The organism is Pseudoxanthomonas sp. Root630, assembly GCF_001427585.1.
Taxonomy (GTDB): Bacteria; Pseudomonadota; Gammaproteobacteria; order Xanthomonadales; family Xanthomonadaceae; genus Pseudoxanthomonas_A.
This window is the reverse complement of the sequence record NZ_LMGY01000001.1, coordinates 507,669-564,543: the sequence shown is the minus strand read 5'-3', so window position 1 is coordinate 564,543 and position 56,875 is coordinate 507,669. Positions and strand designations below refer to the sequence as shown.

The window sequence follows — 56,875 nt, the reverse complement described above, 5'->3', positions numbered from 1 at the left end:
CATGTTAGCGGCCGGAGATACGCGGCCGCAAGCACCGGATGGTCCAATAGGTGGGCAAATCAGCCGAGTCGCTGCTGAACCCATTCAGGAATGCCGTTAAGGGCCGTGGCAAGGGCGGGCCCGTCGTCGCCACCACCCTGGGCGAGGTCCGGGCGGCCACCGCCCTTGCCCCCGATCTGACTGGCGACGTGGGATAGGAGTTCCCCCGCCTTGACCCGTCCGGTTGCGGCGCCGTTCACTCCCGCGACCAGGGCCGCCTTGCCGTCCGCGGTACCGGCCAGCACGATGACCGCGTCGCCGAGCTGCTGCTTCAGACGATCCACCGCATCGCGGAGCGCCTTGGCGTCGAACCCTTCCAGGCGCGACGCCAGAACGCGGATGCCAGCCACGTCCACAGCCGCACCGGCCAGGTCGGACGTAGCGCTGGAAGCAGCTTTGGCTTTCAGGGACTCCAGTTCACGCTCGAGCTTCTTCTGCCGGTCGGCCAGCGCACGGACCTTCTCGACCAGCTCGGTCGCGTTGCCGCCCAGCAAGGTGGCAGCCTCGGCCAACCGATGCTCCTCGTCGGCCACGTAATCCAGCGCACCCTGCCCCGTGACGGCTTCGATGCGGCGGACACCCGCCGACACGCCACCTTCGCTGACCAGCTTGAACAGGCCGATGTCGCCCGTGCGGCCGACATGCGTGCCGCCGCAGAGTTCAGTGGAGTACCCGCCCATCTTCAGCACACGGACGTGCTCGCCGTACTTCTCGCCGAAGAGCGCCATGGCACCGAAATCCAGCGCCTCCTGCATGCCCATGTGATGGACCTCGGCCTGATGGTTGGCCCGGATCTGCGCATTGACCCGTCGCTCGATCTCGGCCAATTCGCCGGCCGTCATGGGTTGGAAATGCGAAAAATCGAAGCGAAGCCGGTCCGGCGCCACCAGTGAGCCCTTCTGCTGGACATGCGTGCCCAGCACTTCGCGCAGGGCCGCATGGAGCAGGTGGGTCGCCGAATGGTTGAGGATGGTGCTGGCACGGCGAGTGGCGTCGACCGAGGCAACCACATGGTCGCCGACCTTCAGCCCGCCCTTGGCGACACGACCGACGTGACCATGGAACTGGCCCGCGAACTTGAGCGTGTCGGCGACATCGAATTCGACGCCCTGCTCGGCCAGCACGCCGGTGTCACCGACCTGGCCGCCGGCTTCGGCGTAGAACGGCGTGCGATCGAGGATCACTACCGCATCGTCACCCGCCCCGACGGATGCCACCGGACGACCGTCCTTCAGCAGCGCGACAATCTGCAGGCCACCGGCATCCAGTTGGTCGTAGCCAAGGAACACCGTCGGCGAGATCTGCGCAACCAGTTCGGCGGGCAAGCCGGTAATGGAGGCGAACTTGCCGGCCGCGCGCGCGGTCTCCCGTTGCTGCTCCATGGACGCGTCGAAGCCGACCATGTCCACCGTCAGCCCACGCTCGCGCGCGATATCGGCGGTCAGGTCGACCGGGAAGCCGTAGGTGTCGTACAAGCGGAAGGCATCCGCGCCCGGAATCACCCCATCGGTCACGCGCGATGCGACGTCGTCGAAGATGCGCATGCCCGCGTCCAGCGTCTCGGCGAAGCGCTCTTCCTCGGCCTTCAGCGCCCTCTCGACCAAATCGCGCGCAGCCGGCAATTCCGGATAGGCATCGCCCATCAACTCGGACAACGTGCCGACCATCCTGTGGAAGAACGGCTGGCGCACGCCCAGCATCCAGCCATGACGCAGCGCTCGACGGATGATCCGGCGCAGCACGTAGCCACGACCTTCGTTGGAAGGCAGCACACCGTCGACGATCAGGAAGCTGCACGCGCGGATGTGGTCGGCAATGACGCGGAGCGACTTGTTCTCGAGGTCGTTCGTGCCCGTCAGCTCGGACGCCTTTCGGATCAGCGTCTGGAACAGGTCGATCTCGTAGTTCGTATGGACGTGCTGGAGCACTGCGGCAAGGCGCTCCAGGCCCATGCCGGTATCGACGCACGGCGCGGGCAACGGCACCAGCGTACCGTCGGGCTGACGGTCGAACTGCATGAAGACGTTGTTCCAGATCTCGATGTACCGATCACCGTCTTCGTCCGGAGAGCCCGGCGGACCACCGGCGATGTGATCGCCATGGTCGTAGAAAATCTCGGTGCACGGGCCACAAGGGCCGGTGTCGGCCATCTGCCAGAAGTTGTCCGACGCGTAGGGGGCACCCTTGTTGTCGCCGATGCGGACGATGCGCTCAGGCGGGAGGCCGATCATGTTGTGCCAGAGGTCGTAGGCTTCGTCGTCGGTCTGGTAGACCGTGACCAGCAGGCGTTCCTTCGGCAGCTTCCAGACCTCGGTCAGCAGTTCCCACGCCCAGGCGATGGCTTCCTTCTTGAAATAGTCGCCGAAGGACCAGTTGCCCAGCATTTCGAAGAAGGTGTGATGGCGGGCCGTGTAGCCCACGGAATCCAGGTCGTTGTGCTTGCCACCCGCGCGCAGGCAGCGCTGTACGTCGGCCGCGCGCACATAGCTGCGCTTCTCGGCGCCCAGGAACACATCCTTGAACTGCACCATGCCGGAATTGGTGAACAGCAAGGTGGGGTCGTTGCCGGGCACCAGCGAGGCGGAAGGCACGATGGTGTGCCCCTTGCCAGCAAAGAAATCGAGAAAATCCTGGCGGATCTGGCGGGTACTGAAGGTCTTGGGCGTGGTCATCTGGCAGGCATTGGCTGGAAGGCGCATCCTGGCGCCGCGATACCCGCTACATGCGGATGCGGCCGGGCGGAAGCAACCCAATGCACTAGATTATCAGGCTGCTCCGTCCCAGTCCTCCGCCCCCGCCCAACTGGCAGCCCTGACGCTTGCGCCGTCGAAGCCCCGGCGGATCAGGAAATCGGCGATCTTGCGCCGTTGTGCGAGATCGGCCGGATCGACCGGACCGAAACGCCGGCGGACGAGGTCGCACGCCGTTTCGGTCCAGTCGCCGTCGAAGGTGGCCATGGCGGCTTCCACCGCCTCACGATCCAGCCCATGGGTGGATAGTTCGGCCCGGATCCGCAGCGGGCCATAGCCACCGGCGGCCCGGCTGCGGACCAGGGTTGCGGCAAAGCGCGTGTCGCTCTGCCAACCCTCGTCCTCCAACCGATCCACGGCCGATCGCACTTCGGCCGCGTCCAGGCCGCGGGCGGTCAACTTACGGGATAGTTCGCGCCGGGAGTGTTCCCGGCGCACCAGCAGGCCCAAGGCTCGCTGCACGGGTGTCTGCTCAGCAGCCCGGCGACGCGATCTGCGACCGCCCGCGTTCTCATCTGCCACGCTGAACACCTCTTTGCGCCATCAGCACTCAATCGTCGCTGTCGTCGTCGGCATCCTGATCGCGCTTGGCTTCTTCCGGCTGGAACTTCTCGCGAAGCTCAGCCTCCAGCTTGGCTGCTACGGCGGGATTCTCGCGCAGGAACGTCCGCGCATTGTCCTTGCCCTGCCCGATGCGTTCACCGCCATAGCCGTACCAGGCGCCCGCCTTGTCGACCAGCTTGGCCTCCACGCCCATGTCGATGAGCTCGCCCTCTCGGCTGATGCCTTCGCCATACAGGATCTCGGTGACCACCTGCTTGAAGGGGGGAGCCAGCTTGTTCTTGACCACCTTGATCTTGGTCTGGTTACCGATGATCTCGTCGCCCTTCTTGATGGCACCGATGCGGCGGATGTCCAGGCGAACAGAGGCATAGAACTTCAGCGCGTTGCCGCCGGTCGTGGTTTCCGGGCTCTGGCCCGGCATCATCACGCCGATCTTCATGCGCAGCTGATTGATGAAGACAACCAGCGTGTTGGAGCGCTTGATATTACCGGTCAACTTGCGCAAGGCCTGGCTCATCAGGCGCGCCTGCAAGCCGGGCAACTGGTCGCCCATCTCGCCCTCGATTTCAGCTCTGGGGGTCAGCGCGGCGACGGAGTCGATGACCACGATGTCGATGGAACCCGAACGGACCAGCATGTCCGCGATTTCGAGCGCCTGCTCACCCGTATCGGGCTGCGACAACAGCAGGTCATCCACGTTGACGCCCAGCTTGGCGGCATAGACCGGGTCCAGCGCGTGCTCGGCATCGATGAAGGCCGCCGTGCCGCCCTGCTTCTGGCATTCGGCGATGGCCTGCAGGGTCAGCGTGGTCTTGCCGGAGGACTCAGGGCCGTAGATTTCGACGACACGACCCTTGGGCAGGCCCCCGATACCCAGCGCCAGGTCCAGCATCAGGGAGCCCGTGGGGATGACCTCGACGGGCTCGATCACCTTATCGCCCATGCGCATGACCGAGCCCTTGCCGAACTGGCGCTCGATCTGGGTCAGTGCGGCGGAAAGGGCACGCTTCTTGTTCTCGTCCATCGTCGGGGTCCTCGTCAAAGTGGTCAGGTGCGATCAGTGTGGGGGGCTTCCATCGCACAGGCTGCGACGGGGCGGGCATGGAAGACGGTAACGGCCTGCTTCGCCGCAGTGGATCGGCGACAGCCGCATGGAATGGTCGGGAATTGCCGCACGGCGATGCCGGTCGAATACGACGGCCGAGGTTCGCCCCGGCTCACCGGTTCGGCCTCACCAGGCCGCAGTACAGGCCTTCGATGGCGAAATCCTGGTCGGGCAAGACCTCGATCGGCGCATAGTCGGGATTGCGGGGAAGCAGGCGGATGCGGTCCTTCCCCACTTTCAGCAGCTTGACGGTGATCGCATCATCGATGCGCGCCACCACGATCTGACCCGAACGCGCATCGCGGGTACGGTGCACCCCGATCAGGTCGCCGTCGAAGATGCCCTCGTCGCGCATCGAATCGCCTTTGACCTTCAGCAGGTAATCCGGCGCGGGGGCGAAGAAGGCACGGTCGAGCAGCACATAGTCGTGGTGGTCGGCGTCGGCCCCGATCGGCGCGCCCGCGGCCACCTGGCCGAGCACGGGGATGCGCAGCGCGTCTTCGTTGGCGGCTGGGAAAGCGAGGTCCGGCTGAGGCGACGGCAGTGCTTTCAGCACCCGGATACCGCGGGCCCGTCCCGGCACACGTTCAATGGCGCCCGCCAGTTCGAGTGCTTCCAGGTGGTATTGCGCCGCCCGGACTCCCTTGAAGCCGAAAGCCTTGGCGATCTCGGCCTGCGACGGGGGCATGCCTTCGGCCTCGAGCCGCTCCGTTATCAGGGCAAGGATGGCGGTCTGGGTATCGGTCAGGTCCATGGTTAGTAGTATTACTACTAACTGGCCGGGCTGGCAATAGCCTTGAGCGGACCCCTGTACGCAAGCGCCCGCCGGAGGATCGACCGCTACAGCAACTCCAAGCCCTGGAGCGCCTTGGCGACCGTCTGTCTCCGCACCGCGTCGCGATCGCCATCGAAGTGGAAGACCTCTGCGCGGGCGTAACCGCCGCGCCGCTTCCAACCGATCCACACCGTGCCAACGGGTTTGTCCGCGCTCCCGCCGCCGGGGCCGGCGATGCCGGTCACCGCCACCGCGATGCTCGCCCCCGAGTTGACCAGCGCACCCGATACCATCTCGATGACGGTCTCCCGGCTGACCGCGCCGTGCGTCTCGAGCGTTTGCGGACGTACGCCCAGCAGCGCCTGCTTGGCCTCGTAGCTGTACGCCGCCAGGCCGCAGTCGAACCAGTCCGAAGAACCCGCGATGTCGGTGACGCACTTGGCGATCCACCCGCCCGTACAGCTTTCTGCGGTGACCAGGTGGTCGCGCGCGAGCCGGAGCCGTTCGCCCAGCGCCTGGGCGAGGACGCGCAGCACTTCATCCGAGGGAGCGGACATCGGGGTTCCTGCAGGTGGGGTATGCGTGTTGTAGCCGATTTGACCGTCGCCTGTCGCGTCGCAGCAAGCGCCGGAAAGAAAACGGCCCGCCAGGGGGCGGGCCGCTCGCCACGATCAGCGAAGGGGGATCAGTAGCGGACGCGCAGGGTCACGCCGTACATGCGGGGCGCGCCCAGGAAGGCGTTGAAGGTGTTGAAGGGATTGTTCGGTGCCGGCGACACGTTCTGCAGCGGGCCATCGAAACCGACCTGCACATAATCCTCGTCGGTGATGTTGGTGCCCCAGAACTCCAGCATCCAGCGCTGGTCCTGTGCGCCGATGCCGAAACGCGCATTGGCCACGGTGTAGGCGTCCTGCATCTTCTCCGGATCCAGGTCGGAACCGGTGTTGTACTTGGACACGTACTTGGCGCCGATGTTGAAGCGCGCCGTCAGATTGCCCACGTCCCATTCGTACGTCACGGACGCAGAGCCGGACCACTTCGGCGCGAAGCTCATCTGCGCGCCGGGCAACTTGTACAGCGCACCGGTCGGGGCGACGAAATCGCCGCCGGGGATGTCGTCGCCGTACTTGGTGTCGGCGTACATCAGGCCGCTCTGGAACATCAGGCCCTTGATCGAGCGCGGCTGCCACAGCAGTTCCGCATCCAGGCCCTGCGAGGTGACTTCCGGAATCGACCGCACCACGAAGCTGGTGCCCAGGAAGCTGTTGAGCTGGAAGTCCTCGTACTTCTGGTGGAACAGCGTGGCGTTCAGCAGCAGGTTGCCGTCCAGCCAGGTGGTCTTGGTGCCCAGCTCATAACTGTCGACGAACTCGCCCGGGAACGAGGTGTCCAGCACGGGCAGGATGCCGGTACCGCCGCTGGACAGGCCGTTGGAGGACTGCACGCGGTCCAGGTTGAAGCCACCGCCCTTGTAGCCGCGCGCGAACGAGGCGTAGGTCATGATGTTTTCGTTCCAGCGGTAGGCCGCCTTCACCGTGCCCGACCATTCCTTCTCTTCACGCTCCTGCACGGTGTCGCGCGTTGCCGCGTTGTGCAGCGGGTTCGCCCACGGCAGGCAGCCGTAGCCCACCACCGTGGGAGCCGCGGCGGACGCTTGCGCCACCGTGAGACCGCGTGCGACCAGCGCCGCCACGACCTGTGCGGGGTTGGCCAGCATCGCGGCGCAGCCCGCGCCACCGTTCGGGTTGCTGTAGTTGGAGATGAGCTGCTTCTTTTCCCGCGTGTAGCGCAGGCCCAGGGTGATGTCGAGGGCGTCGGTGGCGTGCCAGGTGTTGTTGGTGAACAGCGCCGTGCTCTTGGCATTCTGCTTGTAGGTGTCGAGTGCCCCCAACCCAGCGAACACCGTGCCGTACGGACGGCCGGTGGCCTGCGACAGGAACAGCGGCGCGGTCGGCGATGTACCCAGCGCGGGGTTGATGATCGACAGCAGCGCGACCGACAGATAAGGCTCGTAATGCGGGCCGATGCGATAGGTTTCGGTGCGATCGAGGTCCTCGTCGGAATAGAACGCACCCACCATCCAGTCGACCCGGTCCGTCGACCCGGTCAGGCGGAACTCCTGGCTGAAGGTATCGAAGCCCGTGAAGGACTCATCCTCGTCCGCATTGCGGTACAGGATGTCGGCGGTACTGAAGTCGTAATCCAGGCCGTTGATGGCTTCCCATTTGCGCTGCGCAGTGATCGAGGTCAGCGTCGCGTCGCCGAACCACGGCGAGTCCCAGTTGACCTCCACCGAGACACCGCTGTCCTTGATGTCCTGCGTGGTCGGGCGATTGCTGTAGGCCACGCGATCGGACGGATCGTCGCCAGGCGCCGCGACCGCCTGGCCGCCGACCAGGCGGTTGAGGATGGCAGCGGTGGCGCCGACCGTGGTCTGCACGGCGGTGCAGCAGTTCTCTTCGCGGCTGGTGTAGTCGCCGGCCACCAGGATGTCGAGGCTCTCGCTCGGCTCCAACAGCAGCTTGCCGCGCACCGTGTGGAAGTCCTGGTCGTAGTCGTCGGTTTCCTGGCGCGGACCGCTGCCGGTGCGCACGTCCATCCAGCCATCGCGCTTGCGCTTGGCCGCGTAGATGTTGAACGCACCGGCTTCACCCAGCGCGTCGTTGTAGCTGCCGGACACACCCATGGCGCCGTAGTTGCCCACGGTCACTTCGCCTTCGGCGCTCTGCGTGTAGCTGGGGCGGCGGGTCACGACGTTGATGACGCCGGCCGACGTGTTCTTGCCGAACACGGTGCCCTGCGGGCCTTTCAGTACTTCGATGCGTTCGAGCTGGCCGAGGTCGCCGAAGCCCACGCTGTTGCGCGGGCGGTAGACGCCATCGATCACGACGCCTACGGAGGACTCCAGGCCCACGTTGTCGCCGACCGTGCCGATGCCGCGGATGCGCGCGGTGGTGATGGCCTCGCTCTGCGTGCTGGTCACCGTCATGCCGGGCACCAGGACCTGCAGGTCCTTGATGTCGCGGACACCGGTGTCCTGCAGCAACTGCTCGGATATCGCGGTGACCGCGATCGGCACGTCCTGCATGGCCTCCTCGCGCTTCTGCGCGGTGACCGTCATGGTCGCGAGCGTGGTGGGTTCTTCCTCACCCGCCGGTGCGGCGGCCTGTTGCGCGTAGGCATGCGAGCTGGCGCAGAGCGCAGCGAAGACGGCGAGCGAAAGCGCTTTGTGCCTGGGCGATGCAGTGACCATGTTCTCCCCTCCCAAGGGTCATGTTCTGAGCGACGGGTGCTTGCAGTTATCCCGATGTTGACGAGCGGCGGTGCCGCCGATGACGAACGCAACTCCCCTTGCGTCAACGCGAAATTAACACCCGCTTCACAGCGCGGCATTCTGCACTGCGTCGATACGCAGGCCATCACTTTGGCACGGATAACCCACTGATTTTTCGAACGATCGTGCGGAACCAGCATTACGCCGCGGTCCGTTACGCACCCGCTGCACGTTGGCGTCCCCGTCGGCGCACATGCTCGCGTACCCGGCGCAAGCGCGGCCAGCGGCTACAATCAGCGTCCTTTTTTACTCCCCTTCCCCGCAGGCCTTGTGAGCAAAGACAAGTCGGAACACACGCCCCTGATGAAGCACAATCGGACGTGCAAGTCAGAACTGCCGGAATATGCAGTTAGATCAATCGGTTAGACGGGTTGCGAGAAGAATCTAACAGCATTTGGCTAGATCGTGGCTATTTTTCTTCCAGCCACTCCGGCTCACTCTGGTTGGACCTAAAAACACACCCCGCTAACCAGTCAGTTCCCATCCGGAAGACCCACGGATGATTGAAAGTGGGCAGTTATCTAGCCACGCGCTTCTTCTCGTGGCCGTGGCTAGATAGACGGGGCTAGATGACATTGGGCAGCAGCAGACCAAGCCCTGTCTCAAGGCATGAGAGGTCAAGCCGTAGCATTGCAGCTCCTGATTACCGAAGAGACAGTGAAGTTATCGCAACGGCTCCATCTTGTTCCACTTCCATCCCTCGGTGATGTCCACGCCTAGGTACTTCTTAAACAGCGGCCGTACCCGATCGGCACTTGGCGTATGGAAGTACTTGAGGTCGTTCGCCAAGCTGTCTCGCATGAACACGGACAGATGGGACTCCCATGACCCGGCCACGGCCTCGACGGCCTCGACGAGCCGGTCTTCGAAATAGGTCTCCAACGCGGCCAGAGCCATCGCCAGACTTCATTCTCCGGCGGTGGTGACTGGGTATTGAGTCGGTCGAAATGGTTGACCAGATCAACGGCGTCCTGGATGCCGTGGTCAAACGTCAAGCTGGCTCTGGATGGCATAGGTTGTTGGCGCGCATCCAGAACTGACCCACTTGCGGCGGCGGGCGGTGTTCCTGGACTGGTTCGAGGAACTGATGCGCGGCTACTTGGAGGCTTGGCCGGCGTCCTCAGCGCGTGGGCAGCACGGGAAGGCGGCTTCGCTCGTTGATGCGCGAAGCGCCGGAGGACGTCAGGCGCTTTCAGAGAGGCAGCGACGCTCAAAAAAAAAGAGTATGCTCATTAATGAGCGTACTCAGTTATTTTGTGGCTTTCATGAAATTGATGACATCGGCACCCCGGTCGGGGCGTCGCGACCGCAACATGTCGGACAAGCAGGCGCGCATATTCCAGGCGGCCGCCGGGCTGTTCGACGAACGCGGTTATTCCTGCGTCACCACCCAGGCGATCTCCGAGCGGGCCGACGTGGCGGCGGGCACGCTGTTCCGCTACGCCGCCTCCAAGGACGAACTGTTGCTGATGGTCCTCAACCAAGCGCTGCACGCAGGCCTGACGGAGGGGGCGAAACGGGCCCGTGCGCTGCGCGATCCGGTGGACGTAGTCGTGGAGATGGTCACGCCGATCTTGCACCTGGGCCACCGGCACGCGGAGAACCTGGCGGTCTACCAGCGCCAGCTGATGTTCGGGCCGCCGGGTGAGAAGTACCGCAGCGAAGGCCTGGCGCTGCTCGCCAGATTGGAGGCCGCCGTGGCCGCGCGCCTGCTCGAGCAGGCTGCCGCGCGCGGTTTGCCTGCACGCCCGGAGCTGGCGCGCGTGGCGAGCATTTCGGTATTCGGCGCCGCGCACCTGGCTGTCTCGCGCGCCTCCACCGGCGCCCATCCCGACCATGCCCCGATGGACGACGTGCGTGCACAGGTCCGGCAGATCGTGGATGGGTATTTTGCGGGCTTGGCAACAGACACCACGAAAGGAGCGCCTTGATGGCAAGCATTAGCAAGGTCACGGTAGTGGGCACGGGCGTGCTGGGTTCGCAGATCGCATTCCAGACCGCCTATAGTGGCTTCGAGGTGTCGGTCTACGACATCGACGCCGCAGCCATAGGCAGAGCGCGGCAGCGTCTGGACGGGCTGGCCGATACCTACGAACAGGAAGTGGCCGGCGCCGATGGCGACAAGCTGCACGCCGCGTTGGCGCGCATCGCCTTCCACACGGACCTGGGCGCGGCCGTGGCCGATGCCGACCTCGTGATCGAGGCGATTCCCGAGGTACTCGAACTCAAGCGGAAGACCTACGTCAGGCTGGGCCAGCTCGCGCCGGAGAAGACCATTTTCGCCACCAACTCCTCCACGCTGCTGCCGAGCGCGATGAAGGATGCCACCGGACGGTCCGACCGCTTCCTCGCGCTGCACTTCGCCAACGAGATCTGGAAGTACAACACCGCCGAGGTGATGGGCACCGAAGACACTGACTCGAAGGTGTTCGACGCCTTGGTCGGCTTCGCCGTCGCCATCGGCATGGTGCCGATCCCGGTGAGAAAGGAGAAGGCCGGCTACGTGCTCAACTCGCTGCTGGTGCCGCTGCTCAATGCGGCCGCCGAACTGGCAGCCGGCGGCTACGCCGACCCGCACGACGTGGACAAGGTCTGGCGCATCGCCACCGGTGCGCCAATGGGGCCGTTCCAGATCTACGACGTGATCGGCCTCAGCACACCCTACAACATCCTCGTGCAAGGCAACGAACACGCACAGAAGCTCGCCGCCTGGCTCAAGGCGAACTACCTCGACCAAGGCAAGCTCGGCGTCGCTTCCGGCGAGGGCTTCTACGTCTACCGACCAGTTGCCTGACCATTACAACCCGTAGAAGGAGCTATCGATGCACTACAGCAGCGGAAACTATGAAGCGTTCGTGCGCCCCCGCAAACCCGAGGGCGCAGACAGAAAAACGGCCTGGTTCGTCGGCTCCGGACTCGCGGGGCTCGCCGGCGCCGCCTTCCTGATCCGCGACGGCGGCGTTTCGGGCGATCGCATCACCATATTGGAAGAGCTGGAAATCCCCGGCGGTGCGCTCGATGGTCTGGATGTACCCGAAAAGGGCTTCGTCATTCGCGGTGGCCGCGAGATGGAGGAGCATTTCGAGTGCCTGTGGGACCTCTATCGCTCGATCCCATCGCTGGAGATCGAGGATGCCAGCGTGCTCGACGAGTTCTACCGGCTCAACAAGGATGACCCCAATTTTTCGCTCCAGCGCACGACACAGAAGCAGGGACAGGACGTGCCCGACAAGGCGCTGCTGAAACTGAACGACAGGGCGCAAAAGGACCTTCTCTCCGTTTTCCTGGCGACACGCGAGGAGATGGAGAACAAGCGGATCAACGAGGTCTTCGGTGAGGACTTCCTCAAGAGCAATTTCTGGCTCTATTGGCGCACCATGTTCGCCTTCGAGGAATGGCATTCGGCGCTGGAGATGAAACTCTACCTGCACCGCTTCATCCACCATATCGGCAGTCTCGCGGACTTTTCCTCTCTCAAGTTCAACCGCTACAACCAGTATGAATCGATGGTCCTGCCGCTGGTGAAATGGCTGACCGATCATGGCGTCACGTTCCGCTACGGGGTCGAGGTGACGGATGTCGATTTCGACATCCAGACGGACTGCAAACAGGCGACCCGCATTCACTGGAAAGAGAGAGGCGTCGAAGGCGGCGTCGATCTCGGACCTGACGATCTCGTCTTCATCACCATTGGCTCGCTGACCGAGAATTCCGACAATGGCGATCACAAGACGCCAGCGAAGCTGAACGAAGGACCGGCGCCGGCCTGGGACCTGTGGCGCCGCATCGCGGCAAAGGATCCGGCCTTCGGCCGCCCCGATGTGTTCGGCTCCCATATCCCGGAAACGAAATGGGCCTCTGCCTCTATTACTGCGCTCGACGCCCGAATTCCGGCCTATATCGAGAAGATCACCAAGCGGAACCCGTTCACCGGCAAGATCGTCTCGGCGGGCATTGTCACCGTAAAGGACTCGGCTTGGCTTCTGAGCTGGACCGTCCATCGCCAGCCGCATTTCAAGAAGCAGCCCAAGGACCAGATGATCGCGTGGTTCTATGCTCTCTTCGTCGACAAGCCCGGCGACTTCGTGAAGAAGCCGATGCAGGAATGCACCGGCGAGGAGATCACCCAGGAGTGGCTCTACCATCTCGGTGTGCCGGTCGAGGACATTCCGGAACTCGCGGCATCCGGCGCCAGCACTGTACCCACCATGATGCCCTATATCACCGCCTTCTTCATGCCGCGCCAGGCGGGCGACAGGCCGGACGTGGTGCCTGAAGGCGCGGTCAACTTCGCCTTTATAGGCCAGTTCGCGGAATCGAAGCAGCGCGATTGCATCTTCACGACGGAATATTCGGTCCGCACCCCGATGGAGGCGGTATACACGCTGATGAATGTCGAGCGCGGTGTGCCGGAGGTCTTCAACTCGACCTATGACATCCGCACGCTGTTGGCGGCGATCGGACCGTTGCGGGATGGCAAGGGGCTAGATGTTCCCGGACCGGCCTTCATTCGTGACCTGCTGATGCGCAAGCTTGACAAGACCGAGATCGGTGCGTTGCTGCACGAGTTCAAGCTGGTCAAGGAAGACTGATATGCCGGACCACTGCTGCAGTGGGCTAGCAAGGGAGAATCGATAATCCCCCACTCTTAGCGGTGGCCAGAAGTGGAACTAAGCGGCCATCCCAACTGACCGGACATTCGTCTGTTCAGAGCCATGGCCGGCGTGATGCCGTCGAGTGCTATGTTCGGGCGCTCGTTGTTGTACGCCCATGGTCAGCGGGTGGCTCTGTCCTGCACCTGGTCGATGGTGTCGTAAAGGGTTCGGGCCAGGCAGGCGTAGCGGATGGTGCGACTGTAGCGTTACTTGGGTGCCATGCCGCTGCACCTAGGACAGCAACGCGCCACTGATGTACTCAGGGTCGTTGTCGCAGCGGAAACAGGTCTCACTGACCGCTAAGGTCGGTAGGCGTGGCGGATGTTCGTACGCCCGCTTGTGACTGCTGCTTGGGCCATCTGGTGTCGCTGAGATGGCCTCACCATTTTTCGCGAGCGCCTTACTTCAGCAGGTCGGTACCGTACCGAGCTGCGCCTCGGCGTACATCTTCCTGAGCCGGCGGTTCTCCTCTTCCAACTCCTTCATGCGCACGACCATGGACATCTCCATGCCGCCGAACTTGCTGCGCCACAGGTAGTAAGACGCCGCACTGAATCCGTGACGGCGGCACAACTCGGCCTCCGCCACGCCCGCGTCGGCTTCACGCAGCAAACCGATGATCTGCTCGTCCGTAAATAGTTTCTTCACGCCCAATCTCCTTCTCATAGGGGATTGGACTCCAGATCATCGCGCTACTCAAACCTCAGGGGGGGGGGGGCGTCGCTCAAATAGAGGTTGCTCAGCCTTCATCCAACTCGATATGAGCACGCTTGTCCGGCTTCCCGAAATAGGCGAACTCGTAGATCATGTCGCCGCGCGCTCGCTTGATTTCATCATGCTCGGTGATGACGAGCTCGGCCTCAGCCACGTAGCGTATGTAGGAAGGATCCAGATTCATCTGGTCAAACCGCTTCTTCGTCTCTTCGTCGACGACGTCGAAAATATTCTTCGAGGATCGGACCTCGATCTCCTGCTTCCACCGAATCGTATAGTCGATTTTCTTGCCGCTGTGCTCATAGGTGTAGGTTAGAAGCTTGGGATGCGGCTTTTGGGTCTCAGGCTCCAGATACATCTCTTTGATACTGCACACAGCATGATCGGTGTTTTGAAAAACTGCCTCCCCGCTGGTGTTGTCGATGAGGCCGAAAATTGGAACTCTCTTGAAGCCGTATTTTTCATTAGCGACGATGTCAAAGATAACGACCGTATAATCGTCCAGAGACTGGCGCCCCCAGAGCCAGTGATGGATCGTCGTCATGGAATCGACGTTGTGAAACTGATGATCGTGATAGCCCATGCCCGTCACGTCATGGGTTTTGCCGGCATAGGTTAGAGAACCTGTGACCCTTCCCCTGGGGAAGCAGATCCAGGTATATTCCTTGGCCTCATCGTCTCCGAAGGCGACATAACCGGTCCCTGGCCGGAAAGGCTTCACCAGCACCTGCAGATGCAGATCGCATCCAATGCCGCTCACCGGCTCGACCTTAATGCGATAATCGACAAGATCGCCGATGAAGCTGTGCGGCCCCATCTGCACGTGACATTCGCCCTTGCGTATTTCGCAATCCGCCGCCGGCACCTCGATGAACGATTCATGGTGCTGCCCGGAAGGATCGGTGATCTGGATCCTGAGATTCGGATAGTCTTCCGCCAGATGCCGTTTTTCTGACGAACTGGTGAGGAACACAACAACTGCCTTGGTTCCATCCTCCATGATGGAATCGAAGTACCAATTTTCCATGAGACCGGGGCCTGGATCGCGGCGCCTTCCGTCTTCCCAGAGTTCCACGACATCGGGGTTCAGTCCGAGTCTTTTGAAATCCTCGGGGTGGTTCAAAACTCGTACTTTTTCCGTGCGCGCTCCTTAGACTCGTCGCTTATAGCCGATTGTCAACCATACACTACTTAAGCCCCCGTCCAACTATCATTTGGTTCGCTAGCGGGGATGGCGATCGATCACACGCCTCTGATGAAATGGGGTTTCTCTAGCGCTCGAACTCAGCGGAAAAGCCCCCTCTAGCCACAGCGCCTTCCCAAACCCAGAGCAGCGTCCTTGGCTATCCTATGGCTAGAAAAAACATCACTCTGGTTCACTCCAAGCCACTCGGCCCCGCTTCGCTTGCTTTCAGATAGACGCTTTCAAGCGTGTTTTGACGAACTTAAGCACATTTACCGCACACGCCGATAATTTTCACCATCCAAACGCGCCGGAACGTAACTCATTGAATAGAAAAGATAAAACAGGCACTCCGGAGCATTCTCCTGCGATGAAGCAGTTCTTCGCCGCCAAGGCGGAGTACCCGGACCTGCTGCTGTTCTTCCGGATGGGCGACTTCTACGAGTTGTTCTACGACGATGCCCGCAAGGCGGCCCGGCTGCTCGACATCACCCTGACCCAGCGCGGGAGTTCGGGCGGTGCGCCGATTCCGATGGCCGGCGTGCCCGTGCACGCCTACGAGGGTTACCTGGCGCGGCTGGTGGCGCTGGGCGAATCGGTCGCGATCTGCGAGCAGATCGGAGATCCCGCCCTGGCCAAGGGCCTGGTGGAACGCAAGGTCGTCCGCATCGTCACGCCGGGCACGGTGACCGACGAAGCCCTGCTCAACGAGCGCCGCGACACCCTGCTGATGGCGGTGGCGCGCGGCCGCTCGGGCTACGGCCTGGCGTGGGCGGACCTGGCCGGTGGCCGCTTCCTGGTCAACGAAGTCGACAGCGACGACGCGTTGGAGGCCGAACTGGCACGGCTGGAACCAGCCGAACTGCTGCTGCCCGACGAAGAAGGCTGGCCCGCATTCCTGCAGCAGCGCACGGGCACGCGCCGGCGCGCGCCGTGGCTGTTCGACCCGGACAGCGGTCGCCGGCAGTTGCTGCAGTTTTTCGGCCTGCACGATCTCACCGGGTTCGGCATCGAGGACAAGGCCCTGGCCACCGCGGCCGCCGCCGCACTGCTGGGCTATGTGGAAGAAACCCAGAAGCAGCGGCTGCCGCACCTCACCGCGATCGCGGTGGAATCGGCCGGCGATGCCATCGCCATGAACGCCGCCACCCGCCGACACCTGGAACTCGACACGCGTGTCGATGGCGATACCCGGCACACCCTGCTGGGTGTGCTGGATACCACGGTCACGCCGATGGGTGGCCGCCTGCTGCGCCGCTGGCTGCACCGTCCGCTGCGCGACCGCCGTGTACTCGGCGAACGCCACCATGCCGTCGCCACGCTGACCGGCGGGGCCGAACGCGATCTGCGCATGGGCTTCCGCGCGCTGGGCGACCTCGAACGCATCCTCACCCGCGTCGCGCTGCGCTCGGCGCGGCCGCGTGATCTGTCCACGCTTCGCGACGGTCTGGCACTGCTGCCCGACGTGCAGGCGAACCTCGCGCCCCTGGATTCGCCCCGTCTGCGCGCACTGTCGGCGGAACTGGGCGAGCATGCCGATACCGCCGCGCTGCTCGTTGCCGCGGTGGCGCCACAGCCGCCGCTGAAGCTCAGCGACGGCGGCGTGCTGGCCAACGGCTACGACGCCGAACTCGACGAACTGCGCCAGCTCAGCACGAACGCGGACCAGTTCCTGGTCGACCTGGAGGCGCGCGAACGCGAAAGCAGTGGCATCGCGACGCTCAAGGTCGGCTACAACCGCGTGCATGGCTACTACATCGAGATCAGCAAGGGCCAGGCGGAGCGTGCGCCCGTCCACTACACGCGGCGGCAGACGCTGACCGGCGCGGAGCGCTACATCACCGAAGAGCTTAAGCAGTTCGAGGACAAGGTACTGTCCGCGCGCGAACGCTCGCTGTCGCGCGAGAAGCTGCTGTACGACGCGCTGCTGGACATCCTCAACGCGCGCCTGGAGCCGCTCAAGCGCTGTGCCGCCGCGTTGAGCGAACTCGACGTGCTGGCCGCGTTCGCCGAACGCGCGCAGGAACTGGACTGGGCTCAACCCGAATTGAGCGAAGCGCCCGGCCTGCGCATCGAGCGCGGCCGCCACCCGGTGGTGGAAGCCGTACGCAAGGAGCCGTTCGAGCCCAACGACCTGCTGCTGGACGGCGACGATGGCGACGGTGGCCGCCGCATGCTGGTGATCACCGGCCCGAACATGGGCGGCAAGAGCACCTACATGCGGCAGAACGCGCTGATCGTGCTGCTCGCCCACATCGGCAGCTTCGTCCCCGCCTCGCGCGCCGTGCTCGGCCCGATCGACCGCATCCTCACCCGCATCGGCGCCGGCGACGACCTGGCGCGCGGGCAGTCCACCTTCATGGTGGAAATGGCGGAAACCAGCTACATCCTCCACCACGCCAGTGCGCAGTCGCTGGTGCTGATGGATGAGATAGGCCGCGGCACGTCCACCTACGACGGCCTGGCGCTGGCCGACGCGGTTGCGCGCCACCTGGCCATGGCGAACCGCTGCTACACCCTGTTCGCCACCCACTATTTCGAACTGACCGCACTGGCGGGCGAACCGGGCAGCGGCATCGCGAACGTCCACCTGGATGCCGTCGAGCACGGCGATGCGCTGGTCTTCATGCATGCGGTGAAGGAAGGCGCGGCCGATCGCAGCTTCGGCCTGCAGGTGGCGGCGTTGGCCGGCCTGCCACGGACCACGCTGCAGCAGGCGCGCCGGCGTCTCGCGGAACTGGAGCAGCGTGGGCGCGAGACGCATGCGTCCGAGATGGCGCCGCAGGCACTGGACGCTCCCCAGCAGTTCGGACTGTTTGCCGCCGCGCCCTCCGCGGCACAGGAAGCGCTTGCCGCGCTCGATCCGGACGACCTGACGCCCAAGCAGGCCCTGGAAGCGCTCTACCGGCTCAAGGCGCTGCTCTAGACCCGGACCCCACTGCGCACGCGCGCCATACGCCGCCCTCGTTGCGGCGTGGCAGCCCGCACGGGACTACAACACCTGCGTAACGCACGCGGAGTATCGTGCCTCCTCACCGGGGAGGCCTGCGATGGCGCATCGCACCATTGAATGCCGCTATCGGATTCTTCGTCACAAACGATTTTCATTGATCGTTCGCAGTACCTAGTCTGGTCGTCATCCGCCAACGCCCTTGAGGACGTGAGCCCATGCTTCCCACGACGGTCCGCCCCGACACCGCACCTGCGGGTCGTCCCCCACCTCCCTGACCATCACCGCGCTCGAAGACCCCCGGGTTTTCACGGGCGCGCGTGTTACGCACACATCGACTCCGTACCGTTACCCACCCACCGCCATAGGAAGGAAACCCATGACCACCGAATCCAAATGCCCGTTCCACGCTTCCGCCGGCGGCGGCACCGGCAACCGCGACTGGTGGCCCAACCAGTTGCGCCTGGACCTGCTGAACCAGCACTCCGCACGCTCCAATCCGCTGGATGACGGCTTCGACTACGCCGCCGCCTTCAAGAAGCTGGATTACCACGCGCTGAAGAAGGACCTGCGCGACGTGATGACCGATTCGCAGGATTGGTGGCCGGCAGACTTCGGTCACTACGGCGGCCTCTTCATCCGCATGGCGTGGCACAGCGCCGGCACCTACCGTATCGGCGACGGGCGTGGCGGCGGTGGCCGCGGGCAACAGCGCTTCGCACCGCTCAACAGTTGGCCCGACAACGTCAGCCTGGACAAGGCGCGGCGATTGCTGTGGCCGATCAAGCAGAAGTACGGCCAAGCCGTCTCGTGGGCGGACCTGATGATCCTGGCCGGCAACGTCGCGCTGGAAACGATGGGCTTCCGCACCTTCGGATTCGGCGGCGGACGCGAGGACGTGTGGGAACCGGACCAGGACGTGTACTGGGGCCGTGAGACCACGTGGCTGGGCGGCGACCTCCGTTACGCGCACGGCTCCGAGGGCGTCGAGAAGCCGACGGATGAAGGCGTGCTCGTGTCCGACGACAACGCCGATGGCGACGTGCATTCGCGCCGGCTGGAGAACCCGCTCGGCGCCGTGCAGATGGGCCTGATCTACGTGAACCCGGAAGGCCCGGACGGCAATCCCGATCCGCTGCTCGCGGCGAAGGACATCCGCGACACCTTCGGTCGCATGGCGATGGACGACGAAGAGACCGTCGCCCTGATCGCCGGTGGCCATACCTTCGGCAAGACGCACGGCGCCGGTCCGGCCGACAACGTCGGTGCGGAACCGGAGGCGGGCGAGCTGGAGCAGCAAGGCTTCGGCTGGCACAACAAGTTCGGCAGCGGCAAGGGCGGCGACACCATCACCTCGGGCATCGAGGTCACCTGGACGCAGACGCCCACGCTGTGGAGCAACAAGTTCTTCGAGAACCTGTTCGGCTTCGAGTGGGAACTGGAGAAGTCGCCGGCAGGTGCCCACCAGTGGGTCGCGAAGGATGCACCGGAAGACGTACCGTTCGCGCACGACAAGACGAAGAAGCAGCGGGTCAAGATGCTGACCACCGATCTGTCGCTGCGCTTCGATCCGATCTACGGCCCGATCTCCAAGCGCTTCCTGGAGAACCCGCAGGCCTTCGCCGATGCGTTCGCACGTGCGTGGTTCAAGTTGACCCACCGCGACATGGGCCCGCGCGTGCGTTATCTCGGCCCGGAAGTGCCCAAGGAAGAACTGGTCTGGCAGGACCCGCTGCCCAACGCCGACTACGCCACCATCGATGCCGCCGACGTCGATGCGCTGAAGGCCAAGATCGCCGCATCAGGCCTGTCCGTGGCCGAGCTGGTCTCGACCGCGTGGGCCTCGGCGTCGACGTTCCGCGGTGGCGACAAGCGCGGCGGCGCGAACGGTGCACGCATCCGCCTGGCACCGCAGAAGGACTGGGCCGTCAATCGACCGGAGCAACTGGCGAAGGTGCTCAAGGCGCTGGAGCGCATCCAGATGGAGTTCAACCTGGATGCCAGCGGTGGCAAGAAGGTGTCGCTGGCCGATCTGATCGTGCTCGCCGGCGGCGTCGGCGTTGAGCAGGCCGCGAAGGCCGGCGGCGTCTCGCTCACGGTGCCCTTCCGCCCCGGCCGTACCGACGCACGCCAGGACCAGACCGATGTGGAATCGTTCGCCGTGCTGGAGCCGTTCGCCGACGGTTTCCGCAACTACCTCAAGGGTCGCTCGGCCGTCCCGGCCGAACATCTGCTGGTGGACAGGGCGCAGTTGCTGACGCTCACCGCACCCGAACTGACGGCGCTGGTCGGCGGCTTGCGCGTACTCGGCGCCAACGCGGATGGCGGCGATGCGGGCGTACTCACTGACAGGCCCGGCACGCTCAGCAACGATTTCTTCGTCAACCTGCTCGACATGGGCACGGAATGGAAGGCCACGGGCGCGAACAGCTACGCCGGCCAGGACCGCAAGACCGGCGCGAAGAGGTGGAGCGGAAGCCGCGCGGACCTGGTGTTCGGCTCCAACGCCGTGTTGCGTTCGCTCGCCGAGGTCTATGCCAGTGCGGATGGCAAGGACAAGTTCGTGAAGGACTTCGCCGCGGCATGGGTGAAGGTGATGGAGTTGGACCGCTTCGACCTGCGCTGATTCCGCTGTACGCAGCATCGCGACGCCGCATGGCCCCTGGGGTCGTGCGGCGTTGCTGTTTCCGCCGGTCGGCCCATCGTAAATGTGAGTCGGTGAGCGCTCAGATTGGCGCTAGCATCATCCGCGACTTCCCACCCCCGTCCAGGAGGACGAACGCACGATGAGCAACGCTTCCCTCGCAGAAGAACTCTTCGCCCAGTTGCAGGGCGCGCCGATGCAGCAGGTCTCCCAACAGCTCGGCATCGGCCAGATGCAGGCCTCCAGCGCCGTCGGCGCGGCATTGCCGTTGCTCCTGGGCGCACTGGGCAGGAATACGGCGCAACCCCAGGGCGCGGAAGCGCTGTTCGGCGCCCTGCAGCGCAACCACAGCGGCCTGGACCTCGGCAGCGTGCTGGGCGCGGTGCTCGGTGGCACGGCGTCGCCGCAGGCCAACGGTGCCGGCATCCTCGGCCACGTCTTCGGCGGCCAGCAGAACCGGGCCGAACTCGGCCTGGGCCAGGCGACCGGCCTCGGTGGCGAACGGGCGGGCCAGCTGTTGAAGATCCTCGCCCCGATCGTGCTCGCCTTCATCGCCCAGCGCATGAGCCAGGGCAGCGCGCAGAACAATCCGCTGGGCTTGGCGGAAGTGCTGGGCCAGGAACAGCGCCAGGTGCAACAGCAGGGCGGCCTGGGCGGCGGTCTGCTCGGCGCTGTGCTGGACCAGGATGGCGACGGCCAGCTGGGCCTGGGCGACATCCTGAAGATCGGCAGCGGCATGTTCGGCGGCAGTCGCTGAGCAACGCGCCCGTCCGCAGAAGAAGGGCGCCTCGGCGCCCTTCTTCTTTACATCGCATCGATATCGCCCAGCGCGCGGATCAAGCGCCGCGCACGCTTGTCGGGCTTGGACTGTGGTGCCTGGTAGCCGGTGCGTTCTGCACGGCGCTGGGCCAGGGCCGCCTCGCGCCGCAGGCGTGAGGCTTCGGATTCGAGGTACAGCGCCTGCGCGACCGGCGCCGGTCCGCGCTGGTCGCTGATTCCGCGCACTTCGACCTCGTGGACCTCATCGCCGCGCGCGATCACCAGCACATCGCCCACGCGCACCGCGCGAGACGACTTGGCGCGCTGGCCGCCCACATCGACCTTGCCCGTTTCGACGGCCTGCTTGGCCAAACTGCGGGTCTTGAAGAAGCGCGCGGCCCAGAGCCAGACATCGAGCCTGACGGCTTCCGCTGAAGGATCCTGTTTCTGCATCGGACGTGGGGAACCTGATTCCGGGCCCGTAGCGTGAATGTGGCGCCGGACACAGCGGCATCTTGCCATTCGCGCGATGCCTGGAAAAGCGAACCACCGTCGGATCGGGCGCCCGCGTCGGGAAGTTCGAGGCTGGCGCCGCTACGGCACTTCGTAAAGCCCCGCCTTGTTCGCGATGGTGCGCGACAGCTCCACGCTCCGGGGCGCGGCAAGGCCTCCGTACTGCGCATCCAGCCGTGCCAGCAGCCGCTGGGCATCATCGAGTTTGCCTTCCTCGACTTTCTCCGCGACCACGTCCAGCTGCGCACTGATGTGCCGGGCCAGGCTGGCCATGCAGGCGGCGGCATCGGCCGCCGCCTCCACCGGGCGCTCCAGCTCATTCATCACCCTCCTGAAGCCACGCCCATCCGGCACCCAGTGCTCCACTCCGTTCTGGGGCACGAGCCGGATACCCTGCATGCACAACGCCTCCAGATTCTTCCGCGTGCGCGAGTCCTTCGCGCGATTGGGGAAATCGTTGCCACCGGTGGAGAACACGAAACGCGTCTGTCGCTGCATCAGGTGGGAAAGCGTCGCGGATGGAAGGGTGAACCCGCTTTCGCCTCCCAGCGAATCGCTGCCACCGACCAGGAACACGCCACGGAAGACATCCGGATACGCCATCGCCACTCTCTGCGCGGTACGCGAACCTCCGGAGAAGCCGCCGACGTAGACCCGTTCCGCGTCGATGGCGTACTTGCTGCGCACGTAGTCGTAGCCATGCAGGGCCAGCGGCACGCGCCTGTCGAAGATGTTCTCGACATTGCTCGACCGGCGCGACGCGACATAGATGATGTGCTCCTCGCGGAACACTCTCCACCAGCCCTCCGGCACCTGGATATCGTCGGCAGGCCAGATGAACACCATGACCCCGTATTTGCCGTTCGCGTCGGGCTCCGGCACGAACAGCTCGAACGGCTCCTCGCCCACCGCGATGGTCTGCTCCTTGAAGCTGAAATCGACCTTGTCGCGGAATTTGTCGATGCGATCCTGCGTCACCGGCGTAAGGAGGCGGGACGTCAGTTCGGATGCCGATGCCAGCGGCGAGAGAGCATCCAGCGTGAAACTCTTGCTGGGCGAGTTGGCGGCGGACAGTCCGCTCGCCAGGAGCATCCCGGTGATCGCCGCGAGGATTCGGAACAGCTGCGGCATCGGCACATTCCTCGGCATACAGGCGCTCGTGTGGATGGCGGGAGACCCTGACGGAACGCTGGGCGATCAAGTTTCAACACGGAACGCCCAAACGCAAACGGCCACCCGAAGGTGGCCGTCTGGGTGCGCTTGCCGCGAGGATTACTCGGCGGCGGCAGCGGCCGCCTGGCGTGCAGCCTTGGCGGTGGCGTTGGCGGCCAGGTCTTCCTTGATGCGGGCAGCCTTGCCCTGCAGGTCACGCAGGTAGTACAGCTTGCCGGCGCGGACCTTGCCGCGGCGCTTCACTTCGACCGAGTCGATGGTGGCGCTGTGGGTCTGGAACACGCGCTCGACGCCGTAGCCGTGCGAGATCTTGCGGACGGTGAAGGCGGAGTTCAGGCCGGCGTTCTTCTTGGCGATGACGACGCCTTCGTACGCCTGCACGCGCTCGCGGTTGCCTTCCTTGACCTTCACGTTGACGACGACCGTGTCACCGGGGCCGAACGCGGGCAGCTCGCGCGTGATCTGGGAGGCTTCGAATTCCTGGAGGAGCTTGCTCATGTTGGCACCAATGCTTGTATGCGTGATCGTGTCTTGCGACAGCGGAAACTGATGCGGTCGCAGAATTGCGCCGCACGATATTGTTATGGGGTCCGAAGGCGTGAACCGCCCAAGGGTCGCGCATTCTACCGGATTTCCCCTCCGGGTGGCTACCCTGCCCCGTCCTGGCCTGCCAGGCCGGCCCTGAAGGCTTCCAGCAGCAGCCGGTCGGCCTTCGACAGACCCGCCTCGTCCAGCAGATCCGGGCGGCGGAGCCAGGTCCGGCCCAACGCCTGCTGCCGGCGCCAGCGCGCGATGGCCGCATGGTCGCCGGAACGCAGCACGGCTGGCACATCGCCCAGCGCATGGCTGGACGGCTGGGTGTAATGCGGGCAATCCAGCAGTCCGTCGCCCTCGAAGCTGTCCTGGACCGCGGATTCGGCATCGTTCAGCGCCCCCTCCTGCAGCCGGCCGACAGCATCGATGACCACGGCGGCCGCCAGTTCACCGCCTGACAGCACGTAGTCGCCGATCGACAGTTCCTCGTCCACCTCGGCCTCGAGGAAGCGCTCGTCCACGCCCTCGTAGCGCCCGCACAGCAGGATCATCCGCGGCAGGGCGGCCAGCTCGCGCGCCTTCTTCTGGGTGAGCGGCGCGCCCTGCGGGCTCATGTAGATCACCGGTGCAGGGGCCGGATCTGCCGCTCGGACCGCCGCCAGGCAGGCCTGCAAGGGCTCGATCAGCATCACCATGCCAGGGCCGCCACCGAACGGCCGGTCATCCACGCGGCGATAGCCACCGGTGGCGTAGTCGCGCGGGTTCCAGCCGTGCAGCGACAGCAGTCCTCGCTCCTGCGCACGCCCCACCACGCCCACGGCCGCGGCCTGGGCGATGAAGTCGGGAAACAGGGTCATGACGTCGATGCGCATGGCGATCGGCTGCGGCTCGTTGGGGAAGCAGGGTAACCGCCAAGGCGGTCGGCGGCGACCGCTAGAACCCGGGGTCCCAGTCCACCGTCACCACGCCCGCCTCGAAATCCACCGAGCGGACGAAATCGGGTTCGACGAAGGGAATCAGCCTTTCGCGGTCGCCACGCGCCACCAGCACATCGTTCGCGCCGGTGGAGAACAGGTGCGAAACGGTGCCGAAATCGGTGCCGTCGGCATTCACTACACGCAGGCCCTCCAGGTCCACCCAGTAGAACTCGCCGGGCTGCGGCGGCGGCAATGCCGACCGCGGGACGTGGATCTCGATACCATGCAGCGCTTCGACGGCGTCGCGATCTTCCACCTCGGGCAGCGTGGCCACCAGATGCTTGCCGGACGCCTTGCCACGCACGCCGGTGAGCTCGCGCTCGCCACCACGCGCATCGCGGAGCGTCCAGGGCTGATAGCGGAAAATCGCGTCGCGCGGCTCGGTCCAGGATTCGATCTTCACCTGGCCGCGCACACCAAAAGCGCCCAGGAACCTGCCCAGCAGAATCGTTTTCTGCGGGTCGGTCGGGCGCTCTTGGCTCATGCGAAAAGGCCGCGCGCGGGGCGCGGCCGGACCACTCAGGCCGCCGGAGCGGACTTGGTGGCTTCCTTGTACAGGTTGCGGACCTTCTCGGTCAGCTGGGCGCCGTTGCCGACCCAATGGTCGACGCGCGCGATGTCGAGTTCGACACGCTTTTCGTTACCGGCGGCGACCGGGTTGTAATAACCCACGCGCTCGATGTTGCGGCCGTCGCGCGCGCTGCGCGAGTCGGTGACGATGATGTGGTAGAACGGACGCTTCTTCGCGCCGCCGCGGGTGAGACGGATCTTGACCATGGTGTTTTCCAGTGTTGCCCAGTCGCCAGAATGGCGAGGTAAGCCGGCTATTCTAAGCCATTGAATCGGTCAGGAAAACCCACCCGGGATCCCCCGCCCCCATGGTCAGACCAGCGGATCCCATCGCAGCGCGTCCAGCGCCCCTGCCAACCGCGCCATCAGGGCGGTATCAGCGCCCCATGCGACGGCGTCCACGGCCACTACCGGCTGTAACCCACTGGCATTACAGGCAAAAGCGGCCTGGAAACGCGCCAGATCACCCTGGCGAACCGGCACAGATCGCTGCGAGACACCCCCGCGGGCGAGGGCGACCTGGAGCAACCGTTCGGCCGTGCCCCGAAGCGCCGGCCCTTCGGGCCAGGTGACGGTTTCGCCGTCCCACAGGCCCAGGTTCCAGATCGAACCCTCCACCACCTGCCCCGCCGGATCGACGAACAGCGCGTCGTCGAATCCGTCCGCCAGGGCCTGCCGGCGGTAATGGAACAGCGGGAACGTGCCCACATGCTTGAACTGCGGCAAGGGGCGCACGAACGGGTATGTCTTCACCCGTAGCGCCGGCTTTTCCGCCGCGGACGGGGGCGACAACGTGACCAGGACGTCCGGCACGACGGCACGCGCGGGATCGCGGTAATCGAAGTGCATGGAGAACACGGTGATGCGCACCGACGCATCACGCAGGCCGGCCGATTCCAGCGCGTGCGCCGCCTGCCGCAAGGCCGCACCGCCATCGAGCGACGTGCCGAACAACGCCCGTGTGGCGTCTTCGAGCCGCTGGATGTGCAAGTCACGGCCCTGGATTGCACCGTCGCGCACCTGCATCGAGGTGAAGTGGCCGTAGTTGGCCAAGGCCAGCGCACGCAGCGCGTCCGCGAGGGCCGGTTCACCGTTGAGGAAAGCGAGGGTCATGCGGGCCGGATCTCCGCTTCAATCACATGCGGGAGCGACGCAAGTCGCGATGAACGGAGACAAGATCGCGACTTGCGTCGCTCCCACGGCAAGCGAAAGCATCAGCGGAACGGCATACCGCCGCGGCCGCCCATCATGCTCTTCATGTTGCGCATCATGCCCTTCATGCCGCCGCCGGCCAGCTTGCCCATCATCTTTTCCATCTGCTGGTACTGCTTCATCAGCTTGTTGACGTCGGCCGGCGTCAGTCCCGCGCCCTTGGCGATGCGCGAGCGGCGCGAGCCGTTCAGCAGCGCCGGGTTGCGGCGCTCCTTCTTCGTCATCGAGTTGATGATGGCGATCATGCGCGGCACTTCCTTGCCCTGTTGCACCTGCTGCTTCACGTGCTCGGGGATCTGGCCCATGCCGGGCAGCTTGTCCATCAGGCCGCTGATGCCGCCCATGTTCTGCATCTGCTCCAGCTGGTCGCGCATGTCGTTGAGGTCGAACTTCTTGCCCTTGATGACCTTGGCGGCGAGCTTTTCGGCCTTCTCGCGGTCGACGTTCTGCTCGACCTGCTCGACCAGCGACAGCACGTCGCCCATGTCGAGGATGCGGTTGGCCACGCGCTCGGGATGGAACACGTCCAGGCCGTCGGGCTTCTCGCCCACGCCGATGAACTTGACCGGCTTGCCGGTGATGTAGCGCACCGACAGCGCCGCGCCACCGCGCGCATCGCCATCGGTCTTGGTCAGCACCACGCCGGTCAGCGGCAGCGCTTCGCTGAAGGCCTTGGCGGTGTTGGCGGCATCCTGGCCGGTCATCGCATCGACGACGAACAGCGTCTCCACCGGCTTGACCGCCGCGTGCAGCGCCTTGATCTCGGCCATCATGGCCTCGTCGATCGCCAGGCGGCCGGCGGTGTCGACCAGCAGCACGTCGACGAAGGACTTGCGCGCATCGTCGATGGCGGCGCGGACGATGTCCTCCGGCTTCTGCCCGGCGTCGGACGGGAAGAACAGCACGTCCACTTGCTCCGCCAGCGTCTTCAGCTGCTCGATTGCAGCCGGACGGTAGACGTCCGCGCTGACCACCATCACCTTCTTCTTGCGCTTCTCGCGCAGGTGCTTGGCCAGCTTGCCGACGGTGGTGGTCTTGCCCGCGCCCTGCAGGCCGGCCATCAGGATCACGGCCGGCGCCGGCACGTTGAGGTTCAGGTCGCTGGCCTGCGACCCCATCACCGCGGTCAGCTCGTCGCGGACCACCTTGATCAGCGCCTGGCCCGGCGTCAGCGACTTCAGCACTTCCTGGCCGACGGCGCGCACCTTGATGCGCTCGATCAGCGCCTGCACCACCGGCAGGGCCACGTCGGCCTCCAGCAGGGCGATGCGGACCTCACGGGTGGCCTCGCGGATGTTCTCCTCGCTCAGGCGGCCACGGCCGCGCAGGCGTTCGATGGTGCCGGAGAGTCGCTGGGTCAGGGATTCGAACATGGAAGCAGGCACGCCAGGGGAAAACGGATGCCGATTATAGCGGCCCCGCCCCCCGCCTCCTCCTCGCGCGACGCGGGCCGCCTTCGCCCCTGCGCCGGCGCCGTCCGCTGTGCGACACTCCCCCGATGACAGTCATTCTCATCGCCGTTGCGCTCTATCTGTTGGCCGCCGGCCTGCTGGTCCGCTCCGTGGCCCGCGACAGGGGGGAGACGTCGCGGCCCTGGCTGTGGCCGGCGCTGGTCGCGGTGGTGCTGCACGGCGCCTACCACCTGCTGGTGGCCTGGCGCACGCCCGGTGGGCCGGACATGCATTTCTTCGCCGCGCTGTCGCTGGTGGCGCTGGGCATGGCGGCGATGACGCTGCTGGTCGCCATTCAGGGCCGGATGGCCGCACTGGGCGTGGTGGCGTTCCCGCTGGCCGCCGTCCTGCTGGCGGCTTACCACTTCTACGGCCACCAGGCCTCCAGCGGACTGGACTGGCGCCTCCAGTTGCACGCCTGGCTGGCGCTACTGGCCTACGCCGCCCTGGCCATCGCCGCGCTGCTGGCGGTGATGCTGTGGGCACAGGAGCGCGCCCTGCGCCGGCGCGAATTCCACGTCTGGCTGCGCGCCCTGCCCCCGCTGACGGAACTGGAAGATCTGCTGTTCCGCACGATCACGGTCGGATTCATCCTGTTGACCGCCACGCTGCTGACCGGCGTGCTGTTCGTCGAGAACTTCCTGGTCCAGAAGCTCACCCACAAGACCGTGCTCAGCGTGTTGTCGTGGCTGGCCTTCGGCGGCCTGCTGGTCGGCCGCTGGCGCTACGGCTGGCGCGGCGCCAAAGCGGTGCATTGGACCCTCACCGCGATGGTTCTGCTGTTGCTGGCGTTCTTCGGCAGCAAGTTCGTCTACGAGATGGTGTTGAGGCGCGGTTGAGTACACGCCTGGGCGATCGCATCCTGAAGGTCGATCACGCAGGCGAGCACGGCGCGGTCAACATCTATCGCGCGCAGATCCTGGTGGCGCGCTGGACGGCACCGCACATGACGCCGGTACTTCGGCATTTCCTCGAACACGAACGGGGGCATCGCGCCCTGTTCTCGAATGCGCTTCAGGTTCGCGGTGTCCGTCGCTGTCGCAGCTACGTGCTGTGCGGCGTCGGTGGCTGGACGCTGGGGCTGGTGACCGGCCTGCTGGGGCCCTCCGCCATCGCGGCCACCACCTTCGCCGTCGAAAGCGTGGTGTTGCAGCATCTGATGGAGCAGCAGCGGCACCTCGAGCCGATTGACTCAGAGGCCTTCGAGGCCGTGTCGCGCATCGTGGCCGAAGAACAGGAACACCACGATCACGGTCGCGACACGATGCAGGCCGGCGCCTTCTGGCCGCCGATCCTGACCCCCGTCGTGCGCGCTTCGACGGAAGCGGTGATCTGGCTGGGAATGCGTCTTCAGACAGCGCGCAGACCGGCTAGCGTTCGACCGGACGCCACCCTTCCGGGGTGGCAATGAACAGCGCATCGCTTACCGCATACGCCGCATCGCCCCACATTTTCCTGGTCAGCGCCTCGAGTTGAGCGACCGCCTCCGGATTGCTGGAGTCGACGAACAGCAACAGGTCGCGGGCCGGCACCGACACCATGGGAGGCCCCGCCATCCGCGCCCGCTCCCCGTTCCAGAAATCGTCGAACAGCAGGATCGACGCTTCGTAGGAGCCTCCGGCGGCCACCATGGAGAACACCTCCTCGCGGTACACCTCGATCTCCGGCATCTGTCGCTTCAGGTTGGCGACTGCGAGGGGTCGCAACCCGGAGCGGTCGAGCCCGGCGGCCTCCAGGTCGCTCTTGTTCAGATAGCGAATGCGGGTGGGCATGTCCTGCGCGTAGAAGACCAACAGGTCGGCGTTCAACCGCTCATAGATGCCCTCATAGGGCTTTCCCTGTTCCTTGGCCAACCGCTCCATCTCCGCCAACCAATCGTTGCCCTTGATCACGGCGACGACTTCTTCCCGCTTTACCGGTGCTTCGGGCAGCGGCTCCGTGTAGGAGGCGATGTAGCGCTCCAGTAGGGCGGGCCTGCCGTCCACCTGCTCAGCCAGGTAGAGCGTGTAGATGTTGTTGAGATAGATCCGCGCATCTTCGCCCGAGGCCGGAACCAGGTTCAGCTCCAGCGGCGCCATGACCTCGACCTTCACGCCCGGCATCCGCTCTCGCACCATCTCCGCCACCTGCCGCGTGAACACCTCGGCTGACATGGCCTTGTCGGCCGCGTACGCGTACGCGCACGCCAACAACAGGCAGAGCATTAGACCGCCCGCCACCATCAGCACCTCTTTCAGCATGTCGTCTCCCCATTCCATGGTCAGCCCCTGGCGGCGCGTGCGTTCTGTTCTACCCGAGTGACCCTACTCCGCCGCCGCCTCCAGCGCCTGCGACAGCCGTTCCACCGCCACGACTTCCAGGCCCTTGAACGTGCCCGACTTCGGCGCGTTGCCCTTGGGCACGATGGCGCGCTTGAAGCCGTGCGTGGCCGCTTCGCGCAGGCGTTCCTCGCCGTTGGGCACGGGGCGGATCTCGCCCGAGAGGCCCACTTCGCCGAAGGCGATGGTTTTCTCGGCCAGCGGACGGTCGCGCAGCGAGGACAACACCGCCAGCAGCACCGGCAGGTCGGCCGCGGTTTCCTGCACGCGGATGCCGCCGACGACATTCACGAACACGTCCTGGTCGCCCACCACCACGCCGCCGTGCCGATGCAGCACGGCCAGCAACATCGCCAGGCGATTCTGTTCCAGGCCCACCGCCACGCGACGCGGATTGGACAGCGGCGAACTGTCGACCAGCGCCTGCACTTCCACCAGCAGCGGGCGTGTGCCCTCGCGGGTGACCATCACGCAGCTGCCGGGCTGCTGCGCGCTGCCGGAGAGGAAGATCGCCGACGGATTCGGCACTTCCTTCAGGCCCTTCTCACCCATCGCGAACACGCCCAGTTCGTTCACCGCGCCGAAGCGGTTCTTGAACGCACGCAGCACGCGGAAGCGGCTGCCGCTCTCGCCTTCGAAATACAGCACCGCATCGACCATGTGCTCGAGCACGCGCGGGCCGGCGATGCCGCCTTCCTTGGTCACGTGGCCGACCAGGAACACGGCGGTGCCGGTCTCCTTGGCGTAGCGCACCAGCCGGGCGGCGCTCTCGCGCACCTGGCTGACCGAGCCCGGCGCGGCGGTCAGCGATTCGGTCCACAGGGTCTGCACGGAGTCGGCGACGATCAGTTTCGGCCGGGCCACCGAGGCGTGCTGCAGGATGGTCTCGATGCCGGTCTCGGCCAGGGCCTGCAGGTTGTCCAGCGGCAGATCCAGCCGCACGGCGCGACCGGCGACCTGGGCCAGCGATTCTTCGCCCGTCACATACAGGGCCGGCAGGCTGGCCGACATCCGGGCCAGGGCCTGCAGCAGCAGGGTGGATTTGCCGATGCCGGGGTCGCCGCCCACCAGCACCACGGCGCCCTCCACCAGGCCGCCGCCCAGCACGCGGTCGAACTCGCCGATACCGGTGGTCACGCGCGCTTCTTCGCTGTGGCGCACGTCCTTCAGGGCGGTGATCTTCGGGGCCTCGGCCTTGCCGGCCCAGCCCGAGCGGCGGGCGGCGGGCGGCGCGCCGGCGGCGGCGGCGGTCTCGAGCACGATCTCACTCAGCGAATTCCAGGCCCCGCAATCGGCGCACTGGCCCTGCCATTTGCTGTGGTCGGCCCCGCATTCGGCGCAGACGTAGGCGATGCGGGACTTGGCGGAGGTCTTGGCCACGGGAAACCTGTCGGGACGGCGAGCGGCTACTGTATCGGCCCGCCGTCTCCGCAGGCGAGACCCGGAAAAAACAAAGCCCCGCCGAAGCGGGGCCTTGTCACAACTGGTGCCGGAAATAGGAATCGAACCTACGACCTACGCATTACGAATGCGCCGCTCTACCAACTGAGCTATTCCGGCGGAGCCGCGAATTTTAGGGGTTGGGGTGGGGGCGGGTCAATGCGGGGGGGTGGTGGGTGTGGTGGGAAGCCGCTGGGAAGCCGGGGGCCTTAGCAAATCACCACGCTCGATAGCGCCGAGAGGAGAGAGTTGGACTTCATCTAGCCCTTCTTGGAATCGCGGTCCGCTTGGATCTGTGCAACCAGCGCCACAAGTATCCGTGCCTCTGTCTGAACTCCCTGCCAGTCGCCATGGGGTGGGAACAAGCGATCGGTATCAAGACCACGACGTACCATCACCGAATTCAATTGGTCGGCAAAAATGTTAGCTGCCAGTTCTGGGCGGCTATCTCGACACAATGCTGCAGCTTTGAACTCATCGACTAGTTGCCCCATCACGGCCGGTATGGCCTGAGAGTCTGGAGTGGAGCCGTCAACGGGCTCAACATGCAACGCCACGCGCTCCAATGCGTGATTTTCCTCCGTCGGAAGTCTGGCAAGAATCTCTTTCAACAGCGCTTGTCTGGACATCTCAGGGAACGCATCACCGAAGGCATGATCGAGCCTATTACGAAAGAACTCTATGCAAACCTCCTTCTTATCCTCCTGGGCAGCAAGTTGAGCGAGCCCATCCCGTGCACTCGCACGGCCATGAGTCGCACAACCAAGCAGAGCGACCAGCAAGACACCGAAAGTGATTGAACGAATCATTAGTCGCAGCCCCCGAAACAGGGAAACAGGGAAACAGGGAAACAGGGGTCAGAGTACCTTTTCCTTGTACGTACTCGATATGCGCGTCGTCGGGCAATTCATCAATCATCGCATCGATGAGCGCTTGGCGCGGCTTACCCTGAGACAGCGCCCTGGCACGGAATGTGAGCGCCCCCATCAATGGCAAACCAGCATCGACGCTACTGCAGCCCTGATGTCACCCATCGCTGGGATACGCCCCACTGCAAGTACAAATCAGCGGGCATCCCTGGCATCGGAGCGTCTTAGGTCGGGGCATGGGGCGGGGCTGGTCAACGTGGGGAGCCCGAGCATCTCCGCCATCGCTTCATCCCTGCCTCACGCATGCTACGTCGCCGCCCCATGTGCAGAGGACAGGCTTACAGGCGTCCTCCCGACACGCCCTCTCCTTCCATGTCGTCCATTGCAGGCCATGCGGCCGCCGGCATCACCGTTTATCTCTCCAGCCGCGGACACGGCCGTGCGCCGTCGAAACCCGCGCTCGGACTATCGGTGTTCCTCGCCACATGCCCCGACCTGGACTACCTGGCGGTCTGGCTATTCGGGTATTCCGCAAATCCCCGCTTCACCCACAGCCTGCTATTCGCGTTGGCGATCACGACCCTCGTCCGTGTGGGGCTAAACCGATACAAGGAATTCCATCTGCCGGTCACGGCACTGGCGGCGGCGAGCCTGTCCCATCCCCTGCTCGACTTGCTGGTGGGGGCGCATCCGGTACCGCTGTTGTGGCCGCTGTCCATCGAAGTATCGATCCCCTTCGGGGTCCTTCCGAGTGCAGGATCGCTGGACCCCACCAATCGCTACCTGTGGCGGAACCTGCTCATTGAACTGGGGGTGCTGCTTCCGGTGTTCGCCGTATGGATCGTCGTCGCTCGTGGCAACGCCTGCCGCAAGACGTTGGCGAGCGGAATCCTCGTCGCCCCGATCTGGCTGCTCTTCGTCGCCTGGTCCGTCGGCCTGTCCCGATGAGCCCGCTCCCTTTGAGTGGAAGCAAGGCCATCGCATCAAATGGTTCCGCCCAAAAAATAGGGGTCGGGGGTCGGAGTGCCTTTCCCAGACCGGCGACATGCCCCTGAAGCACCTGATGCCTGCCACCTGCTTGATGCGGGCGCCACGCTGACTCAGGCCGTCGCCCTCGCCGCTTCGTCGATGAGCGCCGCAACATCCTTCGCACGTGATGCCAGCGACGCATGACTCGCGTCCAGGGTGATCACCTTGCGCGCATCCATGCGGCCGGACATGCGCTGCTGGTTTTCCGGCGCAATCATCCGGTCCTTGCTGGATATCTGGTACCAGTTGGGTTTGTGTTTCCACGCCGGATCGGTGATCGCGTCACCAAACGTGCCCGCCAGCGGTGCCTTCTGGGTGACCGCCATGACGAAGCCCTCATCCGCCGGGAGATCCTGGCAGAAGCTCTCGTGGAATTTGTCGGGCTTCAGCCACAGATAGCCATCGCTATCGGGCGCCAGATTGGGCGCTGCCTCGGGGAGATGCTCCTGGGTGATGGCCCCTGGGCTCTCGCCTGCGTCGGGAGCGAACGCCGCGATGAACACCAGCGCCTTCACGTTCGGCAGATTGCCTGCCTGGGTGATGACGGCGCCCCCGTAGGAATGTCCCACCAGCACGACCGGGCCGTCGATCTGGGCCACCATCTTGCGGGTTCGCTCCGCATCGTCCGCCAGGGACGTCAGAGGATTCTCGACCGCGCGGATGTCGGTGTGCCCCAGCGCTTTCAGTTCGAGGATGACGCGGGTCCAATGCGCCGCGCCGCCCCAGAAGCCATGCACCAAAACGATCGCCGGCTTGCTCATGACCTGCTCCCAAGGTTCGACGGAAGCACGCACCGGAGCGCGCGTGAAGCGCCCGGCGCCATTCCCGTCATCGCAACCCCTGCGGATTGAAGTGTCCTCCGCTGCGGTTAAGTTGGAGTGATGCGGCCGCAGGATCAACCTATGGCCCTTGAGTCATTCCAGAGACGCAGCCCGAAACGACACCCAGTCGGTGCGAGCAACATCCACATCACCTGAAACCAGTAAGGCCCTGAACAAGTACTGCTCATTGGGGGCTAGGCAGCGAGTTGCTGTAAGAGCGGTCAACTGAACGGACAGGACCATCTTTTCACCGGGGGGTACAGACACACGCGATCCAGTGCCCACATAGTCCAGGTAACCACAAGGTGGAATGATCGTTCCGTCAGCTTGCGCCACTTCCACTTTGACCGAAGATTCGATACCCAGTCCGAACAACCGATCATCAACAACCAGCACGTCTGGAGATCTGTTGCTCACGGCAATTGCGAACTCTTTCCCTGTAATAAGCTCGACTTCAACGCCTGAACCAGGCGGCTTACAGGCCCATAGAAGGGCGGCAGACGCCAGCACAACAAGCAGGCGGAAACAGCGCGATTGCGAGACAACCAGACGATTCATTTGCCCCCCTTGGAATCTCACTATTCTCCCGCGGGCTTGGGCACTCCTGCGCGCACCTTCAACAAGGTGCTGGAGCGATGACACTCCTCCAAACAGTTGCAAACCCTGCGGATCGCAGGGCCCTACGCCAAGCCGACGTCGACTAGAAGCACAACCCATGCTGCTTCGCCAGCACCGCCTTCTCAGGATCCGTGCGCACCAGATAGTCGCAGACCAGGCTTTTGCCGTAATCGGACGACACCTGCTGCGCCTCGGCCGAGTTGATGTAGGCGATGGTCTTCTTGAAACACGGCGCTTCGAACATGGCCGCAATGCCTTCCTTCTTCTGGTCGGGCAGCTTTTCCAGTTCCGGCAGCAGCGCATCGAGCGTGGCGGCCCTGCGGCCGGCCTCGGCCAGGGCGAGTCCGCTGTCCGATGCGATCAGGGCCAGGCAGTGCTCGGCCTCCTGCGGCGACAGTTGGCGCGCCAACGGTACGTCGAGCCGCATCGCCAGCGTGTCGACGTCGAAGGCCGCGAGCGCGCCTTCCATCATCGCCTTCTCCACCGGATCGGCAGGCATCTGTTCGCGCATGGCCTGCACGATCACTTCGTCGCCACGGAATACTTCGAACAGGTAGGTCACCAGCTTCGCCGACCCTTGCGGCGCGGTCGTCTGGGCCATCACGGCGCCGCACATGCACAGCAACGCGGCTCCCGCCGTCATCATCGAACGCTTCATCAAATCCCCTTGTCATCCCCGCGTGCGGCAGCCCGATGACATCCCGGCTGCCTTTGCATCCACAGCGCCCCGACACGGCGCGCCTCCCCTGGATGCACGGTCGATATTAGGCGGCGTGCCGACCCCAGAACAAGCGCGCGCGTCGGGATCAACGTGCGGCGGCGGCGCTCGCCGGTGGCGCGGCCTTCAGCTCGCGCCAGGCGGCGCGCAGCACGCGCGAGGACGAGCGCAGGAACATCACCAGCAACGCGGCGGCGATCAGCAAATCGGGCCACCCGGCCCCGAACGCCCAGACCAGCGCAGCGGCCAGCAGCACCGCGCCGCCTTCGAAGATGTCGTTGCGCGAGCATTCCCACGCCGAGGCCATGTTGACGTCGCCGGTGCGGTACGGCGTGAGCAGCCACAGGCAGGCGACGTTCGCCACCAGGTTCAACGCAGCGGCGATGCCCATGCCTTCGAACAGCGGCACCGCGGGATTCGCCAGCCGCCACGCGATCTGCACGCCCACCGCGACGGCGGCGCCGAGGATCAGCAGACCCTTGAAGAACGCGACCTTGGCCTTCGCGCGCAACGATGCGCCCACCACCGCCAGGCTGATCGCATAGGTCAGCGCATCACCGAGGTTGTCGAGGCTGCCCGACAGCAGCGACGACGAATGCGCACGCCAGGCGGCGAACATCATCATCGCGAAGGTGGCCAGGTTGATGGCCAGCACCAGGCGCAGCACGCGACGTTGCTTCGCCTCCAGCGCGGCGACATCGACGACCTTCCCGCAACCGCAGCATTCGGACATGACGATACCGTTCGCTATTCGACGATGACGCGCCGGCTCAGCCGACCAGCTGCAGCCGCAGTTCCTTGGGCAAGGCGAACACCATGTTCTCGGGTTCGCCGTCCAGTTCGCTGACGCCGGCGGCGCCGAGGTCGCGCAGGCGCTGGATGACGCCGTCGATCAGTACGTCCGGTGCGGAGGCGCCGGCGGTGACGCCAATGCGCTGCTTGCCATCGATCCAACGCGGGTCGATCTCGTGCGCGCCATCGATCAGGTACGACTCCACGCCGTCGCGCTCGGCCAGCTCGCGCAGGCGGTTGGAGTTGGAGCTGTTCGGCGAACCGACCACGAGCACCAGGTCGCACTGCTTGGCCAGGTCGCGCACGGCATCCTGGCGGTTCTGGGTGGCGTAGCAGATGTCGTCGTTCTTCGGCCCGTGGATGGCCGGGAAACGCGCCTGCAGCGCCTGGATGATGCCCACCGTATCGTCCACCGACAGCGTGGTCTGGGTGGTGTAGAACAGGTTCTCGGGCTGGCTGACTTCCAGCGTGGCCACCTGGTCGATGTCCTCCACCAGGTAGATCCGCCCTTCCCCGCCCTCGCGGTTCCACTGGCCCATCGTGCCTTCCACCTCGGGGTGGCCGGCGTGGCCGATCAGCACCACGTCGCGCCCGGCGCGGCAGTGGCGCGCCACTTCCAGGTGCACCTTGGTGACCAGCGGGCAGGTCGCATCGAAGACTTTCAATCCGCGCCGCGTGGCTTCGCCGCGCACCGCCTGCGAAACGCCATGCGCGCTGAAGATGACGGTGGCACCGTCCGGCACTTCGTCGAGTTCTTCCACGAAGATCGCGCCGCGCTGCTTCAGGTCGTCGACGACGAAGCGGTTGTGCACCACTTCATGGCGCACGTAGATCGGTGCGCCCAGCGTCTCGATGGCGCGCTTGACGATCTCGATGGCGCGGTCGACACCGGCGCAGAAACCACGGGGATTGGCGAGCAGGACGTCCATAAAACCGATCTTACCGAAGACAGGGAGACGAAAAGGTAAATGTGTTGCCGGCGCCGATCCCGCATGGCACCTCCGCCCCTCGCCCGCCTGCGGGAGAGGGGACGGGGTGAGGGCGAACCACCGCGATGCGCTTCGCAAGGTGGGTCTTGGCCCGCCGCTCGATGACGCACCGACGGCAGGCCAAGGCCCGCCCTACGTCAATCTTTCTTCTTGCCTTCGAACAGGCCGAACAGCGCAATGCCGATGGCCCCGCCCACGACCGCGCAGTCGGCGATGTTGAACGCCGGCCAGAAGTGGTCGCGCCAGTGCCACTGGATGAAATCGATCACGTGGCCGTGGATCTGGCGGTCGATCACGTTGCCCAGCGCACCGCCGATCACCAGCGCGTACGGCAGCGCCTGGCGCCAGTCGCCCCGGCGCGTGCGCGACAGCCAGTAGCCCAGCAGGCCGCTGATGCCCACCGCGAGCACGGTGAAGAACCAGCGTTGCCAGCCGCCCGCATCGGCCAGGAAGCTGAATGCCGCGCCGGTGTTGTAGGTGCGGAACCAGTTCCAGAAGCCGTCGATCACCGGGATCGCGGTGTATTCCGGCAGCGACGCCAGCACCCAGGCCTTGGACCACTGGTCCAGCACGATGACGATGGCCGACAGCAGCAGCCAGGCCAGGGCATTGGGTTTGGGGTGTTTGCTCATCACATTCCTATGAGGGTGACCTGTAGGAGGGGCTTCAGCCCCGATGCTTCTCGGTGAGAGCGTCGGGGCTGAAGCCCCTCCTACAGGAGAAGGTCAGAACCAGTAGCGATCCTCGCCGGCACCGTCGATGTTGGTCACGCAACGGCCGCACAGCTCCGGATGTTCGGCATGCGCGCCGACATCGGCGCGGTAATGCCAGCAGCGCACGCACTTGCTCTTGGTGGTCGGCGTGGCGAGCACGAAGACCTCGTCGGCGCTGACTTCGGAGACGGTGACGTCGCCGCTGATGAAGAAGAAGCGCAGTTCTTCGGCCAGCGGCTGCCACTTGGCAGCGGTGGCGGCGTTCACCGACACCGCGATCTCCGCTTCCAGCGCGGCACCGATCAGGCCGTTGGCGCGCATCGGCTCCAGCACCTTGGCGACCTGTTCGCGCAGGGCCAGCAGTTGGTCGAAGTCGGCGGCGTTCAACGTGGCGTCGGCCGGCAACGGCGCCAGGCCGTCGTACCAGGTGGCGAACAGCACGTTGCCGGTGCGCTCGCCGGGCAAGTAGCCCCACATCTCGTCGGCGGTGAAGCTCAGTACCGGCGCGATCCAGCGCACGAAGGCTTCGGCGATGCGGTACATCGCGCTCTGCGCGCTGCGACGACCGCGCGAATCCTCTCGCATCGTGTACAGGCGGTCCTTGGTGACGTCCAGGTACAGCGAGCCGAGGTCGACGCTGCAGAAGTTCAGCAGCGCCTGCACGATCTCGGCGAAGTCGTAACGGTCGTAGGCGGCCTTGATCTTCTCCTGCACCTCAAAGGCGCGGTGCACGATCCAGCGGTCCAGCGCGACCATGTCGGCCGGCGCCACCAGGTCGCGCGCGGGATCGAAGCCGTTGAGGTTGCTGAGCAGGAAGCGCGCGGTATTGCGCAGGCGACGATAAGCGTCGGCGTTGCGCTTCAGGATTTCCTGCGACAGCGACATCTCGTTGCTGTAGTCGGCGCTGGCGATCCACAGGCGCAGGATGTCCGCGCCGAGGGTCTTCATGATGTCCTGCGGCTCGATGCCGTTGCCCAGCGACTTGGACATCTTGCGGCCATGCTCGTCCACGGTGAAGCCATGGGTGAGGCACTGCCTGTAGGGCGCGGCCTTGTCGATCGCCACGCCGGTCAGCAGCGAGGACTGGAACCAGCCGCGATGCTGGTCGGAACCTTCCAGATAGAGGTCGGCCGGCTTGGGGATGCCGCGTTCCAGCAGCACGGCTTCGTGCGTGACACCGGAATCGAACCAGACATCGAGGATGTCGGTGATCTTGTCGTAGTCCTTCGCTTCATCGCCCAGCAGCTCGGCCGCGTCCAGCGTGTACCAGACATCGACGCCGCCCTGCTCCACGCGGTCGGCGACCGCACGCATCAGCTCGACGCTGCGCGGATGCGGCTCGCCGGTCTCGCGATGCACGAACAGCGCGATCGGCACGCCCCAGGTGCGCTGGCGCGAGATGGTCCAGTCCGGACGGCCATCGACCATGCCGGCGATGCGGGCTTCGCCCCACTGCGGGAACCAACCGACCTGCTTGATCGCTTCCAGCGCGTCGGCGCGCAGGTGGGCTTGCTCCATCGAGATGAACCACTGCGGCGTGGCGCGGAACGCGATCGGCGTCTTGTGCCGCCAGCAATGCGGGTAGCTGTGTTCCATCTTGCTGAAGGCGAGCAGCACGCCGCTCTGCTTCAGCACATCGATGATGACGTCGTTGGCCTTCCAGATGTGCAGACCGGCCAGCTCCACGCCATGCGCGGCCGGCGTGGACGGCAGGTAGACGCCGCGGCCATCGACCGGGTTGAGCTGCGCGGCGGTGTACTTGTCCAGCAACCCGTACTGCTTGCTGACGACATAGTCTTCCTGGCCGTGGCCGGGTGCGGTGTGCACGGCGCCGGTACCGTCTTCGGCCGAGACGTGGTCGCCCAGCAGCACGGGGATGTCGCGCGTGTCGTAGAACGGATGCGCGAACAGCAGGCCTTCCAGCGCACTGCCCTTCACCCGCGCGTGCACGACCACGTCGGTGACGCCGTAGCGCTGCAGTGCGCGCGCCGCGAGCGCATCGGCCAGCACCAGCCAGCGACGCTTGCCGTCGTGCGCAGGGCCTTCGACCAGGGCGTATTCCAGCTCGCCGCCAATGGAGATCGCCAGCGACGCGGGCAGCGTCCACGGGGTGGTGGTCCAGATCGGCAGCGCGACCTCGACATCCGCCGGCACCGTGGCACCAAACGCCGTCGCCACCGCTTGCGCATCACGCGCGGCGTAGGCGACATCGACGGCGGGCGACACCTTGTCGGCGTACTCGATCTCCGCCTCGGCCAGCGCCGAGCCGCAATCGAAGCACCAGTGCACCGGCTTCACGCCGCGGGTCAGGTGGCCGTTGGCGACGATCTTGGCCAGCGCGCGGATCTCGTTCGCTTCGAAGCGAAAATCCAGCGTCTTGTACGGATTGTCCCAGTCGCCGATCACGCCCAGGCGCTTGAAGTCCTTGCGCTGGATATCGATCTGCGACTCGGCGTATTCGCGGCACTTCTGCCGGAACTCGACCGCATCCAGCTTCACGCCGACCTTGCCGAACTTCTTCTCGATGGCGATCTCGATCGGCAGGCCGTGGCAGTCCCAGCCCGGGATGTACGGCGCATCGAAGCCGGCCAGGTAGCGCGACTTGACGATGATGTCCTTGAGGATCTTGTTGACCGCATGGCCCAGGTGGATCGCGCCGTTGGCGTACGGCGGGCCGTCGTGCAGCACGAACAGCGGGCGGCCCTTGGCGTTCTCGCGCAGCTGCGCGTACAGGCCCTGGCTTTCCCAGCGCGCTAGCGTATCGGGCTCGCGCTTGGGCAGGTCGCCCCGCATCGGGAAATCCGTGGCGGGCAGATGGAGGGTCGCTTTGTAGTCCTGGCTCACGCCGTCGCTCGTTCTTTGTGTTCGGAAAGGAGTGCGCGCGCCTGGTCGGCATCGCGGTGCATCTGCTCGGTGAGGCTGGGCAGATCGGGGAATTTCAGTTCGTCGCGCAGCTTGGCGACGAATTCGACTTCGATATGGCGCCCGTAGAGGTCGCCGGCGAAGTCGAACAGATGGGCTTCCAGCAGCGGCTCGACGCCGTCCACCGTGGGGCGAGTGCCGAAGCTGGAGACCGAAGGCCACGGTGCATCGCCCACGCCGTGTACCCAGGTGGCGTAGATGCCGGACAGGGCGGGCGTCTTCGGGAAGCGCAGGTTGGCGGTGGGAAAGCCGAGCGTGCGGCCGAGCTGCTTGCCGCGCACGACCCGGCCGCCGATGGCGTAGGGACGGCCGAGCAGGCGGGTGGTCGTGGTGAAGTCGCCGCTTTTCAGGGCTTCGCGGATGCGGGTGCTGGACACGCGTTCGCCCTGCACTTCGACCGGCGCGATCGCGTCCGCACGGAAGCCCAGCTCGCTGCCCATCGCCTGCAGCAGGGCGACGTCACCGCCGCGGCGGTGGCCGAAACGGAATTCCGGGCCGATCCAGACTTCGCGGGCGGCCAGCCGGCCGACCAGCAGGGTGCGGACGAAGTCCTCGGCGGACATCGCCGAAAGCCTGGCATCGAAGCGCAGCAGGCCCACGTGATCGGCGCCCAGGTCCAGCAGGCCTTCGACCTTGGCGCGGGCCAGGGTCAGGCGCGGCGGCGGATGGTCCTTGGAGAAGAACTCGCGCGGCAGCGGTTCGAACGTGACCACCACGCACTCGACGCCCAGCGCTCGCGCACGCGCCACGGCATGCCGCACCAGCGCGCGGTGGCCCGAGTGAAGGCCATCGAAGGCGCCGATGCAGACCACGCTACCGTGCGGGCACAGAGACCCGCCATCGACGTCACGGAACAGCCTGCTCATGGAATCCTGTCAGAGCGGACCGGCCGATGCGGGCGATCCGGGAGGAATGCAACAACCTTGAAGTATAGCCGGGCGTACCGGCTCTCAATGGCCACGCAGGTCACGGGGCCGGATGCCCTGCACCCACAGCAGGCCGGCATACAGCGCACCGCCCGCGCCCACCATCGCGCCCAGGCGCCAGCCGCGGTCCCACCAGGCCCAGGGCGTCCATTCGGGCCAGAGCATGCGGAACGCCAGTACCACCAGCGTCATCGCCACCGTGGCCACGCCGATCTGGCGCAGGAACCGGCCCCAGCCGGGCTGCCGCCGGTAGACCCCGGCCTTGCGCAGCAGCCAGGCCAGTTGCAGCGCGTTGACCCAGCCGGCGACGGCGATGGCCAGGGCCAGCAGCGCATGCGCGCCCTGCACCTGGCCCAGGGCCAGCTTCAGGTCGCCGCCGGCGGCCTGCAGCGCCTGTCGGCCCGGCTCGGTGCCGTACAGCATGGCGGCGAAGAACAGCAGCATGCACAGCGCATTGGTCAGCACCGCCACCACGGCCGCCTTGACCGGCGTGCGGGTGTCCTGGCGCGAATAGAACGCCGGCGCCAGCACCTTGACCAGCAGGAAGGCCGGGACCGCGATGGACTGGGCCATCAGGCTCCAGCTGGCCATGCGGACGTCTTCGGCGTCGAACTTGCCGTACTGGAACAGCGTGGCCAGCAAGGGCTGGGCGCACAGGATCAGGCCGGCGCAGGCCGGCAGGCCGATCAGCAGGCAGAGCCGGAAGCCCCAGTCCAGGCCCTTGGAATAGCCTTCCGGATCGGTCTCGGCATGGCGGTTGGACAGGTGCGGCAGGATCACCGTGCCGATGGCGACGCCGAACATGCCCAGGGGGAATTCCAGCAACCGGTCGCTGTAGTACAGCCAGCTGACGCTGCCGCTGATGAGCGCCGCGGCGACCCAGGTGTTCAGCAGCAGGTTGAACTGGGCCACCGACGAGCCGAACAGCGTGGGCACCATCAGGGTGAGGATCCTGCGGACGCCGGCATGGGCGAAATCCAGCCGCGGCCGAGGCAGCAGGCCGAGGCGGGCGAGTGAAGGCAGCTGGAAGCCCAGTTGCAGCACGCCGGCGGCGAACACGCCCCAGCCCAGCACCATCACGGAATAGTCCATCAGCGGCGCCAGGCCGACGGCGGCGGCGATCATGGACAGGTTCATCAGCACCGGCGACAGCGCCGGGATGGCGAAACGCTGATAGCTGTTGAGGATGCCGCCGGCCAGCGAGGCCAACGAGATGAACAGCGCGTACGGGAAGGTGATCCGCAGCAGGTCGGTCAGCACGTCCATCTGCTCGGCGTCGAAGTTCGGCGCGATCAGGCGGGCAATCTGCGGGGCCAGCAGGATGACGACGCCGGTCAGCACCAGCAGCGCCGCGGCCAGCGTACCGGTGACCCGGTCGATCAGGGCCTTGACCTCCTCCGGGCTCCGGGTGGCCTTGTACTCGGCCAGGACCGGGACGAAGGCCATGGAGAACGAGCCCTCGGCCGAGAGCCGGCGCATGAAGTTGGGGATGCGGAACGCCACGAAGAAGGCGTCCATCATCCCGCCGGCGCCGAAGACATGGGCGTAGACTTGGTCCCGGACCAGTCCCGAGAGCCGGGACAGGAACGTCATGGAGCTGAAGACGGCGGCGGAGCGCAGGAGCTTCCCGCTCATCGGGGCAGATCCCCCGACAGAATCACCAGCTTGACGCAACCCATTGAATGCCCCATAATTTCCGGCTCGATTATCCGTCTTCCGTTCAACCCCTGAATTCTCTCAGGTATTCACCAGGAATCCCACTGTGGCCAATATCAAGTCCGCCAAGAAGCGCGCCAAGCAGACCGTCGTGCGCAATGCGCGCAATGCCGGTCAGCGTTCGATGCTGCGCACCGCCGTCAAGAAAGTCCTCAAAGCCCTCGACGCCAACGACGCCGCTGGCGCCCAGGCAGCGTTCGTCTCGGCCCAGCCGATCCTCGACCGTCTGAGCTCGCGCGGCCTGATCCACCGCAACAAGGCCGCTCGCCACAAGAGCCGCCTGAACGCCCGCATCAAGGCGCTGCAAGCCGCCTGATCCAGCGGTACACGGACGCGAAGACACGGAACCCGCCGAAAGGCGGGTTTCTTTTTACCTGCCCCCCGCACACGACCCGTGCGGGGCGCATACGAAAAACCCGCCTTCCGGCGGGTTTCGGGCATCAGCTTTCGTGGGCGGCCTCGTCGGCCTCTTCCTTCTGCCGATCGAAGAAGGCCATCACGTCCTTCATGATCGGCCAGGTGCCTTCGCGGGAGATCGCCGAGACCTGGTACCACGGCTGGCTCCAGCCCAGGCTGGCGATGATCTGCGCCGCCTGCTCTTTCGCTTCGTCCTCGAACATCAGGTCGGCCTTGTTGAGCACCAGCCATCGCGGCTTGGCCAGCAGTTCCGGGTCGTGCTTCTCGAGCTCGCGCTCGATCGCACGCACCTGCTCGACCGGATCGATGCCTTCCACGCCGCCTTCCATCGGCGCCATGTCCACCAGGTGCAGCAGGATGCGCGTGCGCTGCAGGTGGCGGAGGAACTGCGCGCCGAGGCCCGCGCCATCGGCAGCGCCTTCGATCAGGCCCGGGATGTCGGCGATGACGAAGCTGCGGTGGGCCTCCACGCTCACCACGCCCAGGTTCGGGTAGAGCGTGGTGAAGGGATAGTCCGCCACCTTCGGCGTGGCCGCCGAGACCGCACGGATGAAGGTGCTCTTGCCGGCGTTGGGGAAGCCCAGCAGGCCGACGTCGGCCAGCAGCTTGAGCTCCAGCTTCAGCAGGCGCTCTTCGCCCTCTTCGCCCGGCGTGGCCTTGCGCGGCGCACGGGTGATCGAGCTCTTGAAATGCATGTTGCCCAGGCCGCCCTTGCCGCCCTTGGCGACCAGCAGGCGGTCGCCGTGCTGGGTGAGGTCGCCGATCACTTCGTCGGTGCTGACGTTGGTGACGACCGTGCCGACCGGGACGGTGATGGTCAGGTCGTCGCCCGCCTTACCGTACATCTGCCGCCCCATGCCGTTCTCGCCGCGCTGGGCGCGGAACGTCGTCTGGTGGCGGAAGTCGACCAGGGTGTTGAGGTTTTCGTCGGCCAGCAGCCAGACGCTGCCGCCGCCGCCGCCATCGCCGCCATCGGGACCGCCCAGCGGGATGAACTTCTCGCGGCGGAAGCCCACGCAGCCGTTGCCGCCATTGCCGGCGGTGACCAGGATTTCAGCTTCGTCTACGAGTTTCATGGCGGGGATCGGTTCAATCGTTGGAGGGTGGGACGCGGGGATCGGATGTCCCCGCAAACGAAAAGCCCCGCACGCGGCGGGGCCCTTCGCGACGCGTGTGCGCGAAGCCTCAGGCTTCCGCCACCACGCTGACGGTGCGGCGCTTCTTGGCGCCCTTGATCGAGAACTCGACCTTGCCGTCGACCAGCGCGAACAGCGTGTGGTCGCGACCCAGGCCGACGCCCGGACCCGGATGGAACTGGGTGCCGCGCTGGCGGATGATGATGTTGCCCGCGTCGATCGCCTGACCGCCAAAGACCTTCACGCCCAGCATCTTCGGGTTGGAGTCGCGGCCGTTGCGCGATGAGCCTACGCCCTTTTTATGTGCCATGACTGCTTCTCCTTACTTGTTGATGCCGGTGATTTCGATTTCGGTGTAATGCTGCCGGTGACCCTGGCGCTTCATGTGGTGCTTGCGGCGGCGGAACTTGATGATGCGCACCTTGTCGGCGCGGCCATGGCCGACGACCTTCGCGGTGACGTTCGCGCCCTTCAGGGCGTCGCCCAGGCTGATGGTCTCGCCATCGCCCAGCATCAGGATGTTGTCGAAGGTGATCTCGTTGCCGGCTTCGGCCTCGAGCTTCTCGACGCGGAGCGTCTCGCCCTTCATCACGCGGTACTGCTTACCGCCAGTGACTACGACTGCGTACATGTGGATTCCTTGGTTTCTGTAGTTATTTTCTGGAGCCTGCCTGCCATCGAGGGCGGACAGAAGCGGAATTCTAAGGGATTCATACGGTTAGGGTCAACCACCCCCTCCTCCTGACGATCCTTTCCCGATTGCGGACGGAATCCGCCCTCGGAATGGCGCCACACTGACCGGATTCGGTCATCGCCCCCTCCCTCAACCCTTGAAAATCATGCGCTTGCCTGACTCCCCTGCCTGTATCCGCGCCCAGGAACCCCGGGGCCTGGCCATGTCCGGGCTGCCCGCCGGGACGGGCCCCGATAACCCCGATCCCGCCTGACCGCCCCCTTACTTCCGCGTATCCCTGCACTGGTGCATGGGGCGATTTGCCCCCATCTGAGCAGATCGCTACGCTTCCTTGTTCGCTTTCCGGATCCCCCCACCCGATGGCCATGGACTTCATCCGCATCCGCGGCGCGCGGACGCACAACCTCAAGAACATCGACCTCGACCTGCCGCGCGACAAGCTGATCGTGATCACCGGCCTGTCCGGTTCGGGCAAGTCGTCGCTGGCGTTCGACACCATCTACGCCGAAGGCCAGCGCCGCTACGTGGAATCGCTGTCGGCCTATGCGCGGCAGTTCCTGTCGGTGATGGAAAAGCCCGATGTGGACCACATCGAAGGCCTGTCGCCGGCGATCTCGATCGAGCAGAAATCGACCAGCCACAACCCGCGCTCGACCGTCGGCACGATCACCGAGATCTACGACTACCTGCGCCTGCTGTACGCCCGGGTGGGCCTGCCGCGCTGCCCGGACCACGGCTATCCGCTGGAAGCGCAGACGGTCAGCCAGATGGTCGACCAGGTGCTGGCGCTCGACGGTGAGCAGCGCTACATGCTGCTGGCGCCGGTGATCCGCGAGCGCAAGGGCGAACACGCGCAAGTGTTCGACCAGCTGCGTGCGCAGGGCTTCGTGCGCGTGCGCGTGGACGGCGAGCTTTACGAGATCGATGCGGTACCGGCGCTGGCGTTGCGCCAGAAGCACACGATCGAAGCGGTGATCGACCGCTTCCGTCCGCGCGAGGACCTCAAGCAACGCCTGGCGGAGAGCTTCGAGACCGCGCTGAAGCTGGGCGACGGCATGGCCCAGGTGATGTCGCTGGACCAGCCCGAATCCGCGCCGCTGCTGTTCTCGTCGAAGTACTCCTGCCCGGTCTGCGATTACTCGCTGCCGGAGCTGGAGCCGCGCCTGTTCTCGTTCAATTCGCCGGTCGGCGCCTGCCCGACCTGCGACGGCCTCGGCGTGGCGCAGTTCTTCGACCCGGCGCGCGTCGTCGTCCATCCGGAGCTGTCGCTGGCGGCGGGCGCCGTGCGCGGCTGGGATCGCCGCAATGCCTACTACTTCCAGCTGATCGCGTCGCTGGCCAAGCACTACCGATTCGACGTGGACGCGCCTTGGCAATCGCTGCCGGAGAGCGTGCAGCAAGCGGTGCTGTACGGCAGCGGCGAAGACGTCATCACGTTCACCTACCTCACCGAATCGGGCGGACGCACGCAGCGCAAGCACCGCTTCGAGGGCATCGTGCCGAACCTCGAACGCCGTTACCGCGAGACCGAATCGCCAGCGGTGCGCGAGGAACTCGCCAAGTACATCAGCGACCGGCCCTGCCCCGACTGCGCGGGCGCGCGACTGAACAAGTCGGCGCGCAATGTGTTCGTGGCCGACCGTCCGCTGCCTTCGCTGGTGGTGCTGCCGGTCGACGAGGCACTGGCGTTCTTCCGCGGCCTCGACCTGCCCGGCTGGCGTGGCGAGATCGCCACCAAGATCGTCAAGGAAATCGCCGAGCGCCTGGGCTTCCTGGTCGACGTCGGCCTGGACTACCTCACCCTTGAGCGCAAAGCCGACACATTGTCCGGTGGCGAGGCCCAGCGCATCCGCCTGGCGTCGCAGATCGGCGCCGGCCTGGTCGGCGTGATGTACGTGCTGGACGAGCCCAGCATCGGCCTGCACCAGCGCGACAACGAGCGCTTGCTGGGCACGCTGACGCGCCTGCGCGACCTCGGCAACACGGTGATCGTCGTCGAGCACGATGAAGACGCCATCCGCATGGCCGACTACGTGCTCGACATCGGGCCGGGTGCCGGCGTGCATGGCGGCGAGATCGTCGGCCAGGGCACGCTCGACGACCTGCTGAAGGCGCCTCGCTCGCTGACCGGCCAGTACCTGTCGGGCAAGCGCCAGATCGAGGTACCGAAGGCCCGCCACAAAGCGAACCCGAAGATGACGCTGCACCTGCGCGGCGCAACGGGCAACAACCTGAAGGATGTCGATCTCGACGTGCCATCGGGCCTGTTCACCTGCATTACCGGCGTGTCCGGCTCGGGCAAGTCGACGCTGATCAACGACACCCTGTACGCGCTGGCCGCGAACGAGATCAATGGCGCCTCGCACAAACCCGCGCCCTATCGCGAAGTGACCGGCCTGGACCTGTTCGACAAGGTGGTCGACATCGACCAGTCGCCGATCGGTCGCACGCCGCGTTCGAATCCCGCGACGTACACCGGCCTGTTCACCCCGTTGCGCGAGCTGTATGCGCAGGTGCCGGAGGCGCGCGCGCGCGGCTATTCGCCCGGCCGTTTCAGCTTCAACGTGCGCGGCGGCCGCTGCGAAGCGTGCCAGGGCGATGGCCTGATCAAGGTCGAGATGCACTTCCTGCCGGATGTGTACGTGCCCTGCGACGTCTGCCACGGCAAGCGCTACAACCGCGAGACGCTGGAAATCCTCTACAAGGGCTACAACATCAACGACGTGCTGGAGATGACCGTCGAGGACGCGCTGACCCTGTTCGAGCCGGTGCCGTCGATCTCCCGCAAGCTCGAAACACTGATGGACGTGGGCCTGAGCTACATCAAGCTGGGCCAGAGCGCGACCACGCTGTCCGGTGGCGAGGCGCAACGCGTCAAGTTGTCCAAGGAACTCTCGCGCCGCGATACCGGCCGCACGCTGTACATCCTGGACGAGCCCACCACCGGCCTGCATTTCCACGACATCGAACACCTGCTCGCGGTGTTGCACAAGCTGCGCGACGAGGGCAACACGATCGTGGTGATCGAGCACAACCTGGACGTCATCAAGACCGCCGACTGGGTCGTGGACCTGGGTCCGGAAGGTGGCCATCGCGGCGGCCGGATCCTGGCCACCGGCACGCCGGAGGACATCGCAGCGCATCCGGATTCGCATACCGGCCGCTTCCTCGCCAAACTGCTGCCCGTCGCCAAGACGCCGAAAGCGACGAAACCCGCCGCCGTGGCCAAGCCCGACGTGCTCCCGCCCCGCAAATCCGCCACCAAGACCACGAAGAAGAAGGCCGCATCATGAGCCAACCCCACGATGACGGCCGCAAGCTGCTGGCGAAGATCCCGATCAGCGTGCGCTGGCGGGACATGGACAGCATGGGCCACGTGAACAACGCCAAGTACATCTCGTACCTGGAGGAAGCGCGCGTGCGCTGGATGCTGACAGTGCCGGAGGTTTCGATGACCGACCGCATCGCGCCCGTCGTGGCCGCCAACAACATCAACTACAAGCGTCCGCTGACCTGGCCGAACGACGTGGTGGTGGAACTCTACGTCGACCGGCTCGGGACCAGCAGCGTCACCATCGGCCACCGGATCGTGTCGGCGAAGGACGACAGCGTGCTCTATTCCGACGGCAACGTGGTGGTGGTGTGGATGGACACCCAGACCGGCCACAGCGCACCGCTGCCGGCGGCGATCCGGGCGGTGTCCGAATAGCGACGGGCGGAGCGGGCGCAAACACGTTCGCGACTCACGTCCGCCCCCACGCCCGTCCCCGGGATCAGGGCGCGCTCTTGCGCGCTTCGAACTGCACCGGCAACGAGCGCCCATCGGCGAGCTTCAGTGTGATCACCACCTTCTCACCGACGGCTACCGGCGCATAAGCACCATGCAGCATCAGGTGCAGGCCGCCGGGCTTGAGCTCCACGGCCTTGCCGGGTGCGACAGGCAGGCGCTCGACTTCCCGCATCCGGCTGACGCCGCCTTCCTCGCGCGTCTCGTGCAACGACACATCCGCGAACGCCAGGCTCTCCGCGCCCACCACCGTGAGCGGCGCGCGGCACGGGTTCTCGATGCGGACGAACCCGGCCATCATCGGCATCGCCACCGGCGGTACGCGCACCCACGCGCCCTGCACTTTCGGCAGGCATTCGGCGGCCATGGCGGGGAGCGAGGCGGCGAACGCCAGACCCAGCAACGGGTGCATCACGAAGCGTCGGTTCATGCGCCTATGATAGCGGCCTGACTCCAGGGAGATGGTGAATGAGCGCCCTCATCGAAATCGCCGACCACGGCGACATCCGCGAAATCCGGCTGGCGCGCGCGCCGGTCAACGCCCTCAATACGGATCTGTGCCGCGCGTTGATCGATGCGCTCGACACCGCGCTCGACGACGGTGTGCGCGGCATCGTGCTGGCCGGCAATCCGAAGATCTTCTCCGCCGGCATGGACGTGCCCTACCTGATGTCGCTCGGCGACGACCGCAAGGCCCTGCTCGATGCCTGGCAGGCGTTCTTCGGCGCCGCGCGCACGCTGGCGGAATCGCGCGTGCCCGTGGTCGCCGCGATCACCGGCCACGCGCCGGCGGGCGGCTGTGTGCTGGCGCTGTGCTGCGACTACCGGGTGATGGCGCGCAGCCCGGATCCGGCGCGCCCGTTCGCGCTGGGCCTCAACGAAACGCAGGTAGGCCTGGTGGTGCCGGAGGGCATCCAGCGCCTCATGCGCCGCGTGGTGGGTCCGTATCGCGCGGAACGCCTGCTGGTGGCGGGCGAAATGGTGCCGGCTGAGCGTGCGCTGGAAATCGGCCTGGTCGATGAACTGGTCGACCAGGACAATGTCACCGCGCGCGCCGTTGCCTGGCTGCAGCAGCTGCTGGCCCTGCCGCATCATCCGATGCTGCAGACCCGCGCCCTCGCCCGCCGCGATCTGGTGGAAGCGCTCGATCCGGCGCTGATCCAGCTCGAGCGCTTCGTCGATGCCTGGCATGCGCCGGACACGCAGGCCGCGCTGCGCGCATTGATCGACAAGCTGAAGAAGTGATCTTCCGCTAGAGCAACCACACTTCGACGCGCTCGTTGCGATCGCGTCGTCCACCACCGGCCAACGGGCGCAGATCGCCCAGGCCAACGGAACGGGCCACCGGGATGCCGTTGCGGGTCAGGTAGCCGGCCACCATGTCCGCGCGCTCGTTGCTGAGCATGGTGGGCAGCAGGCGATTGCCCGGATCGTGGTCCGCGAAAGCGACGACCACCAGCGAACGTCCCTGGTTCCGGGGAAGGCGCATGAACGCCACCAGGCGCTCCATGTCCAGGGCGCTGCGGCTTTCGAACAGCGTACTGAGCGAGCCCATGTTGAAACGCATGCCGACCGGCAGCCGCGTAGCGCCTGCGACGGCATCGCGATACGCCTGCGCACCGGTCACCTGCGCGGGCTGCAATGCCGTTCGCAGCATCACCGACTGCAGACCCGTCCCCTCGACGGCGCGCTGCCCCTCGCGCCCCACGGCGTACAACGCCAGGCTGCGCCCCAGCGCCGACATCAGCGGAGCGCCGTAGAGGCGGTAACGGCGCACCAGTGGATAGTCTTCGCTACTCACGTTGAGGCGCGAGGGAAGCACCGCGCCACCGCCATCGGATACGGCCAGCGTGCGGGTTCCTGCGGGAATGCGGGTGGCCAGCTCCACAATGGCCATCGCATGCCGGTCATCGGCCACGGCCCGGGCTGCCTGCCGCAGGCGCGCGTGTGCGGTGATGCCGCTCGATGCGCCGCCCAGCATCACGCGCTGCTGCAGGAACTCACGGCTGCCGCCCGCCTCAGGGCCGGCATGCACGAGGATGGGCGCATCCTCGCCCCCGAGCTGCGACCACGAGCGAATGCGTCCTGCCGCGATGTCGCGCAACTGCGCGACGCTAATCTTCCGTACCGGGTTGCGGTCATTGACCACGATCGCCAGCCCGTCCAGCGCCACGGTGAACTCCTGCTCGGGCGAAGCGAGGTCGCCGAGCTGCCAGGCCGCATAGCGCTCGGCGGCGGTGGGTGCGCGGGCCATCATCGCGAGTTCCGCATTGCCCTCCACTAGGGACTGGAAGCCGGACGCGGACCCGCGACGATCGATCTCCACGACCAGGGCTTCGCCATCGCGGACCGCTGCGATCTCGGTACGGCCGGGGCGTGGCGTGCGGCGCTCGATGCCGGTGTAGCCGATGGAACGCAGCCATGCATCGACGATGCGCGGCATCACCTCGGCGCCGACGGTGTTGGATCCGTGGATGCGAAGGCGTTCGGCCTCCACGTCCTGCGCGACGGCGGGCGCGCAGGCGCAGCACAACATGGCGACCATGACGGTCGCATTGAGCAGACGATGAAGCACGGACGATCCCCCTGATGAAACCGCGGGAGCGTGCCGCGCATCGATGACAGGGCCATGACGGCCCCGGGCGGATCAGTCGCCGCGTGCGACGGGATGCGCGGGATCGCTGATCCAGCCACTCCACGAGCCGGGATAGATCCGTGCGCCGTGCAGGCCGGCGTGCTCGAAGGCAAGCAGCAGATGGCAGGCCGTCACCCCGGAGCCGCACATCAGCACGCTCTCGGAAGCCTCACGATCGCCCAGTAAAGGCGATAACAGGGAACGCAGCTCAGCGGCCGGCTTGAAGCGCCCATCGCGGAGTGCCTGCGCGAACGGCAGGTTGACCGCACCCGGCACGTGACCCGCGATGGGATCGATGGGTTCGACTTCGCCGCGGAAACGTTCGGCGGCGCGCGCATCGAACAGCCAGCCGGCGGCGTCGTGCAGGCGCGCGACGACCTCGTCCGCACCCGCGCATTGCCGCATGTCGAAGCGACCGGGATAGGCCGGTGCAGGCGCGATGTCGGGGATCGCGTCCGTCTCCGCACCGCCCACGGCACGCCAGGCGGCCAGTCCACCGTCAAGGACGGCAACGCGTTCATGGCCCAGCAGCTTCAGCAACCACCACGCGCGCGCGGCCGCCATGCTGCCGTCGCCTGCGTCGTACACCACGACCTGGTGCGCCGGCGTGATGCCCCACTCGCCGAGCCGGCGCGCGAAGGCCGCTTCGTCGGGCAACGGGTGCCTCCCCTCGCCCGTCTTGGACAGGTCCGACAGATCGAGATTCAGATCGGCATGGACAGCACCGGGCAGATGTCCCTGTGCATAGGCCTGGCGGCCTGCATCGGGCGCTGCGTTGAGCATGACGAAGCGCGCATCCACCAGCCGCAGGCCGGGTGCACCGAGGACGGTCGACAACGTGTCCGCATCGACGAGCGCGGTCCAGTTCATGCGAATTGCTCCAGCCGTTGCCGCAGGTTGAACAGGATGGCGGCCGTCGCGCCCCAGATGCGCTGCCCGGGCCACGCGTACTCGAGCACCGCACGGCGACGGCCACGGTAGTCGACCTCGACACGGCGCAGGTTGTCGGGCGCGAGCAGGTAATCGAGCGGGACTTCGAACACGTCGGCGACTTCGTTCGGCTCGGGCACGGGCACGAACGCCGGATCGACCAGCGCGACCACCGGCACCACGCGGAAGCCGCTGATGGTGGTGAACGGGTCGAGGAAGCCCAGCGGCGTGACCTGTGACGCCTGTAGCGCTATCTCCTCGCGGCTCTCGCGCAATGCAGCGGCGACGACGTCCACGTCGGTGGACTCGATGCGTCCCCCGGGGAAACTCACCTGCCCCCCATGGTGGCGCAACCCATCGGTGCGTCGCGTCAGCAACACCTGGGTGCCCGTATCGCGCGGGACGAGGCCGGCGAGTACGGCCGCTTCCGCCAGCGGTCCCGGCGGGAGCAGATCGACGAGTTCTTCCTGGTTCCATCCCGGCGCGCGCGGCACGGCGCCCAGCGGATGCAGGGCGCGCTGCAGGCGGACGCTTTCGCGCAACTGTTCGACAAGCGGCGCGCGCGCGCGTTCGCGTGCGGGCAGCACGGATTCCATTAGGCGCAGGCGTTCGTCATCGTTCATCTGCGACCAGCGTGCGATCTCCGAGGTGGTGCGCAGGCAACCCTGGCAGAGGCCGGCGTCGTCCAGCGTGCAAACGCCGGTGCACGGGCTGAGCACGGCGCGGAAAGCGGTATTCATGTCGTCGGACACCTGCGGAGGGTAGCGCGAAAACGCTTCCTGCCGCGCAAAGCACTGCGCCGGCACGAGGCCGGCGCAGGGATGGAACGATCAGGCGGGAATTACTTCGCGCTGACCAGCTTGATCTCGAACACCACCGCCACGTTCGGCGGGAAGCCCGTGCGCGGATCCGCGCCGTAGGCCTTTTCCGGCGGCAGGGCGACTTCCCACTTCGAGCCGACCGGCATCTGCAGCAGCACTTCGCGCATGGCCTGCATCTCGATGGCGCTGACCTTCACGTCCTTCATCTGCTGCGGCGGACGCGCTTCGGTCGGACGCTGGCCGAACGGGTAGGCACCCGCGACCTGCAGTTCCACCGTGCTCGCCTGCGTGGGCTTGGCGCCAGTGCCGTTCTCGAGCACCTTGTAAGCCACGCCGCTGGGCAGCAGCTTCACGCCGGACTGACCCTTGAAGCCGGCGATGAACTGATCGCTCTTCGTCTTGTTCTCGGCCGCGACCTTGTCGTACTCGGCCTTGGCCTGCTGGGCGCGAGCCTGCTCACGCTTCTGGAAGGCTTCCAGCGCGGGCTTCAGCTGCTCGCTGGTCAGGGCGGGCTTCTGCTTGGCATACGCATCCTGCAGGCCCTTGACCACGGAGTTGATGTCCAACTGCTCGCCACGGGCGGTCAGCTCGGCCAGGTTGTTGCCATAGTCGTAGCCGAAGTAATAGCTCAGCTTGCCCTTCTCGGACGAGACGTCCTGGGCCAAGGCGCTACCGGCCATGGCGAATGCCGCAACAGCGACCACTAACGTACGCAACTTCATCAACACACTCTCCGGGATGGGCGGCGTACCGCCTGGAATGGACGCGCTAGGATAGCGGCCGGGGCGCTTAACCGCCACTGACAGCAGGCTGCTCTGACCGGGTCTCCGGGGCAGAGTTCCCTCTTTACCGAAATTTTACAAAACACCTGAAAATCCCATGTCCGAAAGCCTTGTCCTCGTTAGCGATGCCGATGGCATCCGCCGCCTCACCGTCCATCGTCCCGACAAGCTGAATGCCCTCAATGCCGCCACCCTGGACGCGCTGCAGGCCGCCTTCACGGCGGCGGGCGAAGACCCCGCCGTACGCGTGGTCGTGCTGACCGGCGCGGGGCCGAAAGCCTTCGTGGCGGGGGCCGACATCGCCGAAATGGCGGACCTGCGGGCCACCGAGGGTCGCGACTTCTCGCTGCGCGGCCAGCGGTTGATGCGCACCATCGAAACCCTGCCCAAGCCCGTCATCGCGATGGTCAACGGGTTTGCCCTGGGCGGCGGCCTGGAGCTCGCCATGGCCTGCCACCTGCGCATCGCCGCGGACACGGCCAAGCTCGGGCAGCCCGAGATCAACCTGGGCCTGATCCCCGGTTTTGGCGGCAGCCAGCGCCTGCTGCGCCTCGCCGGTCGCGCCGCGACGCTCGAGCTGTGCCTGCTGGGCGCGCCGATCACGGCCGAACGCGCCCTGCAGTTGGGCGTCGTCAACCGGGTCGTGCCGGCGGCGGAGCTGGAAGACGAAACGCGCAAGGTGGCCGCGCAACTGGCCGCCTCCGCGCCGCTGGCCCTGCGCGCCACGCTCGACGTGGTCAATGTGGGCGGCGAATGCGGCATCGAGGAAGGACTGCAGTATGAGACCGCGCAGTTCGGCCTGATGTTCTCGACCGACGACATGCGCGAAGGCACGCGCGCCTTCACCGAACGCCGCAAGCCCGCCTTCACCGGCCGCTGAAGCGGATGTCCGCACCCTGCCCCGGCTGCGAACAGGCGCGGATCCTGGCGGACCTGCTGGCCGGAGATGAACTGGACGCCGCGCTGGATGCCGGCCTCATGGCGTGGAAGCCGTGTGGCGAGCGCGACGGCGACCGGACGCATGCCGACGTGGTCGCGCGTGCGCAGACCCGCCTGCGGACGGCATGGGCCGCGCGCGACCGCTATCTCCAGCGCGCCGCGCGACTCGAACGCCGTGCCGCCGAACGCGAGGCGCGACGCATCGCCGCCCTGCCCACCGGACCGGCGGCGCCCGTAAAGCCTGCGTTGCCGGCAGCGGCGGCGGCCATCCTGGAACGCGCACGGGCCAAGGCCGCGGAGCGCTCGAAACCATGAGTGCGCCGCGGCGGAGCCCGACGCTCAAGCGTGATGAAGTGGTGGAACTGTTCTCGCGGTTGCGCGAACTCAATCCGCGTCCGACCACGGAACTGGACTACAGCACGCCCTTCGAGTTGCTGGTTGCGGTGACCCTGTCCGCGCAGGCGACCGACGTGGGCGTCAACAAGGCGACCCGACGGCTCTTTCCCGTCGCCAACACCCCGGCCGCGATCCTCGCGCTCGGCGAGGACGGGCTGAAGAAGTACATCGCCACGATCGGCCTGTTCAACGCCAAGGCGAAGAACGTGATCGCCACCTGCCGCATCCTGATCGATCAGTACGGCGGCGAAGTGCCCCGTTCGCGCGAAGCGCTCGAAGGCCTGCCCGGCGTGGGCCGCAAGACCGCGAACGTGGTGCTCAATACCGCCTTCGGCGAACCGACCATCGCGGTGGACACGCATATCTTCCGCGTCGCCAACCGCACCGGGCTGGCACCCGGCAAGGACGTACGTACGGTGGAGGACAAGCTGCTGAAGGTGGTGCCGGCGGAGTTCATGCTGGATGCGCATCATTGGTTGATCCTGCACGGACGCTACGTGTGCAAGGCACGCAAGCCGGACTGCCCGCAGTGCGTGATCCGCGATCTCTGCCGGTTCAAGGAGAA

The 56,875-nt window shown here is 65.8% G+C and carries 52 protein-coding genes, 1 tRNA gene and 1 pseudogene (1 of these 54 running past the window's edge); 16 read left to right on the top strand and 38 right to left on the bottom strand.

Annotated elements, in window-relative coordinates; all coding sequences use genetic code 11:
- Positions 1–59: 59 nt before the first annotated feature.
- The 7 genes from alaS to ASD72_RS02635 form a co-directional block, all read right to left on the bottom strand.
- A complete protein-coding gene (gene alaS / locus ASD72_RS02665; RefSeq protein ID WP_056878397.1) occupies positions 60–2,711 on the bottom strand; it encodes an alanine--tRNA ligase in 2,652 nt (883 codons plus the stop codon).
- Positions 2,712–2,804: 93 nt separating this feature from the next.
- On the bottom strand, positions 2,805–3,311 hold the full coding sequence (gene recX / locus ASD72_RS02660) for a recombination regulator RecX (protein WP_056878496.1): 507 nt from the start codon (positions 3,309–3,311) through the stop codon (positions 2,805–2,807).
- Positions 3,312–3,339: 28 nt separating this feature from the next.
- Positions 3,340–4,377, bottom strand: coding sequence for a recombinase RecA (gene recA / locus ASD72_RS02655; protein ID WP_056878396.1), 1,038 nt, complete (start codon positions 4,375–4,377; stop codon positions 3,340–3,342).
- Between the two features lie 193 nt (positions 4,378–4,570).
- Entirely contained in the window at positions 4,571–5,212 is a 642-nt protein-coding gene (gene lexA / locus ASD72_RS02650; protein ID WP_056878395.1) for a transcriptional repressor LexA, read from the bottom strand.
- A gap of 86 nt (positions 5,213–5,298) precedes the next feature.
- Entirely contained in the window at positions 5,299–5,790 is a 492-nt protein-coding gene (locus tag ASD72_RS02645) for a CinA family protein (RefSeq protein WP_056878394.1), read from the bottom strand.
- A 128-nt stretch (positions 5,791–5,918) separates the two neighbouring features.
- The gene (locus ASD72_RS02640; protein WP_056878393.1) at positions 5,919–8,486 is read right to left on the bottom strand and encodes a TonB-dependent receptor; all 2,568 of its coding nucleotides are present in this window, start codon (positions 8,484–8,486) and stop codon (positions 5,919–5,921) included.
- A 744-nt stretch (positions 8,487–9,230) separates the two neighbouring features.
- On the bottom strand, positions 9,231–9,464 hold the full coding sequence (locus ASD72_RS02635; RefSeq protein ID WP_056878392.1) for a hypothetical protein: 234 nt from the start codon (positions 9,462–9,464) through the stop codon (positions 9,231–9,233).
- A gap of 377 nt (positions 9,465–9,841) precedes the next feature.
- On the opposite strand from ASD72_RS02635, the gene ASD72_RS02630 reads away from it, so the two are divergent.
- From ASD72_RS02630 to ASD72_RS02620, 3 genes are read left to right on the top strand one after another with little or no spacing between them, the layout of a single operon-like run.
- The gene (locus ASD72_RS02630; RefSeq protein ID WP_200948798.1) at positions 9,842–10,498 is read left to right on the top strand and encodes a TetR/AcrR family transcriptional regulator; all 657 of its coding nucleotides are present in this window, start codon (positions 9,842–9,844) and stop codon (positions 10,496–10,498) included.
- Positions 10,498–11,361, top strand: a complete 864-nt coding sequence (locus tag ASD72_RS02625; RefSeq protein WP_056878390.1) for a 3-hydroxyacyl-CoA dehydrogenase — start codon at positions 10,498–10,500, stop codon at positions 11,359–11,361. Before ASD72_RS02630 ends, ASD72_RS02625 begins: the two co-directional genes overlap by 1 nt.
- A gap of 28 nt (positions 11,362–11,389) precedes the next feature.
- Positions 11,390–13,159: an oleate hydratase gene (locus tag ASD72_RS02620; RefSeq protein ID WP_056878389.1), complete on the top strand. Its 1,770-nt coding sequence runs from the start codon at positions 11,390–11,392 to the stop codon at positions 13,157–13,159.
- A 498-nt stretch (positions 13,160–13,657) separates the two neighbouring features.
- Here ASD72_RS02620 and ASD72_RS21365 read toward each other — a convergent pair.
- Together ASD72_RS21365 and ASD72_RS02610 are read right to left on the bottom strand one after the other, a co-directional pair.
- Positions 13,658–13,888, bottom strand: a pseudogene (locus ASD72_RS21365) (transposase); the annotation flags it as partial.
- Positions 13,889–13,961: 73 nt separating this feature from the next.
- Positions 13,962–15,059 carry a lipocalin-like domain-containing protein gene (locus ASD72_RS02610; RefSeq protein WP_155944426.1) on the bottom strand — a complete coding sequence of 366 codons (1,098 nt, stop codon included), beginning with the start codon at positions 15,057–15,059 and terminating at the stop codon, positions 13,962–13,964.
- Between the two features lie 430 nt (positions 15,060–15,489).
- Here ASD72_RS02610 and mutS point away from each other — a divergent pair, with 430 nt between their 5' ends.
- From mutS to ASD72_RS02595, 3 genes are all read left to right on the top strand, one after another.
- Positions 15,490–18,045 (top strand): DNA mismatch repair protein MutS, encoded by a 2,556-nt coding sequence (gene mutS, locus ASD72_RS02605; protein WP_056878387.1) that lies wholly within the window; start codon positions 15,490–15,492, stop codon positions 18,043–18,045.
- Positions 18,046–18,448: 403 nt separating this feature from the next.
- Entirely contained in the window at positions 18,449–20,695 is a 2,247-nt protein-coding gene (gene katG / locus ASD72_RS02600; protein ID WP_056878386.1) for a catalase/peroxidase HPI, read from the top strand.
- 160 nt (positions 20,696–20,855) lie between these two features.
- The gene (locus ASD72_RS02595) at positions 20,856–21,470 is read left to right on the top strand and encodes a DUF937 domain-containing protein (RefSeq protein ID WP_056878385.1); all 615 of its coding nucleotides are present in this window, start codon (positions 20,856–20,858) and stop codon (positions 21,468–21,470) included.
- Between the two features lie 47 nt (positions 21,471–21,517).
- Here the strand turns inward: ASD72_RS02595 and ASD72_RS02590 are convergent, their stop codons facing one another.
- The 8 genes from ASD72_RS02590 to ffh all read right to left on the bottom strand — a co-directional run bounded on the left by ASD72_RS02590 (position 21,518) and on the right by ffh (position 27,824).
- Complete coding sequence (locus tag ASD72_RS02590) at positions 21,518–21,925, bottom strand: S4 domain-containing protein (protein WP_056878384.1); 408 nt, start codon at positions 21,923–21,925, stop codon at positions 21,518–21,520.
- A 141-nt stretch (positions 21,926–22,066) separates the two neighbouring features.
- A complete protein-coding gene (locus ASD72_RS02585; RefSeq protein WP_056878383.1) occupies positions 22,067–23,116 on the bottom strand; it encodes a PHB depolymerase family esterase in 1,050 nt (349 codons plus the stop codon).
- Between the two features lie 141 nt (positions 23,117–23,257).
- Complete coding sequence (rplS, locus tag ASD72_RS02580) at positions 23,258–23,656, bottom strand: 50S ribosomal protein L19 (RefSeq protein WP_056878382.1); 399 nt, start codon at positions 23,654–23,656, stop codon at positions 23,258–23,260.
- A 149-nt stretch (positions 23,657–23,805) separates the two neighbouring features.
- A complete protein-coding gene (trmD, locus tag ASD72_RS02575; protein WP_056878381.1) occupies positions 23,806–24,564 on the bottom strand; it encodes a tRNA (guanosine(37)-N1)-methyltransferase TrmD in 759 nt (252 codons plus the stop codon).
- A gap of 61 nt (positions 24,565–24,625) precedes the next feature.
- Positions 24,626–25,153: a ribosome maturation factor RimM gene (gene rimM, locus ASD72_RS02570; RefSeq protein WP_056878380.1), complete on the bottom strand. Its 528-nt coding sequence runs from the start codon at positions 25,151–25,153 to the stop codon at positions 24,626–24,628.
- 35 nt (positions 25,154–25,188) lie between these two features.
- Positions 25,189–25,446 (bottom strand): 30S ribosomal protein S16, encoded by a 258-nt coding sequence (rpsP, locus tag ASD72_RS02565; protein WP_056878379.1) that lies wholly within the window; start codon positions 25,444–25,446, stop codon positions 25,189–25,191.
- A gap of 105 nt (positions 25,447–25,551) precedes the next feature.
- Complete coding sequence (locus tag ASD72_RS02560) at positions 25,552–26,352, bottom strand: aminotransferase class IV family protein (protein WP_056878378.1); 801 nt, start codon at positions 26,350–26,352, stop codon at positions 25,552–25,554.
- 101 nt (positions 26,353–26,453) lie between these two features.
- On the bottom strand, positions 26,454–27,824 hold the full coding sequence (ffh, locus tag ASD72_RS02555) for a signal recognition particle protein (protein ID WP_056878377.1): 1,371 nt from the start codon (positions 27,822–27,824) through the stop codon (positions 26,454–26,456).
- Positions 27,825–27,949: 125 nt separating this feature from the next.
- Between ffh and ccsA the strand changes: the two genes are divergently transcribed.
- Both ccsA and ASD72_RS02545 read left to right on the top strand, forming a co-directional pair.
- Positions 27,950–28,741 carry a cytochrome c biogenesis protein CcsA gene (gene ccsA, locus ASD72_RS02550; protein WP_056878376.1) on the top strand — a complete coding sequence of 264 codons (792 nt, stop codon included), beginning with the start codon at positions 27,950–27,952 and terminating at the stop codon, positions 28,739–28,741.
- Positions 28,738–29,313 carry a demethoxyubiquinone hydroxylase family protein gene (locus tag ASD72_RS02545; RefSeq protein WP_200948797.1) on the top strand — a complete coding sequence of 192 codons (576 nt, stop codon included), beginning with the start codon at positions 28,738–28,740 and terminating at the stop codon, positions 29,311–29,313. Before ccsA ends, ASD72_RS02545 begins: the two co-directional genes overlap by 4 nt.
- Here the strand turns inward: ASD72_RS02545 and ASD72_RS02540 are convergent.
- From ASD72_RS02540 to ASD72_RS20770, 4 genes are all read right to left on the bottom strand, one after another.
- Entirely contained in the window at positions 29,273–30,160 is an 888-nt protein-coding gene (locus ASD72_RS02540; protein ID WP_081420081.1) for a DUF1444 family protein, read from the bottom strand. The genes ASD72_RS02545 and ASD72_RS02540 overlap by 41 nt on opposite strands.
- Before the next feature lie 45 nt (positions 30,161–30,205).
- Positions 30,206–31,600, bottom strand: a complete 1,395-nt coding sequence (gene radA / locus ASD72_RS02535; protein WP_056878374.1) for a DNA repair protein RadA — start codon at positions 31,598–31,600, stop codon at positions 30,206–30,208.
- Between the two features lie 104 nt (positions 31,601–31,704).
- Positions 31,705–31,780 (bottom strand) — tRNA-Thr (locus tag ASD72_RS02530).
- Positions 31,781–31,920: 140 nt separating this feature from the next.
- Positions 31,921–32,469: a hypothetical protein gene (locus ASD72_RS20770; RefSeq protein WP_155944424.1), complete on the bottom strand. Its 549-nt coding sequence runs from the start codon at positions 32,467–32,469 to the stop codon at positions 31,921–31,923.
- Positions 32,470–32,901: 432 nt separating this feature from the next.
- Between ASD72_RS20770 and ASD72_RS02520 the strand changes: the two genes are divergently transcribed.
- Positions 32,902–33,477 (top strand): metal-dependent hydrolase, encoded by a 576-nt coding sequence (locus tag ASD72_RS02520; protein ID WP_056878372.1) that lies wholly within the window; start codon positions 32,902–32,904, stop codon positions 33,475–33,477.
- Between the two features lie 152 nt (positions 33,478–33,629).
- On the opposite strand, the gene ASD72_RS02515 is transcribed toward ASD72_RS02520, so the two are convergent.
- From ASD72_RS02515 to murJ, 9 genes are all read right to left on the bottom strand, one after another.
- Positions 33,630–34,319 carry an alpha/beta hydrolase gene (locus ASD72_RS02515; protein ID WP_056878371.1) on the bottom strand — a complete coding sequence of 230 codons (690 nt, stop codon included), beginning with the start codon at positions 34,317–34,319 and terminating at the stop codon, positions 33,630–33,632.
- 153 nt (positions 34,320–34,472) lie between these two features.
- Entirely contained in the window at positions 34,473–34,937 is a 465-nt protein-coding gene (locus tag ASD72_RS20765) for a hypothetical protein (protein ID WP_155944423.1), read from the bottom strand.
- Between the two features lie 142 nt (positions 34,938–35,079).
- Complete coding sequence (locus ASD72_RS02510) at positions 35,080–35,655, bottom strand: hypothetical protein (RefSeq protein ID WP_056878370.1); 576 nt, start codon at positions 35,653–35,655, stop codon at positions 35,080–35,082.
- 148 nt (positions 35,656–35,803) lie between these two features.
- Complete coding sequence (locus ASD72_RS02505) at positions 35,804–36,448, bottom strand: cation transporter (RefSeq protein WP_056878369.1); 645 nt, start codon at positions 36,446–36,448, stop codon at positions 35,804–35,806.
- A gap of 37 nt (positions 36,449–36,485) precedes the next feature.
- Positions 36,486–37,436 (bottom strand): 4-hydroxy-3-methylbut-2-enyl diphosphate reductase, encoded by a 951-nt coding sequence (ispH, locus tag ASD72_RS02500; RefSeq protein ID WP_056878368.1) that lies wholly within the window; start codon positions 37,434–37,436, stop codon positions 36,486–36,488.
- Positions 37,437–37,633: 197 nt separating this feature from the next.
- Entirely contained in the window at positions 37,634–38,128 is a 495-nt protein-coding gene (gene lspA, locus ASD72_RS02495) for a signal peptidase II (RefSeq protein WP_056878367.1), read from the bottom strand.
- 93 nt (positions 38,129–38,221) lie between these two features.
- Positions 38,222–41,053 carry an isoleucine--tRNA ligase gene (ileS, locus tag ASD72_RS02490; RefSeq protein ID WP_056878366.1) on the bottom strand — a complete coding sequence of 944 codons (2,832 nt, stop codon included), beginning with the start codon at positions 41,051–41,053 and terminating at the stop codon, positions 38,222–38,224.
- Positions 41,050–41,997 (bottom strand): bifunctional riboflavin kinase/FAD synthetase, encoded by a 948-nt coding sequence (locus ASD72_RS02485; protein ID WP_056878365.1) that lies wholly within the window; start codon positions 41,995–41,997, stop codon positions 41,050–41,052. The genes ileS and ASD72_RS02485 overlap by 4 nt, the downstream gene beginning before the upstream one ends.
- 84 nt (positions 41,998–42,081) lie before the next feature.
- The gene (murJ, locus tag ASD72_RS02480) at positions 42,082–43,692 is read right to left on the bottom strand and encodes a murein biosynthesis integral membrane protein MurJ (protein ID WP_056878364.1); all 1,611 of its coding nucleotides are present in this window, start codon (positions 43,690–43,692) and stop codon (positions 42,082–42,084) included.
- Positions 43,693–43,819: 127 nt separating this feature from the next.
- On the opposite strand from murJ, the gene rpsT reads away from it, so the two are divergent.
- Positions 43,820–44,089 carry a 30S ribosomal protein S20 gene (gene rpsT, locus ASD72_RS02475; RefSeq protein ID WP_055935648.1) on the top strand — a complete coding sequence of 90 codons (270 nt, stop codon included), beginning with the start codon at positions 43,820–43,822 and terminating at the stop codon, positions 44,087–44,089.
- 124 nt (positions 44,090–44,213) lie between these two features.
- Here rpsT and obgE read toward each other — a convergent pair whose 3' ends face one another.
- The 3 genes from obgE to rplU all read right to left on the bottom strand — a co-directional run bounded on the left by obgE (position 44,214) and on the right by rplU (position 45,957).
- On the bottom strand, positions 44,214–45,266 hold the full coding sequence (obgE, locus tag ASD72_RS02470; protein ID WP_056878363.1) for an Obg family GTPase CgtA: 1,053 nt from the start codon (positions 45,264–45,266) through the stop codon (positions 44,214–44,216).
- A 109-nt stretch (positions 45,267–45,375) separates the two neighbouring features.
- On the bottom strand, positions 45,376–45,636 hold the full coding sequence (gene rpmA, locus ASD72_RS02465; protein ID WP_056878362.1) for a 50S ribosomal protein L27: 261 nt from the start codon (positions 45,634–45,636) through the stop codon (positions 45,376–45,378).
- A 12-nt stretch (positions 45,637–45,648) separates the two neighbouring features.
- Positions 45,649–45,957, bottom strand: a complete 309-nt coding sequence (gene rplU, locus ASD72_RS02460; RefSeq protein ID WP_056878361.1) for a 50S ribosomal protein L21 — start codon at positions 45,955–45,957, stop codon at positions 45,649–45,651.
- A 422-nt stretch (positions 45,958–46,379) separates the two neighbouring features.
- On the opposite strand from rplU, the gene uvrA reads away from it, so the two are divergent.
- On the top strand, positions 46,380–49,313 hold the full coding sequence (gene uvrA / locus ASD72_RS02455; protein WP_056878360.1) for an excinuclease ABC subunit UvrA: 2,934 nt from the start codon (positions 46,380–46,382) through the stop codon (positions 49,311–49,313).
- A complete protein-coding gene (locus ASD72_RS02450) occupies positions 49,310–49,729 on the top strand; it encodes a thioesterase family protein (protein WP_056878359.1) in 420 nt (139 codons plus the stop codon). Before uvrA ends, ASD72_RS02450 begins: the two co-directional genes overlap by 4 nt.
- A gap of 64 nt (positions 49,730–49,793) precedes the next feature.
- Here ASD72_RS02450 and ASD72_RS02445 read toward each other — a convergent pair whose 3' ends face one another.
- Positions 49,794–50,237, bottom strand: coding sequence for a copper chaperone PCu(A)C (locus ASD72_RS02445; RefSeq protein ID WP_155944422.1), 444 nt, complete (start codon positions 50,235–50,237; stop codon positions 49,794–49,796).
- 38 nt (positions 50,238–50,275) lie between these two features.
- On the opposite strand from ASD72_RS02445, the gene ASD72_RS02440 reads away from it, so the two are divergent.
- Positions 50,276–51,052, top strand: a complete 777-nt coding sequence (locus ASD72_RS02440) for an enoyl-CoA hydratase/isomerase family protein (RefSeq protein ID WP_056878358.1) — start codon at positions 50,276–50,278, stop codon at positions 51,050–51,052.
- A 7-nt stretch (positions 51,053–51,059) separates the two neighbouring features.
- Here the strand turns inward: ASD72_RS02440 and ASD72_RS02435 are convergent, their stop codons facing one another.
- The 4 genes from ASD72_RS02435 to ASD72_RS02420 form a co-directional block, all read right to left on the bottom strand.
- Positions 51,060–52,382, bottom strand: a complete 1,323-nt coding sequence (locus ASD72_RS02435; protein ID WP_235577906.1) for a substrate-binding domain-containing protein — start codon at positions 52,380–52,382, stop codon at positions 51,060–51,062.
- 72 nt (positions 52,383–52,454) lie between these two features.
- Positions 52,455–53,312: a sulfurtransferase gene (locus ASD72_RS02430; protein WP_056878356.1), complete on the bottom strand. Its 858-nt coding sequence runs from the start codon at positions 53,310–53,312 to the stop codon at positions 52,455–52,457.
- A complete protein-coding gene (locus ASD72_RS02425) occupies positions 53,309–54,112 on the bottom strand; it encodes a CoA pyrophosphatase (protein WP_056878492.1) in 804 nt (267 codons plus the stop codon). The genes ASD72_RS02430 and ASD72_RS02425 overlap by 4 nt, the downstream gene beginning before the upstream one ends.
- Before the next feature lie 101 nt (positions 54,113–54,213).
- Positions 54,214–54,915, bottom strand: coding sequence for an FKBP-type peptidyl-prolyl cis-trans isomerase N-terminal domain-containing protein (locus ASD72_RS02420; protein WP_056878355.1), 702 nt, complete (start codon positions 54,913–54,915; stop codon positions 54,214–54,216).
- A 157-nt stretch (positions 54,916–55,072) separates the two neighbouring features.
- Here ASD72_RS02420 and ASD72_RS02415 point away from each other — a divergent pair, with 157 nt between their 5' ends.
- The 3 genes in view from ASD72_RS02415 to nth are tightly spaced (at most 5 nt apart) and all read left to right on the top strand, a layout consistent with a single transcriptional unit that may run on beyond the window.
- Positions 55,073–55,855, top strand: a complete 783-nt coding sequence (locus ASD72_RS02415) for an enoyl-CoA hydratase-related protein (protein WP_056878354.1) — start codon at positions 55,073–55,075, stop codon at positions 55,853–55,855.
- Between the two features lie 5 nt (positions 55,856–55,860).
- Complete coding sequence (locus ASD72_RS02410) at positions 55,861–56,229, top strand: hypothetical protein (protein WP_056878353.1); 369 nt, start codon at positions 55,861–55,863, stop codon at positions 56,227–56,229.
- A protein-coding gene (gene nth, locus ASD72_RS02405) for an endonuclease III (RefSeq protein ID WP_056878352.1) crosses the window boundary here: on the top strand, positions 56,226–56,875 show its 5' portion. 13 nt of this gene lie beyond the right edge of the window; the window shows 650 of its 663 coding nt (coding positions 1–650); the start codon lies at positions 56,226–56,228; its stop codon lies off the right edge, out of view. The genes ASD72_RS02410 and nth overlap by 4 nt, the downstream gene beginning before the upstream one ends.

Bases quoted from the DNA above. Each gene is read 5' to 3' on its own strand.
- ASD72_RS02520 (WP_056878372.1), top strand. From the start codon at position 32,902: ATGTCGTCCATTGCAGGCCATGCGGCCGCCGGCATCACCGTTTATCTC.
- ASD72_RS02415 (WP_056878354.1), top strand. From the start codon at position 55,073: ATGTCCGAAAGCCTTGTCCTCGTTAGCGATGCCGATGGCATCCGCCGC.
- ASD72_RS02630 (WP_200948798.1), top strand. From the start codon at position 9,842: ATGACATCGGCACCCCGGTCGGGGCGTCGCGACCGCAACATGTCGGAC.
- ispH (WP_056878368.1), bottom strand. From the start codon at position 37,436: ATGGACGTCCTGCTCGCCAATCCCCGTGGTTTCTGCGCCGGTGTCGAC.
- mutS (WP_056878387.1), top strand. From the start codon at position 15,490: ATGAAGCAGTTCTTCGCCGCCAAGGCGGAGTACCCGGACCTGCTGCTG.
- ASD72_RS02510 (WP_056878370.1), bottom strand. From the start codon at position 35,655: ATGAAGCGTTCGATGATGACGGCGGGAGCCGCGTTGCTGTGCATGTGC.
- ASD72_RS02585 (WP_056878383.1), bottom strand. From the start codon at position 23,116: ATGCCGCAGCTGTTCCGAATCCTCGCGGCGATCACCGGGATGCTCCTG.
- ASD72_RS02450 (WP_056878359.1), top strand. From the start codon at position 49,310: ATGAGCCAACCCCACGATGACGGCCGCAAGCTGCTGGCGAAGATCCCG.
- ASD72_RS02485 (WP_056878365.1), bottom strand. From the start codon at position 41,997: ATGAGCAGGCTGTTCCGTGACGTCGATGGCGGGTCTCTGTGCCCGCAC.
- ASD72_RS02505 (WP_056878369.1), bottom strand. From the start codon at position 36,448: ATGTCCGAATGCTGCGGTTGCGGGAAGGTCGTCGATGTCGCCGCGCTG.
- ASD72_RS02410 (WP_056878353.1), top strand. From the start codon at position 55,861: ATGTCCGCACCCTGCCCCGGCTGCGAACAGGCGCGGATCCTGGCGGAC.
- ccsA (WP_056878376.1), top strand. From the start codon at position 27,950: ATGACAGTCATTCTCATCGCCGTTGCGCTCTATCTGTTGGCCGCCGGC.
- rimM (WP_056878380.1), bottom strand. From the start codon at position 25,153: ATGAGCCAAGAGCGCCCGACCGACCCGCAGAAAACGATTCTGCTGGGC.
- recA (WP_056878396.1), bottom strand. From the start codon at position 4,377: ATGGACGAGAACAAGAAGCGTGCCCTTTCCGCCGCACTGACCCAGATC.
- ASD72_RS02595 (WP_056878385.1), top strand. From the start codon at position 20,856: ATGAGCAACGCTTCCCTCGCAGAAGAACTCTTCGCCCAGTTGCAGGGC.
- lspA (WP_056878367.1), bottom strand. From the start codon at position 38,128: ATGAGCAAACACCCCAAACCCAATGCCCTGGCCTGGCTGCTGCTGTCG.
- ASD72_RS02440 (WP_056878358.1), top strand. From the start codon at position 50,276: ATGAGCGCCCTCATCGAAATCGCCGACCACGGCGACATCCGCGAAATC.
- ASD72_RS02590 (WP_056878384.1), bottom strand. From the start codon at position 21,925: ATGCAGAAACAGGATCCTTCAGCGGAAGCCGTCAGGCTCGATGTCTGG.
- rpsP (WP_056878379.1), bottom strand. From the start codon at position 25,446: ATGGTCAAGATCCGTCTCACCCGCGGCGGCGCGAAGAAGCGTCCGTTC.
- ASD72_RS02420 (WP_056878355.1), bottom strand. From the start codon at position 54,915: ATGAAGTTGCGTACGTTAGTGGTCGCTGTTGCGGCATTCGCCATGGCC.
- ASD72_RS02425 (WP_056878492.1), bottom strand. From the start codon at position 54,112: ATGAATACCGCTTTCCGCGCCGTGCTCAGCCCGTGCACCGGCGTTTGC.
- ASD72_RS02430 (WP_056878356.1), bottom strand. From the start codon at position 53,312: ATGAACTGGACCGCGCTCGTCGATGCGGACACGTTGTCGACCGTCCTC.
- ASD72_RS02540 (WP_081420081.1), bottom strand. From the start codon at position 30,160: ATGGAATGGGGAGACGACATGCTGAAAGAGGTGCTGATGGTGGCGGGC.
- ffh (WP_056878377.1), bottom strand. From the start codon at position 27,824: ATGTTCGAATCCCTGACCCAGCGACTCTCCGGCACCATCGAACGCCTG.
- ASD72_RS20765 (WP_155944423.1), bottom strand. From the start codon at position 34,937: ATGAATCGTCTGGTTGTCTCGCAATCGCGCTGTTTCCGCCTGCTTGTT.
- ASD72_RS02515 (WP_056878371.1), bottom strand. From the start codon at position 34,319: ATGAGCAAGCCGGCGATCGTTTTGGTGCATGGCTTCTGGGGCGGCGCG.
- ASD72_RS02625 (WP_056878390.1), top strand. From the start codon at position 10,498: ATGGCAAGCATTAGCAAGGTCACGGTAGTGGGCACGGGCGTGCTGGGT.
- katG (WP_056878386.1), top strand. From the start codon at position 18,449: ATGACCACCGAATCCAAATGCCCGTTCCACGCTTCCGCCGGCGGCGGC.
- rplS (WP_056878382.1), bottom strand. From the start codon at position 23,656: ATGAGCAAGCTCCTCCAGGAATTCGAAGCCTCCCAGATCACGCGCGAG.
- ASD72_RS20770 (WP_155944424.1), bottom strand. From the start codon at position 32,469: ATGATTCGTTCAATCACTTTCGGTGTCTTGCTGGTCGCTCTGCTTGGT.
- ASD72_RS02645 (WP_056878394.1), bottom strand. From the start codon at position 5,790: ATGTCCGCTCCCTCGGATGAAGTGCTGCGCGTCCTCGCCCAGGCGCTG.
- rplU (WP_056878361.1), bottom strand. From the start codon at position 45,957: ATGTACGCAGTCGTAGTCACTGGCGGTAAGCAGTACCGCGTGATGAAG.
- ASD72_RS02445 (WP_155944422.1), bottom strand. From the start codon at position 50,237: ATGAACCGACGCTTCGTGATGCACCCGTTGCTGGGTCTGGCGTTCGCC.
- ASD72_RS02640 (WP_056878393.1), bottom strand. From the start codon at position 8,486: ATGGTCACTGCATCGCCCAGGCACAAAGCGCTTTCGCTCGCCGTCTTC.
- ASD72_RS02635 (WP_056878392.1), bottom strand. From the start codon at position 9,464: ATGGCTCTGGCCGCGTTGGAGACCTATTTCGAAGACCGGCTCGTCGAG.
- rpmA (WP_056878362.1), bottom strand. From the start codon at position 45,636: ATGGCACATAAAAAGGGCGTAGGCTCATCGCGCAACGGCCGCGACTCC.
- alaS (WP_056878397.1), bottom strand. From the start codon at position 2,711: ATGACCACGCCCAAGACCTTCAGTACCCGCCAGATCCGCCAGGATTTT.
- lexA (WP_056878395.1), bottom strand. From the start codon at position 5,212: ATGGACCTGACCGATACCCAGACCGCCATCCTTGCCCTGATAACGGAG.
- ASD72_RS02560 (WP_056878378.1), bottom strand. From the start codon at position 26,352: ATGACCCTCGCTTTCCTCAACGGTGAACCGGCCCTCGCGGACGCGCTG.
- murJ (WP_056878364.1), bottom strand. From the start codon at position 43,692: ATGAGCGGGAAGCTCCTGCGCTCCGCCGCCGTCTTCAGCTCCATGACG.
- uvrA (WP_056878360.1), top strand. From the start codon at position 46,380: ATGGCCATGGACTTCATCCGCATCCGCGGCGCGCGGACGCACAACCTC.
- ASD72_RS02620 (WP_056878389.1), top strand. From the start codon at position 11,390: ATGCACTACAGCAGCGGAAACTATGAAGCGTTCGTGCGCCCCCGCAAA.
- obgE (WP_056878363.1), bottom strand. From the start codon at position 45,266: ATGAAACTCGTAGACGAAGCTGAAATCCTGGTCACCGCCGGCAATGGC.
- trmD (WP_056878381.1), bottom strand. From the start codon at position 24,564: ATGCGCATCGACGTCATGACCCTGTTTCCCGACTTCATCGCCCAGGCC.